Origin of the sequence: [Clostridium] symbiosum, assembly GCA_036419695.1 — a bacterium.
GTDB classification, from domain to species: domain Bacteria; phylum Bacillota; class Clostridia; order Lachnospirales; family Lachnospiraceae; genus Otoolea; species Otoolea symbiosa_A.
This window is the reverse complement of record CP143946.1, coordinates 890,001-944,592: the sequence shown is the minus strand read 5'-3', so window position 1 is coordinate 944,592 and position 54,592 is coordinate 890,001. Positions and strand designations below refer to the sequence as shown.

Here is a 54,592-nt window from a genome sequence, read left to right as displayed (position 1 = left end):
CTGCGGCGTCTGTTCCGGCATGATTGTGAAGTTCATGATTTTGGTTCCGTAATGTTGATATTCTTTCAGCGTCAGTGAAACCAGCAGATCCACGCCCTCCTTCACATCATCTGAAATCTTGTAGTCCTCCAGCGTCACATCCATGTTCGTGTCAAAGAAATTCTGCCTGCCCGGCCCCTCCCGGATGACGATAAATTCGAATTCCGACCGGGCTTCCTTAAGTTCCCTCAGGTGTTCAATAAACTCCTCCGCATCTCCTGCTCCGTCCCAGACAGCAAACGGATAATCAGACTGGGGAATGACCGCGTCCAATGAAACCTCACAAAGCCCCGGCGGCCGGATTATATTAAATTCTTCTCCATTTATAAGCTCTACCGTCTTATTCTGATTTCCGTACTTCATCTGAATCTTCTGCGGTGTGATGGGGAGCCTCATATCGTCTATATATATTTCATACATTAAATGTGATCTCCTTCCGCGTATGATGACAGAAAACTACCGGTAAGGGTTTCCATATAAAATGCCAGATCACCAAAGTCTGCCTTCTTGGTCAGCGTATTGTTATTATTAATATCCAGCTTTAGCTCTGCCAGTGTAAAACGGTTGATAATCTCTTGTTCGGCGGCATCCCGCATATATTTCAGGTCTTCATCCATCACATCCACCGTATTTGCCATTGCAGCGGTGCTGGCGGCGGTATTTCCCGTATTATTCGAAATATCACTCATATCCGAATTATAACGGTTCCCGACGTCACCTCCAAAAGATGGCTGGACACCGGGATCAAATGTGGAATCGAAACTGCTGTCTAACAGGCCCATACCAGGTAACTTAAACTGCGCTCCCTTATCATATGCACTATTGGAAACTTCCCCATAATCAAGGAAATTCTTCCTCTCTACAACCTCTTTCCATTCCGATTTGCTTTTTACGTCTTTTGCAGCTGATTCAATCTGGCTCTTAAAATTATCCAGTCCAGCGGCAATATCTATTTCAATCCCGGGAATATTATTAATAACATCTTCTATCGCATGTGCCATGTTTGCTACATATCCGATTACAGTTAAAGCCAGATCATAAAACAAAAGTTTTATAGACGCGATCGGCTCATTCCATACGTTATAGAAAAAATTGATAAATGCTGCAATATTATTCCAAAGAGGCACAATAAATGTATTATAAATAAGAGCTCCCAACACTCCAAATACCGCGGCGATAATTCCCGCCGCACTGACGGATGCTCCTGTAAAGTGATTAAATGCCGCCACCCCTGCAAACAATATTGCAACCAGTGCAATAATCCCCATAATAATCCACGTTATCGGACTGGCAAGCAGAGCGGAATTAAACGTTGCTACTGCTGCACCGGCTGCTGTAGTACCACCTGTCAAAACGCCAAATCCAATCGATAGGAATGTCTGTGCCGCATGATACGCCGTCATAATGGCGGCTCCCGCCATCTGTGCCAGTTTCACACCTTCTGTGACCAGCAGATATACTCCCAGGGCCGCCACAATACCCCATATAATCGGTTCGAATATGCTCCAGCCGCTCTGGAAGAACTCAACCACAGCTCCCAGTCCATCGGCCAGCAGACTTATCACCGCTATAATGACATTAATCCCTCCGGCAAGCCCCATGAACAGGCTCTGTGCCTGGGGCAGATGAGATTTAAGTACATCAAAAAATCCCTGCACCGCCGGAAATACCTGGGCGCCGACCATTTCTTTTATCTCTCCCCATGCGTTTTTCATTTGTTGAATCTGTCCCTGAGGTGTTCCTGCCATGACGGCATTCATGTTTCCTATATTATCCGTAATAATCTGTGCCAGCGTGGCGGCACGCTCCTGCTCATTGCCACACTGTAACATCTGAGCCTGGGCCTCCGTAAATCCGAGACTCATTTCAGTTAAGACACTCGTCTGTCCCTGCATGGCCTGCCCCATTTTACTTCCGATACCGATCATGTCCTTGCTGCTGACGCCGACTCCGTTTTGACTCACCGCCAGGTTATTCATCGCGGGGAGCAGGGTGCCCAGAGCATCCGTGGATCCCAGGTATGTCGCTAACTGCTGTGCACCGGAAAGCTGCACTTCATCTCCGATTACACCAAGCTGCTGCTGTGCGGAGGCCAAGTTTTTTATTGACTGGATATCCTCCGGCGACGCGCCCATGCGCTGCTGCATTACTGTTCCAAGTTTTGTTTCCGCCTGCTGCTGGACGCTCTGCAGGGATAATGCGTCGGTGACAAAATCAACGCCCATCTTAATTGCCTTTTTACTGTCAAAGTGTTTCAGCATATCCTTGAGCTTTGCCCCAAGTAAAACCGTTTCATTCTTCCCCTGGCTGATTTTATCGTCAAAGGTGTCCATCTTTTTTGAAGCCGAATCAACCGACTGGCCGATTCTTTTTACTTCTGTTCCTGTGCTTACAAGTTCGGCTCTTCCCGCCTGGATAGCCATTATGTTCAAACCGCCGGATGAGGCAATCTGCATTGCCCTGAACGAACTAATCACTGCGCGCATATCCCCGTTAATTGTATTTAAAGTTGCAGACATCCCCGTATACTGTTGTATTGATGCTTGAACTGTTGCCAATTTGCTATTCCTCCTTTCCTTTAAATTTTTAATGTTACTTATGAGATGGAACGTCCCCGGGAAGAGACGTTCCAATTATATTTCCTGTATCACTGCTGTTTATTACCGAACTCATGGGTATCAACCGTTTTCATGCATTTAAACGAAAGTTGGCAGAAGCATCGGCAGATCTTATGATTGCTCCGTCTAAATAGGCCAATCATCCCGGGGGCTGTCCAACTTATTAAAACAATAATCTATCTCCTCCTCATAGCTTTCGCCTTCTTTGCTTCCTTTTTATCATTTTCCAGCTTCAGTTCAACGGCTGCTATTACGAAGGCCTTTTCATATCGTTCTAATTCCAGAAACTCATGAGGCCATTTATGCAGTTTATGGAGACAATAATAGGCGATATTGGCCTCGGTATCGTCTCCCTCTATCAGTTTTTTGCTTCTTCAACGATGTCGTCCATCGGCACATCAAATCCGTTTACCTGCTGGATCTTCTCCAGATAGCCGGCATATTCGCCCGCCGTAAGCATCGTCTTTAACAGGGCGTCCGCCCCCATAGCATGATAAGAATCCTGCAGTTCTTTATCATTCAGATTCGGAAAAACCGTAGATCGTGATGCAAGTTTTCCGAGATAAAGATTATAGTCTGTTTCCTGTGTATACTGCCCTCTTTTTCCCGGAACCGGAACCCGCTTTGTGCATTCTTTTCTGAGCAGTTCATCCTCGGAGGACGAAATCGGACAAATCTCCCATTCCACCGGTTTCTTATCCGCCCCAATAAACCTCTTTGAAACCACAAACTTTTTATTTTCCACTGGCACTGCATTCTGTGACAGAAAACAACTTAAATTACTCATTATTCCTTATCCTCTCTTTCTTTATATCATTCCTTCAAGACTGCCGAATGTCTCCGGCATTTCCCAGCTTTCAAAGGTAAAGTCAAATTCGTCTTCCAGATATTCCGCATCCGCATCAAATTTGGCAATTGTTCCTCCGTCCAGGTTGCAGTCTTTCAGAATCACCGTCTGCCTTCCGACATTGGAAGCCGGATCCTCATTCGTGACCTGAATATCAAAATAGATGTCTTTACCGCTCTTCTGGAAATCATACAGAATTTTTCGGAAGATACTGGTGTTAAAATGGAAGGTGGCCGAACCGGTGCCTTTAAGTCCTACCGTCTTGTTTCCTTTCATTGACCTGCCGAGAATCGGCACCTCTGTCTTTGTCTTCTCGATTTTGGCCTCCAGATTGATGGCCTGCATAAAGTTGTAACGGTTTCCTTCAATCGTCACAAAACACTCCGCCTTGGATGCACTGACCGCATCCCACGCATTCATAGTCTGCATAAAATTTACTCCCTTCTTAATCAATTACCACAGTCATGTACAACTGGCTCATGCAGTTAACCGGTGTGACCGGATTGGTCACGACGACAGCCCGTTTGCTGTCCCCTTTTTCCACCGTAATCTTCTCTGCATTAATCTCTTCAATCGCTCTGATTTTCGCCAGTTTCTGATTATATGTCACGATATCATTCCAAAGGCTGATACGCCCTGCATCGTCATTCGGAATCGTTCCCAGATATTTGGTATTGAACATGGATGCAATATCATTTCCTATCTGGTCCAGCACCCTGATTGTCTGGTTGCTGGCAAATTCCTCATTCTTTTCGGCAGTGGCCGAGGTCAGCGTATTGATATCCATCAGGACGCGCACCTGGTCCCCTGCTTTATGGAACATGAATTTTCCGGATTTGATTCCGTCCGCAAGCTGGGCCTGTGTATATGACGTATTAACCGTATATTCTCCGTTATACACCCTGTTTTCATTGGTCTTATTTACCGCGCATGCAGCCTCGGCTCCTGCCGTCCAGTATACCAGTCCCTGCTCCAGCTCTTTCGCCGTGTTTTCAACTGAAATGACGCCTTCGTAGTCCGCATCGCTTTTCTGGAATACAACCGTCTGGAATTTTACTCCTGCATTCTCGCGCATTCGCTTTGTAAACGCCGTATAGAGATTTTTCGTGGGCTCATCGGTCACGGGGCAGCATAAAATATGCACTGTGTACGGTTCGATCGCCGCCAGATAGGCTGAATGATCGGAGCCCGTCGGAACCTCTCCGTTTGTTCCTCCTGTAAGGGGAGTTCCCGCTGTCGCTGCAAGAGCGGCATCCGATTTAAAATCAACATAGTCATTTCCCGCAAGATCGGCTGCCTTGCTTACCGTCTGATGATCCACTTCGCTTCCATCGAGCATAGTCGTTACATCGTACTTCTGTTCATCCTCCACATTAACGGCGATTACAATCCTTATATCATTTCCTCTTATCCCGCTGTATTTGGCTGTCGCAAAGTCATTGGCCGCTTTAGCGCCGCTGTTCAGACGATAGAAAATCCCTTTCGTTGCGTTGACAAACAGTTCCCGCAGATTGAGCATCTGAGGCGCATCAAAGGAATAGCCGAATAACTTCTGCCCATTCGTCTGAAACTCTCCGTTCGTTACTTCAAATACCGTTTTTTCCGGACCCCAGTCAAGAATCATGGGAACGGTCACGATGCCTCTCTCCGATAAAACTGCATTAGCCCGGGCCGCGCTTATAAAATTAATATAAGCTCCCGGAAGTGTCTGGTTCTGGGATGCAAAACTTCCGCCTCCTAACATTTAATTCACCTTTCCTTTCATATAATCATCAATTGTTTCGTCTGCTTCCTGGAAACTGTACTTTTTTTCGTCTTCCAGAAGAGCCTCCAGCAAATCACCCTTTCCTTTATATCTGGATGATGCTAAAAGCTGTTTTTTGGTAAATACCGCCTGTTCAGATTCCACGGCAGTCTCCTTACTCTTACCTGCTCTCACACAATTCCTCCTTTCATCTCCAACTCCTCCATCGGCGCTTCTTCTTTTTCCTTCACAATGAATTGATCATAATTGACATAGAAGGTTAAAATTCCTTCTTCTGCTCCGCTTTTCCGATTCGTTCCAGACAACTGCCGCCCATTTTCCAAAGCAACACTCTCCATGCCTTCCATTAAAATATCCAATACCTGATTTTCTTCGCGGCTGGATTTTTCAATCGGAAAATACTGAATCGCGATTCCTGTCCTGCGGAAATATCGCCGGCCTATCGTCGGCCGTTCCGATGTTTCCGAAATCCGTACAAAAAAACAGGGTTTCTGAAATTCCTGTCCTGCTTTATCTGTGTAAATTGTATAGTTTTCCCCGAACAGTTCATTCAACCGCACGGTAACCGCATTCAAAATGTCATTGAGCATGATCCACCTCCTTTGGTCAAGCCTGAAATTTACAATCCCGAACTTAACATCTGCCCTTACCTGCATCTCACTCCTTTCCACCGCACCTGTCCCTGAAAAGAAATTCCTCAAATACGCCCGCGCACAGAACCGTCATGAAACCGAAACGGCCGCCGGATTATTTCACTCCGGCAGCCGCTTCAAAAAGGAAGGATACATATACAACAGGCAGATTTCCTGTCCGCTTATTGCATGATACTATATTATCATGGAAGTACCCCCTCTCAGTTATCCACTTTTATCTTTTTTGTGCCAGCAGGTAAAAAAAATACCTGCGTGACTCATAAAACTGTTTTCTTGCCTTCGGCACATCCAGGCATTCATAAGGAATGCCGTCCGTTATATTTTTCATCAGCCATTTATAGATGCTTTTATCCGCCTCCATAGCCGTCTGCTCAATTAGTTCCAAATCGCTTTGCAGCATCGTTCTTCGGATTGCAATCCGCTCCGTCGGGTTTCCCGGTGAATTACCTTTCGGCATTCCGTCATAGACAACTGCTCTGAGCCCAAAGCCGTTATGTAATTCCCTGCGTTTTTCATCATACTGCATGCAAAAATATTTTAACTCATTATACTTGGCCTGAGATATATTGTAGTCACTCAGTTTCAGGTTCCTTTTGCATATTCTGTCCAATCGCTTCGCCTCCCTTAAACTTATCTCCGTCCATAATTTTGTCCCGTCTTTCAAAACGGCACACAGCCTGTGCAAAAACAGGCTTTATAAATTTTTCCGTTGCCGGCCGGTAAAATATTCAATTGTCAATGTACAATAATTTCCATAAGAAATTTTTTATCCTTTTTAGAAATCCTTTATCTCCCGGTCAAACTTTCATCACAAATAACCTGTATAGTAATATCTAACAGGACAGCAACCTGTAACATAAGCTTTTTCATACTCATGCCGGCGGGAGAAATCCTGGCCGGCTCCCCCCTTTTATATCCTCAGGCGGTGCCGCGTCCCAGAACCTGTACTTCTTCCCTTTGAGAAAAAACGAAATCATATGCTTTTCCCATGCGACTTCCCTTGACATAAATGGAAGCTCCTTTCTTTTCCATGGCAATAACATTACAGGTGAGCCAGTTTCCATAACTGGCATATTCAAAACGGATTACATCTCCGCCTTTTAATTCCAAAGCTTTCTTTACCATAATTCCGCCTCCTGTCACATTCCTCCCACTGCCCGAAGCAAAACGCCTGCAGCGATAATCCAGGCGTAAGCGGTCCAGACCATCATGGATTTCATCCGTTCAACCTGTCTTCCCATCCGGCGGTTTCTTCGCCTTAAACGAATTACCTCCGCTCCGGCATAACAATGTCTGCACATCTTTTCCACCTCCTGCATTCTATAAACTACGCAAAATTTTGATTATTTGATTGACTTTTTACGTTAAACAATCTAAAATCAATTATATAAATACAAATGAATCTACAATATGTTAACGATATTCGCAAAATCTTGCGCAAGTTATACTTTAATTATACTCAAGATTTTACGTATGTCAAGTCTTAATTGCGCAAAATATTGAGGTATAGATATGGGACTTTATGAACAGATAAGAGATATAGCAAAGGAGAAGGGTTATTCGATTAACCGGCTGGAAAAGGAATTAGGCTTTGCCAGAAGTTCAATTAATAAGTTCAATAAAAATAAACCAAGCACGGATAAAATCCGGCAGATCGCGGATTTGCTTGGTGTTTCGGTTGATCACCTGCTAAACGGAACGGATGATGAGCAGAAGGCCGGCTATTATTTGAACGAGGAGACAGCAAAAGCGGCACAGGAAATTTTTGAGAACAGGGAACTGAAGATGCTGTTTGACGCTGCAAGAGATGCCGATCCCGAAGATTTAATGGCTTTACACAGCATGGCCCTTGCACTGAAAAGAAAGGAACGTGGAAACGACGATGACACAGGATGTTAATGTAGTATTACTTGATTTCCACCATAAGCGCGGCAAGGAGATGGTCGTGGAAAATGAAGATGGAAGTTACACTATATTAATCAATTCCAGGCTGGCCTACAGCGGACAGCTGGCCGCCTACAAACACGCAATGAAACACATTGAAAACAACGACTTTCAGGGAGAAAACGTCCAGTCAATCGAGTCAGCCGCACATGAACTTACCATCCCGGAAGATGCGGAACGAATTCCATCAGCCAAATACCTGCAGCGCATCAAGGCCATCCAGGCAAGACGCCGTAAAATCCAGCGCCAGTTGAAAGAACTCCAAAATGATATGGACTATTTACGGGATATGGGAGCTGTTGATGATTTTGCACGGGCGGAACAGCAGTGGCTGTATGGAAATGACTTATAAATTTAAATTTTACCGGAGAAAGCAAATAAGGCATTGAACACCTCTCCTGCCGGTCAGGAACCATATTCAGCAGAACAAGATACCCCTTTGTCTTCCAGCTCACCGAAACATGCTCTCAGACGCCCTCTGGCCTGCTGTAGAGCCTTTAAACAGAGCGATGGCAGCTAAGGATTATCGGTAAAAACAGCCCCAGGTGTGAAAGCAGTAACAAAAAAAGACATCCCATATGGAATGTCTTTTTTGTTACCCTTGTCTCACAAGAGTTTTTTAGACGTGCGTGAGAAGATTCGAACTCCCGACACCTTGGTCCGTAGGCTTCCTTATTATATAGTGTGATTTTAGGCCATGTGTGGGAGTGCTTGATTTTATTAGGTTTTTCGGGTTTTACTTTTATTCTCGTGATGGCTCAAAAGGTCTCTTTTTGTAACTTTGTTAGTCAAATGTTAGTCAAATTCAAATTGACCGGTTCACTCCTGACCGCCTCTGTTATTCCAATAATGCTTCATAGCTACATCCTAAAATTTCTTTAATTGCCCTTAACTGACTGGCTTTTACATGCTGCGTATTCGCTTCTATTTTTGATAAACTGAAGATTGTCATGGACACGCCAAGCAGATTTACTTCTCTTACCAGTTCCGACGGTCTCATGCCTTTTGCTATTCTAATTTTCTTTATATTACTCCCTATTTGTATATCGGTATCATTTTTTATAAATGTATCTTCTATCATTCCAAACCTCACATTTTGCTTATTCAAGCAATCTTTTTCTTTATAGTATGTGAAGCTTATGGTAAAATGTTGCTTATATTAGCAAAGCTAAATATATTTCCACTTATTTCCAGCTTTACCACTGCGCCAGAGTAGTACAATGAATTCATAAGGGGAGGGGGATGGAAAATGAAAAGGTATAGGAATCAAATTAAAAATAATATTTTGTATTACTGGTCTGTTATTGACCTTGCTGTGACAGGATTTAAGTGCCACATTATCCATTTTGTAAAAACAGGGAAATTGCCGCAAAAGAGAACAAAGTATAGCTGGGAGGAAATAAGTGAAGAGATACGATTAATTGCTAAAGAAATTGATATGAAAGATAAAGAGGCCCCGGTTGAGAGCCCGGGGCCAATGGAGTAATAGGATATGTGTGGCGAGGCCAGTGAAGAGTCGTGTCTCCCCGCAGGTCATGCCAATCAAATACTTCTCTTGATATTTATTGTCAGTTTTGATATACTCTATTTGCTGGGGAGCGGTGGCAAGTCCACCCTCCCTGGTAATCCCTAAAGCCTAATCTGTAGGCTTTTTTTATTACTGTCTTTCAGCTTCTTTGATTACCTTTTTAACAATCTCTTTTGCTTTATCTGTATCAAGCTTTTTCTATTACTATCTTCTTGTCAACCAGAGATATAATTACCTCTTTTTCATCCGGTGTAATCCCCAGTTCTTTCACAAATTCTGGAGGCAACGTTAATCTCGCCATGATCGAATTTTTACTGGCTGTCCCTCCGGGTCTGTTAAATAATATTTTCCTTTTAATCGGTTCCATGTCATCCCTCCTCTTTTCTTATAGATTATACTATTTGTACGAATATTACAAGGCTTAATATTTATTCGTACGATTTTCACAAAAATCATTCGTACGATTTAGATATATTGCCTATTGTTTTATTCGTACGAATATATTATAATGATATCAGAAGTTAAGACAACAGCAAATAAACACTCAGGAGGAAAAGAATATGAAGAAATATAATTTATCAAACATTATGAAAGAAGCATGGAGACTGTACAGGGATTTCCAGCAATGTGTCGCTGAATATAAGCTTAGCTTTTCAGAGTGTCTTAAACGAGCTTGGGCTAAAGCGAAGAAAGCCGTTGCTACAAGTGAAAAAATTGCTTCCAGTTATTTTTATGGAGAGATTGCAGGATGCTCTGTACATTTTAATCTCGGCGATGGGATCGTAAGCGGGAACACCTTCAGATGTAAAGAGATACTTAGAAGATACGGTCTTCATTTCAATTTCAGCGAAAAATATTGGGAAGGAAGCCGGGACAGCATAAGAAAACTGGCATTGGATTATGTGTAGAAAAAACATTGGATAAAAGCTTGAAAAAATAACCAAGCCCGGTCCGGAAATAGGCTGGGAGAAAGAAGGGAAATACGAAATATAGCAAAGAGATATTTGAGATAATGATTGAAAACTGGCTGGCTGACAACTCGTATGATGTTTTGACCATCAATAATATATACATTAATGACGAGGGCGAATGGGAAGCAGATGCAGAAGATGAAAATACAACATACGTACTTAGCGATAACGGATGTGGTGATATCATAATAAACTACATCGATACAAAATAATTATTTTTGAAAGAAAGAAGGAAGGAAAATGAAAAAAGTTATCATGTACAAATGGAATGCCGTCAGAACCGGAAGATGGGGATGGAGTCTTAATGAGGTGCGAAGTGATCGGGACAATATCTATTCTACTCCTTACTATGTAGAGATACCAGATGGTTTTGAGTTATCTGAGTCAGTCATGGGGAAAAAATTGTATTTTAAATCTGGCGACCGCATAGGATACGAATTGACTAGTAGAAACAATCTCAAAAACTGCACTCCTCGTTTAATCGGCGGCAGCCCTGTTGAAGTTGTAAAATTGAAAGTAGTGGGCCCCGCCGAATAATGGCTGCGTAACCGACCAAAGTACACCGCAACCGCTACCTGTTACCAGGCGGCTATATTATACCATAGCCGCCTCCCGAAAAACAAGAGGAGGATTATATGGATATCAATTCAAAATGGGTTGAACTGGGTGTCCTCAAAATGCTGCAAGCCTTTATCCCCAAGGCGATCCATACGAGGTACCATACCGACAGATTGAGCAAGTTTATTGATGATGTGGCAATGCCATTTAGATTGTGAGTGATTGAGATGCGAAGAAAATATAAAAGTTATAAGGTACAAAAAGACGAGAAGACAAAAAAAGTCGTTGCAATCTACATACGTGTCAGCACACTAGATCAGGCAGTAGAGGGGTTATCTCTCGATGCCCAGGAGAACAAGCTGCGCAAATACTGTAAAGATAGAGGCTATGAGGTGCATGATCTCTACGCCGACAGGGGTATCTCTGCAAAAGATATCGAGCACCGTCCAGAACTGCAACGACTACTTCAGGATGCAAAAAAGGATATATTCGATCTGGTCCTGGTCTGGAAGTTGTCCAGATTCTCCCGCTGCCTCTCTGATTTGTTGGACATGTGCGAAGAAATGGAGGAGCATGGTGTCTATCTCACCAGCTACTCGGAACCATTCGACAGTTCGACGCCAATGGGCCGCTTTATTCGCAACATACTCGGTCTGGTAGCGCAATTTGAGCGGGAAATCATTGCTGAAAACGTTATGTTAGTCATGCAGGACAGGGCCGAACAGGGCAAGCGCACTTGTAGTTATGTACTAGGCTATGATCGGCACGATAAGGATTCGTTTACTATTAACGAACATGAGGCAGAATATGTCTTATTTGCAACAAGAACTTATCTGGAACGAAAAAATCTTTCCGAAGTAGCAAACTTATGTAAAGAGCGTGGATATAAAGGGAAAAAGGGGAAGGAACCCACTCCCTTTGCAGTTATGCAAATTATTACAAACCCTCTTTATTGCGGATATAATCGCTTTTTAGGAAAGCTTTACCGAGGCATGCATCCTAGATTGATAAGTGTAGAGACCCACAATAAAATCATCCGAACCCTGCGAGCACAAGGTAAGCTTGTAGGCCGTAGTAGAATCTATGAATTATATTATATAAAAGAATAATTTAAAAAGCGCCGGCGCAAGAATTGTCGACGCTTTTTTATTAAAAAATCTTTAATTGTTCCAAATCTCCCAGGCACCGGCACCGCCCGGCCTCTCATGCCAGCAGGCTCCTTCCAGCGGTCCTCCGGCTGTATTGTCCAGGAAATACCAGTCCCCTGGTTCGTCCCGGGATACTACTCTTCCATTCCATTTCTGCCAGCCCGTCAGCATGTATCCATCTGCATCGAACAAATACCAGTGATGATTAATAAGCTGCCACTCATTGGCGGCATATTGGCCGTCGGGTTTACGGTAGCGGTATTTTCCCTGGGTGTCGCGTTCCCAACCCGTGACGTCCGGTTTAGGCCAGCTTTCCATAAACTTCTCTGGCGTGCCGTACTGCTGCCGGAGCTGTGCCGTGGTACTCCCCCAGTCAGGCAGATATAAATGTGGCTTGTCCACGATGCTTTTCCAATCTCCTCCCCAGCCCAGTCCTATCTGCTTTCCCGCGGCGCCCACTCGTCCAAAGAAATTTCTGCTCTCATTGTAGGCTCCCTGTCCATCGTTTCGGAAAAAGTCGAAGGCGATACCCCACTGATGCTGGGAGGAATAGCTGCTTCCCCTCGCGTTTGTGACAATATTCCCCGGCTTCGTCCTCCCCTGGGCATACAGTTCGTCCTGCTCTGCCACGGTACGCAGTGTCTCTCCAATCTTAATAATCAGCCCTTGTTCAGCGCACACCTTTACCAGCTCTGATGCCAGTTCCTGAAGGCGCGGATGGCACATGGTTATATCTCTCATATTATCACTCTCCTTATTTCAGTGTATGATAAAAGGCCCGGGTTGTCCCAGGCCCTATGTACTGTTGCGACGTCGCAATTTATACTGTCTCATCCTTCGGTGTCTCTGGCTCCTCTGCTGGCGGCTCCACCGGTGTTACCGGGTCCGTCACTTCCGGCTCTGGGGTTGGTTCCGGCGGTGTCAGCAGGCCGGTCAGCTCAACGTACTCGGCTTCGGTGACGCGTCCCATCATCAAAAACAAATCCAGCTTGTTAAACATATCCTCGTAGATATATCGGCCGGCGGTGATTAAAAGTTTGCAGTTTTCGTAAGTTCTGTTCATAGTTTTTCTCCTTTTATGATAAATTATTTGTTACCTTTAATTGGTCTATCTGCGCCTGCAGCTCCACCATCTGTTCGGCCATGTCAAGCTGTAATCCCTCTATGACCTTGCGAGTGTCCTGGACATATTCCAGCCGCATGGGCGCGCTGATGTCGGTGGATGTGACAGTCAGATAGGTTGTGCCGGGGTGGGTGGCAAGAGCGTTGAGGTCTGCCTGGATGTCTTCCGGGAAGGGTTCCCAGAGAGGGGTGGCGCGTTCAAAAATAGCAGTTATTGGATGTTCCGCTAGGTAAGCTTTAAATGTATCGACATCCCCACTGCTGAAAGCGTCTAGATAGATGTATATATTTCCTCCAATATTTGAGGATATACATTCTGTGCGCTTGTATGTCTCTGCGCTGCTTCCTGCCATTAATCTATCACACATTATTTTTATTGGACTGGTACTTAAAATCTCAGTTTTTATTACAGATTTATATTCCGTGCTTTTAAATCTAAATATTTCGTTACCATATGCTGTCTCTTTTTCCCAATTTTCACTACCGTCCAGGCCAATTTTTACAAACTGTCGTTCAATCCCCCACACGCCATCGCGCATACAAAGCCGATCCTTGACATCACCGATTCCACGGATGGGTTCGGCGATGGGGATGGTGACTTTCTGATATCCGGTGTATGGTTCCCAGGCGGTCGATTTACTGCCCTCTTCAAGTTGGATGTTCTCAAAAGTCGTAGTTCCGGTAGTTGCCACATCATTGGTACAAAGCAGGCATAAGGCATAGTATTCATTTTCATCAGTGGTAAACGTTCTGCCCACGCCTCTGGCCGGTGCTTCGGTGGAAAACGCAACAACCATGTCTGGAATAAAGCTGGAACCTCCATCAATACTTTTCCTGATACCAATCATACTTTTGTAAGCAAGTGCAGTGATGTCACCAGAAAAGGTGTATGTAGTATGTGGTTTAAGCTTAAGTTTCACCGCGGCGCATGCGTAGGTGCGTGCAGTTGCATTAGATATTCGGATACCCCTGTCTAACTGCACTATATCAACGGCTCCCACGTTGTAGGAATAGGCCGCCGACTTATCAAAGAGATTCTTCCCGCTGGACTCCACCTTGAAGTCAATTTCCCGCTGCTGGCCGTTGTACGGTTCCCAGGGGATCGGCGTAGAGCCTGCGTTAAGCATCGGCCAGAATGTCGCATTAACTGTTTTTCCCGATTCGACAATTACAGCAAAATTAAATTCCGATTTCTTGCCGTATAAAAATGTCGCTCCTGATCCGGTATCTTTAAACCACCCAACTGGATCTTTTATCCAGCATTGCCAGTAAAAATTATTATCAGTATTCATTCCATACCCTTTTATGGCGTAGTTTTTCCCCACATCCAGCGACATATAGCCATTCGAACTTAAGGCAAATGTAGCGTCATCTGTAGCAGTACCATTGACCTTCACGCTGCCGTCATCATTAATTGTTAACGTTATGCCATTTTTCGTCTGAGAACCTGCCCTTGATTTCAAGTTCAGTAACTGCGCCCCGCTGTTGGCTACATGGGCGACGCTTTCAATCTCCTGCGGGTATTCCGGGCTGGGGGATGGCTTGCCGCCGGTGTAGGGTTCCCAGGGCAGGGCTGTGGTTCCTATATTAAGCATCACATCAGCAAATACTACTGTATTGGGGGTATCTAATGCGGTACTTGTGTTATTGGATATCAGACGTATGTTCATCCCTTTAGCATCTACGGGGACATTAAAGGTTACTTTCCCTCCTGCCGATGTGACATTATTGTACTGTATTGTATTATCTGCTAATGTCAGGGCTGCCTGTATTGCTGCCTTTCCGGACTGGTTCGTCTGGCTGATAATTTTACCAGATAACGTAAGTGTCTTGTTTGCTACTACTCCTATTGGTATTGTACGTTCTAACGCCGCATACGCATTTGTCCCGGATAGGGTAATTTTATTTCCATTATTTTTTACTGTAGCGCCATTGGTCGCAGCTGCTTTACTCGCGTCCAACAATTGCGCCCCCGTCGTCACCACCTGCTCGCTGGCCCCGTCGACCTCCAGATTGACCACCGGTGCCTCCCAGGCATCCGTTACCACAACCTGTCCGTCACCCTCTTTCATGGTCGTCAGAGCGTTGGCATACTTCCGGCCACTCTCGGTTTTGTTGTAGCCTGCAAATGCCACTTTCATGGCCTCGACATCTGCCTTACTCTGCGCGGCTGCTGTCTCACTGGCCTTTGCGTTTGTCTCAGACATCTTCGCGGCCGCCGCAGCCTGTACCGCCACATCAATGCTGGCGGCGGCGTCCATTGCTATCTCTGCTGCGTCCCTAGCCTCACCTGCTTGCACCATCGCTTCGGCTGCTGCGTCCTGTGCCGTCCGGGTGGCCTCCTGGGCGCCGATGATAGCCGTCTGAAGCGTCCCAAACTCGTCAGATGACTCAATCACCCTCTGGTCCATAATGGCCGGATAAACGTTAATTGGGAAAGTCTGCGACTTGATATCCCCGTCCACGGCCAGAAAGTATAATTCTGCCTGCTGGATGCCCTGCACGGCGGTCGTTTGGTCAGTGATGGGTGCGAGTACCGTGTTGCTGTCTTCGACGGTGCAGTCATTCAGTACACTGGTGCCATCTGTCTTTTTGACAGCGATGCAGGCACGGCAACCGGCCGGAACCGGCCACGGTTCCCCGAATGCAGTCAGACTAATACTCGCCCATCGGCTATTGGTGTCATACTGCTTCACCCGTAGCGGCGCATTCTTTTTCCCATCTGCCATATCAAGCACATATTTCTGTATTGTTCCCTGCATGGTTTACTCCTTTCAAAGATTACTCATTTTTACCTGCCTGCTTCACGATCTGGTTTGCTCCCGTAGCGGCCAGTCCAGAGGCGATACCTACTGCTGCCGCATTGATTATGTCCTGCGCCGGGAAATTTGCAATCACGTACATGCCAGCAATTCCCAGCACCGCACCAGTTACACCGGAGATAACCGGGATCCATTTATCCGGGATTTTTTCATATGCTTTGCACCCCATTCCGATGATGTAGCAAATTACTGTAATCCCTACTACCGTGCTAATCTGTGTCATATCCATTCTCATTTCTCCTTTTCAATAATTTTCAGTCGGCTTTCATGATCTTCCAGCCGCTTGTCCTGCTCTTCGTTATGGTCCCAAATCCGTTTATGGGACTCATGGTTATGGATTTCCAGCTCATCAAAATCTTTCCCCAGACTATCCAGCTTAACGATCAGCCTTGTAATGGCCGTATTCAGTTTAATCACCGGCGCGCCTATCGTAATTGCGGTTGTAATCATGGCAACCACAATTACTACAACACCATACTCTGTCACATTCTTATACCTCTCTTTCTTTGTTTGGTTCTGCCTCCTGTTTTTAAAATTTATGTAAATGGCACGTTGGAGCCAGCGCAGATCCTGACACGGGCCGTATTGCATAGTCCGTAACCAGATCCATATACCTTCTCAAATATGATCTGCAAAGACGATAAGGTTGGTCGGCGCATATAGATTTTATAGTAAAGGCTGGATGTGAACTGAAGATACATTCGGTCGGTCGTATTGCCGGCTGCTGATGCCAGCGGGAAATAGCCTCCCCCACCGCACCCCCAATAAACGAGGATATAAGGATAGTTCGCTGTTTCCGGCGTATTAAGCGATATCGTCTGTTCCGTGTTATAGGATCGTGGCATTTCATATCCATCGTAATTGTAGCTCGTACCGATTTTGTCAATGTAGTTGCGTCCACCAGATACCCCAAAAATGCTTTTTCCTTTGACGATATTATTTGACACCAGGTTGGCATCCCCTTTAATGGTCTGCGTCCCGGTAAGCCATTGATTGGCAGATATCGTCTGATTGGATGTCCCCGGGGTATATGTGGCAGATCCTTTGGTTGCCAGGCTCTGGTCTACATACCCACTACCGTTATGATAGCCTTCCGGAATCGTGATTTTTCCATTCGCGCCGATACGTCCTGTCCAGGCACCGCGCTGCGTGACAGTCGGCCCTTTTACCTTCCCGCCTCCCCCGTGTTTTCCTCCCGGGATTGTAGTTTCACCATTCATTCCGACGGTTCCGTTCCAGTTCCCCCTGTCTACCATCGTTCCTGTCAGTGGATTTCCTTCTTTGTCCACAATAACCTTCCCGGCCAGGATATCACCGGCGGCGGCCGTTACTACGTCCAGGTCTACTCCGCCACCGCCACCAGGCATCCATATCTTTCCCATGTGCTACACCCCCTTTAACCCAACTTTACAATCTGTTGCCGGCTTTTTATATGCTTTGAAAGTGGCTGTACCATTTCCCAGCGATGCAGTCCCGCTGGAGATAATACCAAATGCCTTTGCATACGCTTTTTGGGTGGCAACACTCGCCCCGTCGGCCAGCGCGCTGACCAATATCGCCTCCAGGTCGGTTGTGGCTCCTGCCACATTTACCGTCTGGGCATATGGTGCCGCGCTGCCTGTCCATCCGGATACTGTTAATGTCACCTCAGTGACATGATTAAGGTGATTGACAGCTGTATTGGTAGCGTTAATATCCTTTGCCCCAAACTGATCTCCTTTTTTGGTATAAGTAGTTGCGTCCTGCGGTGTCACCGTTCCATCGCTATTCTCTGTCAATCTCCATTTTTTCTGTGCGTATACTGCGTCCTGATAATTCGTTTTTAAAGCCATATCCCACCTCCTAATGTAAATTCAAGCCTCGGGCGCCCTTCCGTCTGTCCGACTAAATTTTGGTATAATAACAGGCAAGCCGATTCCAGACGGTTCAGCTCATCAAACTTAATATATGGCTGATTCGCATAAAATGTCTTCTTGCTGCCGGTCTGCAGAGATGGCAGCGTATGGCCTCGGATTGTCTCAAGATTCTCTTCCAGCTGATTGATTTCGTCTGCATAGGGATACTCAGACACTTTCTTGTCCGGATTGACAATAATGCTAAAAGACGGGTAAACTGTCACTGCTAAGTCACGGATCTCCGCCAAGTTATTCTTTATCCGATTGTAGTCTCCTACATTAATAAAGTCGGTTGCGGACCAGTTGGTTTTCGGCTCTTGCCACATACATATCCCTCCTTGCTTTAATACTGCCAGACAGCGCCTGCGCAAATTTAAGACGATGCTCGTAAACCCTGATTTTCAGGTTCTCTACATAAGGACTTTCCAAAAACAGTACATCGTTTCCGTCTATCCGAGGCTCCCCGCGGTAGTTTAATTCATACTCCCGGTTCGAGTAGAAATAATCTCCCAGCCAATCAATGATGTCAGTAACCAACGATTCATCTATCAGTGGGTTCGACCACTCTTTTATGATCCCGCTATTGTTAATTTGTTTGGATGCGTATGCCTGTGACTGTGTATACTCATACCCAGACACTACCAATTCCAGTTCCGTCCCATCCACTGCGCCCGGTATAGCAACGGTCGCATAGTAGGCGCTGGAGGATACAATCGTTCCCAACGACACCGAATACCCATGTGATGCATTATTAAAATAAACGGTGCAGGCTCCGCCATAAACGACAATCTTGTCCTTAAAAAGCTCTTTTAGTTCCGTCCCTGGCTGATATGCCATACTTACCACCCGTACCGCCTTTATCTGTTCGGCTTTCCGCCCTTTCGGGCTTTTTGACAGGTCCGTCCGGTATTCCAGGGCATAGTCTGTAACCTCGCCAAAATCCATATAGCTCAGTGATACACGGTTGTAGGGCTTTGTTTTTATAAATTCCAGCATGTACCGGTCGGCCTCCGGAAATTCATGTTCAATTTTTGTCTCTGCGGTTATTCCGGTAGACACCAGATGGCTCTCCTGCAGTTCTCCGTCTTTATAGGTATGTATCACCATTTCTTCCGGAGGATTGCCAACAAAGGAAAGATGCAGGCCGAAGTATTTAATGGCCGCTTCCAGGTCGATCGTCACTGCCGGATGACTGGAAAATAGTCCCTGGCCATCAGAGATAGCCTTACTTACATATCCAGTATTCTGGAAAGGTCTTGACCGCGGCAGAAAATAAGCGCCTCCATCTGCAGGAACGGCGCTTTGCTCATAGGATGCATACCGTACCTGCTGAGCAGCTGATACGATACTCTTTGTATTGGAATAGTTTTCTGCATTCTCAGAACTCGCTGTCAGTTTTGGTGACAGGGCTATGTTAAAGGCTGCTTTGATACAGATTAACCCGCGACGGTCCTGGTATAGGATGCATCGGCCGGCATTTGCAATAAGTTGCAGCGCCTCTTTGTGACTGACTACAGGAATCGGATTTTTCACTTTTACCGTGCGCAGATAGGTGTCAAGTTGGTAGTCTCTCTCTTCAAGCCCCGCATCAGCAAATACATCCTCCGCCAAAGCATAAAGGCTGACCCCTTCCGAATGATATTGACCGCGATAATAAGTGCTGTCCAGCCCATCCAGCCGGTCAATCGCCGTAAAGTTCATCGCTTCACCATCAGCCTCCCATTCCTTCAGCACAAGATTGGTGCCAGGCAGCCACTCTGTCATTCCATCATCCAACTCATACCCATACAGGACCTCTACCTCCTGGCCGCTCTCCAAAAAGTTTACAACGCTGCTGTCATTGTCGATATTAAAATTTTGCTTATGGTTATCCACTTTTAAAGTAAAATCGATGGCTGGAAGTTCCTCCGAGACAGGGCTGATATACTCTACCTTCTCTGATGACAGGATTGTCCGGTTATCAAAATAAATACCAATCCCCATAGTAATCTGATGAATCCGTAGTCTGCATTGTCCGCTCAACATCCGAAGCGGGACGATGGTTATTGACGTTGTATCAGGCAGAATATCTTCCAGCTCTACTTTCTGCTGCGTGTTTCCAGTTACATTAATGGTCTTGGCATTTGTCACAACCTGAAAATCTATTGGGTATGCCTCTCCAAAATCAATTGTAAGGCCCCGTATATCAAACGTCTTTGTAAAAACAAATGAAAGACTCCCGCCGATATCCCTTGCCGCCATTCCCGCATTCAGTACCACCTCGTCTGGACTCCGTGGAAGGAAATACATGCTGCCGTCTGCCCTGGTGTAGCCTTCTTCCAATGTTGCGTACTGCCCAGTAACCGGATAATTGTCCAGCGGCATAATCGCATTCGAGTAATAGGTCAACTCTTTCGTTGAGCGGACTTTGCAGTCAGCCTGCGCCATCTGATTGATTACTCCAATCGTAACTCGTATATAGGAATGATTCCGAAGCCGCTCTTTCATGCTCCTTTTATATTCTTTGCTTGCTGGCTGCACTACTCCATCACCCCACAGTCTATAATGTTCACTTTGCAATCCCGGTACATGATCGGCAATCCGGATGAGTCGAATTCCACTGGCACCGCTGTCCGGTTCCCGGGATACATGCGTATTGTCATAAACCGATTATTTACCATATCAGGGATACGGGCCGTAACCACAAACTTATCAAACTCCTGCAGCATTGATGCCCACGTTTCCGCCGGCAGAAACTTCCACTGCAGATTCTCAAACTTATACTGGTCACGGCCTACCTTCTGACCGACAAATTCTCCGTTGGCATTCTTTCCGTCGCTGACGTTTGTCGCAACCAACAGATTGCCCCCAATGTCGGGAGACGGAAATTCCCGGCCGTTGATTGTAATGACTGCCATCTCACCGCCTCCTTACGTAAATCCATATCCTGTTCGCTTTTCCAGATCCTTCAGTTTCTTCCGGATTTCCCGGATGTCAATGTTGACCACCAGATCCAAATTCTCAATTAGTTCGATTATCTTTTTCAGCAGGTCAACCATAACCGGCAGATATTGCTCACCAAAACTGCCCGCTCCTGATGCCATTGCTACAGCCCTGTTTACCATCTCCTGTATCCTGTCCTCCTGTGTGTACACAGGGGATACACTGCCGACCATTGCAAGCGGGGGAGCTGCGTGATTGACAGCATTATTCAGCGTAGATACCAATGGAGCAATCGCGCTTCTCATACCGCTCTGCACCGCCCTGGCGATACCCTCAGTAATCTGCATGTTGTTTGCCACTGCCGCCCGGCCGCCCCAACTACCGACCATCTCGGGTATCCCATTCTCACGCGCCACAAACATCTGTCCCGATTCAGGGAAACCGCCGCTGGCATGACCGGAAATCTCGCTGGCTGGACCAGTGGAACCCCCTCGACTGCCACCACTCTTTTTAGGCTTGCTGCCACCGTCATCGTCGTCCGCCTCTTCTGCCTCCTTCGATTTGTTAAAAATATTTTTCACGGTTTCGCATACGTCATCCCAGATGCGCGTTATCTCTCCAACAATATAAGACAGCCACTTTGTTATATCTTCCCAAACCTTCTTTAGTCCTTCCCAGAGTTTGTTCATTACGTCTTTGCCGATTTCCACCATCTCATCAAGCTTGAAAACGTCCTTGATTTTCTTCCAGATATCCTCAAACCACTCTTTAATATCGTTCCACTTCTCTTCGACAGTAGCTCGGACGTTGTCCCAGATCTCGGAAAGCTTATCCTGAAGTGCTGTAAAAATATCGGAAGCTGTATTCTTTATTCCTGTCCAAAGAGTCTCTGCAAATATTTTTATGCCATCCCAGATTAACTCCCACCAGCCCTTGATAGCGTCCAATGTTCCCTTTATGCTTTGATAGACATAGTCAAATGCGGTCTTTATCAGAGCTTTTATTGCTTCCCAGATGGAAGATACAAACTGTTTGATACCATCCCAGGCACGCTCCCAGTCTCCGGTAAACACACCCACAAGAAAATCCAGCAGGCCGCCTAAAGCATCTATCACATTACTCAGAATAGCTCCCACATTATCGAGAAATGTGAAAAAAGCATCAGTTGCGTTTTTCAGGTTTGTAGCAATGACAGGATCTACATTTTTTAGGAACCAGGATATGAATGGCTGCAGTACCTTTTCCCAAATTTCTTTAATACAATCTGTTACTTTTCCCGCAAACTCAAAGAATTTTTCGATAAGTGGCTGCAGTGTTTCGGTATTAAACTCCTTAAACCGTTCTGCCGCATTCTTAATCACTGGTAGGATGTGCGTATTAAATGCATCTAGAAACACACCAACAGCTTCCGACAATCCTTTTTTCACAGACTGGATTAAAGGTCCTACGTGTTCGTTGTATAGCTTCAGAATTGCGTCTATGAACTTTCTGAAGGTTTCTGCAACACTGGAAGTGACCGTCTGAACCGCTTGCAGGATACCGTCAAATGATTCTTTGATTTTGTCACTATTTTCGATAATCGGCGCAGTAATCAAGTCTAAAATGTCTCTGCCGAATGAATGCCCCAGCAGTAGTACCCCCATGAAACCATCCGAAAACATCTGGATAATGTCAGCCGTGATCTGTTTTGCCGTATCACTTCGGAACACAGTGAAGATATCAGCCACAGCGGCAGCAAAGCGGCCGGATATCATAGCGGTATCCGCTCCGATGTCGAACATAGACACCAGGAAATCCTTTATTCTCTGGCTGTTTTGCTGTAGATATTTATCAATACCTCCCAGCAGGTTATCTGCAATTGTGGCACCAATCGATGCGACGCTTCCTGCAATTTTTCCTGCGTTATAAAATAGCTGCTTAGCAAAATTGTCAGCAGCTTTTAAAACAGCCGGATCCGTAAAAATATCCTTCAGACTTTTTTTGATTCCGTCAATGGAGGACCGGATGCTGTCCAGAACTGATGTGTCACCAAAGCCAATTTTAAAACCATATTTAAAAAGGTCGGCCAATTCCTTTGCCTTGTCAATCAACGCTTGATATTTTGAATCCAACTCACTAGCAGACGTGTCGAGATCTCCCATATCGAACTCGTCTCCGGCATATCCACCGCCGCCGGCTCCGCCTCCGCCTCCCCCGGAACCAGCGTCGGGCGACTGAATGATGTTAAGCTCATCGATACCTGTTGTTGCCCCTTTGATATCCTTTGCCGCCTTCTTTGCGGCGCCTCCGGCCCCGCCCATTGCCGCACCAGCATTGTCTGCTGACTCTGCCACGGCCTCCATGCCGGCGGCTGCCACTGACGTGCCGCCCCCGGATCCCTTCTTTCCGGATATTAGGTTTGTAAATGCTTTGAAGGCATTGGCCAGGCTCATCAGCTTATTGATAATCAGGTTAATCACTTTAATAACGGGGGTAAGTACATTGATAAGTCCCTGGCCGATTGTGGCTTTCAGGCTGTCAAACTGGAGCTGCAGGATACGGACCTGGTTGGCCCATCCATCGGAAGTACGGATAAAATCCCCGGATGCAAGAGAAAGCTGCTCGGTCACAAACTTATACCGCAATGCCACCTTTTCTGCCTCTGTCATATTGGCAGTTGTTTTGCCAAACCCATTTGCAAGAGCATAGCTATCCAGTGCGCTTTGGGTCATGACAATGCCCAAGTCCTTCAGGCTCTCAGTCTCTCCCGTGAATACCGATTTCAGCTTTGTATAGGCTTCGTCCTGCGAGATGTTGTAAAACGATGCCACATCACCAGACAGGCCGGTTAAAGCCGTGGCCATTTCAAAAGCCTGCTTTTCCCCGAAGCCAAATGCTTTTGCCATCGCGCCGAAAGTTCCGGTAAACTTCTTCGACATCGTTTCCGATAAGCCAAATTGTACCGCTGCATTTTTGGCAAAGTCGTCAATCTGCTTCGACATGCGGGGGAAGGTTACATCAACAACGTTCTGCACCTCCTGCAGGTCGGATCCCAGTTCGATACACTGTGCACCGAAGTCGATCAGTTTTTTAACTGCAAAGGCAGCCGCCAGAGCTGCACCGGCTTTCTTGGCCAGCCCCTGGATGCCCTTCATTTGTTTATCAAAATTGTTTTTATTAACTACAAGGTCAAGACCAATCTGGCCTACACTATCAGCCGCCATCAATATCACCTGCCTCTATCTAAAAACAGACATCGGCTCATAATGGCACTACTTGTCCTGGTTAATCTTTATCTCAAACTCTCTCTTACAGCTTTTACCCTTGCACTTGGCGTATACTCCGGACGAGACTGCCGCCATGTCATAAAAAATAGGCATCCGGTACCCACAATATGGGCAGGACACCTGCATCTTTATTTTCTCAATGTTTACCACCTCCGCACATTGCCGCCATCATACTTTCCAGATAATCCATTTGCTGCTCATAAGTCTTTGGCTCCTGCTTGGCGCATTCTGCTTTCCGCTCCCGCCATTCGTCATAAATGCGCTTCTGCTCTTTGGTAAAATGTTTTATTACATCTTTGTCCGTCTCCGACCGGATTGCTACCATACGCCCCAACGCCGTCTCCGGTGCAAGGCCGGCCAGGAGGGATTTAAACTCATCCCATGTGACGGACTCAAATTCTTTCGTCCTTATCCTCAACCCGTACTGTGACAGAAAACTGGATATAATCAAATCCCAGTCTCCAAACAAGTCATAGTACGGGTCACTGCTCTCCCGGCTGTTCGTCCTCACCAATAATCAGTGCTACGGCTTCTTGTACAACCGTAATTAAGTCTGTAAAATTAAGCTTCAGTTTTTCAATCTCCTTTTTTGACTTTTCAGAAAACATCAGTTCATATGTATCTAATATTTCCTTCGTTCCCGGGTCTTCACCTCCCATTAACCCCATAACTTTAAGCATGGTCGGCGCATCTGCATTTACTTCCAGCTCTTTTCCCTTAATTACCAGTTTGGGATTCCCGTCAAAGGATAATTTATCGGTTATATCTACTATTTTTGACATCTTTTACAGCTCCTTTCAAAGTGTTAATCAAGTGTTGCCGGAGTAAAAACAGGCTTCCCATAGCAAGTTACCTCAAACTCCAATGCGTCTAACGCCGTGCTGTCTCCGCCGCCGGGTGTTGTAACATTCACGACACAGTCAAATGCCATCTTCGCGCCAGATACCATTTCCCATTCAAACTTTGTCATGGCATCCTGCCCCATAGCTAAAGCCAGGCTAGCAATATAATCGTTGCCCGGGTCGCCCACGCTTCTTTTCCCCTGGAACGAAAAACTGAGTTTCTTTCCTGTGACAGCCGTCTTTGACCATCCTTCAGCGTCCATTGCGTACCAGTCTTCTGTTGTTCCGTCGATTGTTGGGGCAAAATTTGTTAAATCTTTTGGTACTACCATTTCCGCATCTGTACTGTTCAGACCGGCAGTACCAAACTTAAACTTATTATTGTGTACCGGATATACAGTTCCGTTCATTCTTTTCCTCACTTTCTTTGATAAATAAAGTCAAGCCATATTACATATTCATACACACCGTCATCATCCGTTCCTACGTCCTGCGGTTCCGGGACCATCAGGCGAAGGAAATTAATGTGGGTATCACCTATGTTCAGGCTGGTTGTACTCCTTAGTTTCTCAAACAGCCCATAGGCCGCTGACTCCGACTCACTCTTGCTTTTATTCCAATGGATAAGCAACGATATGGGTTTGGTATCGTAGGTGGTACAGTCCAAGCCGCCGATGGCGATATTGGGATTACCACTGGTTGGCCGGCTGTACACGCCTATGGATTTCTGCTTTTTACCATCCATCTTGCCAATGTAAACCCTGTCGTCAGCAGCCAAGCCCAAGCCGGATATGTACTGCCTGACGTCTCTCAATGGCAACATTACACACCACCCGCTTTCTTATAAAACTGTTTAAATGCTTTTGGAGCAAATTCAGCTTTACTGCCGCCGGATTCCCAGTCCTCATACCAGTGACCTTTTGCATTAGGATTTTCTTCCGTCTGGAAATTGTATTCCGGGTGATAATATAATCGCCGCGCATATGGAGTATTTGATACCAGAGTCGCCTTCCCCTGCCCAGAATCGCTATAATCGACGAAGGAGCTCTCATTCTGCAAATTACCTTTATCAAAAGGCATTACCTGAGCCTGTACCGCCTCTGTATGTAATGCTTCCGCTGTCATCTCCAACGCCGTCACTGCTGCTCCTGTAAGCTGCTTTATACGCGGAAAATTCATCTTGACTTTGGATGTTGCATTTATCATCAGACCACCTCCAGCGCGCAGAAATTTACGGTTCCGTCCGGATTCCGGTTCTTTGCCCCTTGCTGAATACGTCTTTCCTCACCGAATACCGTCACTGTGCCGCCACTCAATGATGGTATGTCCGGCACAATGTCACCCGGAAACAGTGCCGTTCCGGTTATCTGCACCAGCTTCTTCTCGGCAGTCAGGATTGTCTTTGCACGGTCCTGAAAGTTGCATATCAGATCCAGTTCTGCCGTATACTTCGGTTCTCCCAAGTTGTTCAGCTCCTCAGACTCCAGATGGACATGCACCGGAACCTTGCAGAGCCGTTTTGGGACTAAACATGGGTATTTCATCGTCTCACCTCGCTAACCGGCAGCACAGGCCTGTCTGGGACAGCAGGGCGTACACATCGCGCTTCATAGCCACCCCTTTGTCCATATAAACGTTCCAGGAGCTGCCGAACTGGACTGATGCGCCATTCAGGCTATAGCTGGACAGGATGGTGTTAATCTCATCAGCATTCTCGGTCTCAAAATCCGCCTGCTGGCAGACTACCTCACGGATTACTCCCTGCTGGAATTCCGTCAGATTAGAAAATCCCCGGCCTACAATCCGGTTGTAGGTCAGGGAATCAATATGACGGGATGCCTGCTGCAGGGCTCTTTCCAGCCGTTCCTCTGGCACTGTGCTGCCCTTGTAGATATCTCGGTAGTATTCTGGGGCTACATATGGTTCATAGGGCATATTACTCACCCGCTTTCTTCCCCTTCACCGGCTCTGCCTTCGTGGCCTGGAGCGTTTCGATCTCAGCTCTCAGGTTCTCAATTTCTGTCCGAAGTCCGGTTGCTAATCCCTGAAGGCGTTCAACTTCTTTTACCGCCTTCATATGCTCTTCATACGGTACTGTCTTGCCCCTTCCATAGGCAACCACATTGCCATCATCGTCCAGGATATCAAAACCACTGTCCTGATAGCCCTTTTTCTGCGTCTCGTCGATGGTATATTCTCTGTTTCCTTTTACCGCTCTCATCCTATACCTCCTTATGCACTGACTTCTACGTTCATGGCGCAGCCCTCGATCTTCTTTTCGAGCAGGAAGAGGTCGCCAAAGTTCCGGTTCTGATACAGGTAACCATCTGCCGTCCGGCTGTCAGTTCCCGGAGTAAACAGCTTGATGTAGCTATATTTGTCACGACATACCACACAGGACGTATGGATCAGGATCCAGTTAATCTGCTTTGCGTCAGAGGCCGCCACACACCCTTCCGTGAAATCATATTTCGTTTTCATGCGCGCCGCCGGTACCATTTTGATTGTCACATCATCCAGGCTGTGCACTTTGCGGTTAATCGTAGACGGGCTTGTTACGGTCATAACCCGCTGCAGCCCCTCCGCTTCCTTCAGGATTTTGTTCATTGTCGGGGTTACATAGATGATTCTTCCCTCCTCCGGAACGCCTGCCTCATCCATGCGGGCCATCTCTTCGTCAAATGCTTCCAGGAAATTTGCAGCGGAAATCACATCGGTATTAATCCGACCGGAATATTTCGTCAGCTCCGCATGAAGTTTAGAATACCGGTAGGAATCCTTTTCCGGGATGGCCTGTGTCGTTTCAAACTCATTCTGGATATTTGCCACAGACAGGGTGAGATTGGTCTCGTCGATATCCATCGGGTCCACCCAGAACTCAATATCTCTATCGTGCTCCAGCTTCTTTGGAATCCAACTGTTGCTCAGCGTTCCGGTGTTAAATCCGGGTGTTCTGGTATGGTCCTTGTAGCCGGATACTGTCATAGTGGGAAGTTTAATCGTCTGTGCGTTAATAAATTTCACCTGCTGGTTGCTCTGTGCCAGCGCATCAGAACACAGTTCTCTCGCATACTTCTGCTGCAGGAGCTGCGTAAATGTCGTTGCATAATCATATACTGCCATGTATTAAATCCTCTCTTTCTTTAAAGTCCGAACGCCTTTTTCAGGGCGTCATCTGTTGTCTGTTGCTGTCCTGTCCCACCAGATGCCCCCACCTGAACAAATCCGGTGGCCTGCCCCGGCTGAGGCTTCAGTGCTGGCACATCCTCCAGCACCTTGTTCAGGGCAGTCTTCAGCGTCTCTTCGTTAATTTTCCCGTCCTGTCCCATCACCTGGCTTAAATCCGCCATCTTAAGGATATACGGGATTGTTTTTGCATCCAGCCCTAAGCTGATGGCCGTCATCGTGGCTGCATTGTCAATCATCGCTTTCTGGGCCGCGGCCTGTGCCTGTGCCAGCTGTGTCTGCAAGGCGCCGACATCTGGCTGCTGGGCCGCCTTCTGCTGCTTGAACGCTGTCATTGCCTGTTCTGCCTCTTCCTGGCTGAGTCCCTGCTGCTTAAAGTAGGCTTTCAAGGCCGTGTCCTCTTTGGCTGCCAAGGTGCCTTCCAGCATCTGCTGAATTTTGCTATAGTCAATCGCTGGGGACTGTCCAGTCTGTGCCTGTTGCCCTGCGGCTGGCGGTGTTTGCTGTCCCAGCTCGCCTGCAGGCGGTTCTGCTCCTGCGGTTCCAGGGTGAGCAAATAACTGTAAATTCATTGGAAATTTCTTTCTCATTACTTTCCTGCTCCTTTCCATTTTAAGAGTGTCGCTCTGTATTGCTATCCATTGTCATCGGTGTCACCGGCCGCGCACCTTTTTAGGCCGTGTCGCGTTTTGGCACATAAAAATAAGACGCATCACCCTGCGCCTCAAAGGGAGATAATCGGATCACCTCCTACTCGATTAGGTCTATTCCATATTCTACAGCACACATGTGTTCAATCTTACATCCTCTGGCATTCTCCCAGTCTGATGCAAAATACACTACATCTGCTGTAGACAACAGCTCCAATGATTTACCCAAGAACCAAAGCGGTCTGGCATCTGCGGGAGCATTCTGGAAAAACGAATCTATCACATCTACTGGCTCATCCAGATAAATTTCCGCCGCTTTAATCGCCTTTTTCCGTTCTCTCAAAATTTCCTCATCATTTTTGCCATTCATGGGCTGTGAAATGAATAATTTTTTCATTTTTTCCTCTCCTTCTGCTGTTACATCGCAACAATAATACAAAAATACCACCGGCCTTTATCGACTGGTGGTATAACTATTTCAATATTGAGTCAAATCGATGCATTGCCCGTTCATCTTTAGGGCGAATAATTATTTTTCCTTCTTTTACACATTCTCGCAAATGATCTTTGTATTCGTCAATACTCATATAACAGTCATAATTAAACCCCAGAGACTGTCCAGTCAATTCATGGAGCTGTTTTTTTAATTCCTGTATTTCCTTATCGGCCTTTAAGCGTTCCATTATTTTCATTTAACCATCTCCTCATACGCATCAAATAATTCCTTAAACAAACTCTTAAACTCTTCTTTTTCTGGTAAGTCGAGAACATCTCCTGCACTGATATTGGCAAATAACTCCAACTCCTTAAATCCCGGAATTGACCAGTATTCCTTGCCATGTCCTACTAATCCCGCAATTTCTCCATCCGTTAGGGCACTGACAATATCAGAAACTGCAAAGGCATTTTCATATTTTCCACCCGGCTCAAACCATTTTATGATCTGCTCCCTATTATCATATACTTTTTTCTGGCATGCTTCAATGGCCTGATGAAACCTTTCGTTTTCCCAGCTGTGGTACTCGAGTACATCCATACGATGGGATGTTTCGTGAACAAATACATAGTCCAGATCATAATCACTAATATGCGGCGCCCTGGGATTGTACATAATGATATCATCATCCGGGATATAAGCAAATGGCGCCGACAGCTCTACGTCCTCCGACATCTCGGTCATTTCTGTGTACAAAGCCATCATTGCCTTATGCCGGCTCGGATTATCATCATTTCTTAATCTTTCAGCAAACTGTTTATGGGCACTGAGAATATCTACTTCCGCTGTATCAGGCTCAGCTTTATCCTCCCATTCGCCGACTTTTATCTGATAGGCTGCCTTGTTTTCTGAGTCCAGCGAATACTTGGCCAGCCTCCCAAATTTCTCAACCTGCCTCTTTGCATAATTCCGTTCTGCTTCTTTCTTGTTGACCCGCTCGACTGCCTCCAGTTCCTCCCTGGTCCACGTGTCATCCGCTGTGGAAATGCCAGGGAAGTAAGTTGTATGGCCGTCTTTACATCGTGGATGGTACAGCCCTGCGGCAATGGCCGTGCTCATCAGAGGGTATGGACCATCTGACTGCTTTCCACCACTCCATACATCATCAATCAACACCTTATCAACAAAAGGAAGACATTTCGGGCAAGGATTCCCGCGTTTATTGACAATCACCGTAGTGATCCCCCATTCCTGCCGCTTCTCTCCCTCTCCTTGCAGATACGCTCGTTTACTGGCAGTCCTGATCGCCATATCAGCATAATCTGCCAGAGTATGGCGCGCACCGTTGGCATATTCGATACAGGTAAGGCCACGGGACAACATGTCCTTAGTCGCCATATCTACAGCTTTTTCATAGGTACCGGCTCCTGAATTGGCATACACCTGGGCGTTAAAAATGGCTTTCCGATACTGGTCGTCTGCCATCCGGAGGATCGCAGTTTCAGCCCGCTCCATGTCGTGGGTAGTCGCCTGAATCAGCGCCTCTAGCTTGCGGTCGTTGAGTCGGAAGAATTCTGCCGTCATAGCCTGATGGGCCGGCGTCTTATTCCGGCCATGTACCTTGAACCCTTTTTTTATAGCCTGGAGAATCCGGATCTCCTGCCGCATATTTCCAGTTTGTCTAGCCTGCCAGATAAGCTCGCCCATCTGCTGATTCATCGCCGCAAATTGCTTCTGGTACTTCTTCTGGTTCTTTTGCCTATACTTTTCCAGAGCTTTTAATTGCACTGCCTGCCACATGCTCCACTGAATTCCTTCCTTCGTCTCCTCGGCTCGATGCCGGTTCATGTTGCGGATCATGGACGCAATCAACTCGTTTTCAATTGCTTGGAAAGCGGCACCGATATCATATTCCGTCATTCAATCACCTGATTCACGATCTTTGCTACTCTTGCGCAGGCTTCTCTATTGTGGCATCGTATTGTATGGAACATCTTCTGTTCACCGTCACCCAGTTTCGTTACATCGATGCTGTCCAGTTCTTCCCAGAAATAAGGACAGCCTTCACAATATCCTGCAAGTTCAAATTTGTATGGCAATTCCACGTTTTTCACCTCCCATTGCTGTGTACTTTAAATCCCTGAGTTTTAAACTGCTGCGTCAGCCGCTTGAGCTGTGTAATACTTTTGCAATGGTCACACCGAAGTTCTGCATATTCCGGTTTCTCAACGGCGTAGACTCCGAACGGTACCTGCTCACTTGCTGTTTCCAGCAGCCCCTGGTACTCCTTCTGGCTCATCTGGTACAGGTGGTTCATTACCTTGACCCTCATCTGTCTTTCCTCCCTCCGTATTAAGCTGGAATCCACCAGCGACAAGATTCACCCCAGGTTCGTCCACCTCTACAATCCCCTGCTCTGCCTTCAGTCGTTTCACTTCTTCTGCCTTCCACGCCTCGTCCTTGCTATCTCCCCACATCTCTTCCACCTGCGCCTCAATGCTCATGATGCTGGCGCCTGGCCGGGCCTTGCTGAGTGTCTCCACCTGGCTCTCAAAAGATGGATTAGCATACTCTCCAAAGGGTATCTCCACCTCAACCTCCTCGATTGGCTGATTAAGCAGTATATGATAAGCGTTAATGCAGGCGGCCACTACGTCCGGCAGCGTCTCCTGCAGCGCCTCGATAATTGCATTCCTGGTGTACAAGGTTGCCTTCTCCTTCTCTCGCTGGGCCTCGGCGTTGTCCAACTTCTTGACGTCGATTCCCAACGTGCTTGGACTGATAACCCCTTGCAGGCAAAGGTCCAGTGCTGTACAATAGGATGCCAGATAGCTATCATGCGGGATGGACGGCTGGTCTGTGTTGACCTTATTTTCAGCCTTCTCCGACATATCGTTGTCTGAAGCAAAGTATCTGCAGTCAAACGGATTCGGCTTTAAAATCTGTCCTGTCTCTGGGTCATGCGGTACCAAACACTCGGGTATATAGGTTTTTGCCCTGCCAGCCCGCAGCGCATCCATCCACTGGGACCAGGATTCGTCGAAGGCGTCAAAACTGTCCAGTTTGCCATCAAAAATAGAGCCTCCGCGGCCCTCATACTTCGTAGACTCGTACACTTGCAGGGGGACGGCCAGGATGGTTGTCTTATCAAAGACTGTATCCTTAATCCCGTTGGTGGCCTCGATAGTACCCATATCCACTTGCGTGTCGCCCTTATACAACTCGTTTCGGATATACCCATAGCCATAGTGCTCATACAGGATATACTGCTGGCTCCGGACATTGTAAGGCGTCTTGAACACCACCTCCTTCAGGCGCCCTCGTTCCTTTACTATCTCAATTCGTTCGCCCGGATACCACTCCAAGATCGGGTACTGGCTCAGGGCTGTATCAATTGTCACCTTGTATGCGCCATCACCGATATATAGCACCTCTTTCAGGCTCTTCTCTAGTGCCTTGCGGAACTTGTTCTCCTTCTCAATCTCCTTCCAGAGCTGTTCCTGAGCCGGACTCTCGAAGTCAAAGTCGTTCATGTCGGCAAGTACAATCGCCGTCAGGATCCGGATGACGAGCCCAGGGAGTCCAGTGTGGATCTTGCGTATCTCCATACCCGGTGTGCACTTACTGGCCCAGAACTTATATTTATCCGCCCACTCTGGGTTTTGCTGATACATCTGCTCCAGCTCGCTGCTGTCGCCGCGATACCAGATACGGTTTCGGATGGCGCTCAGCTCGAAGTCCATGACCTCGTTAATCTGGATGTTGTTCCCACTCGCCGGCACCACATTCAGCCAGCTGCGTACCCCTCTTTTGATATTCTCATTCAATGTTGTCAGCCACCTCACTTCTACGCCTCCTATTGTTATTTTCTGGTAAAACTCCTATAATCTTAGTATAGGTGTGCCAGCACCAAATACAGAAGAAAGGAGCTTACCTGCATGCGAAGATATAATTCCCCTTTTAATGGCAACCGTTATGTATTAAATAAAGCCACCGGCGAGATACATGACCTGGATAACGAAACACCCCAATGTCAAATTGATGAAATTAACCATCAAAATGTATTGAACTGTGTCAGCTATGAAGATGCTGCATTAAGAGCAGCCTTTTTGTCTATCAATGGCGCAAACGGTTGCTACTATTGCAATCCATCTAAAGATAATGGATAATTGCCGGATTCAGCTATAGACCTAATTGTCTGTAGCTGTTTCTCTGTTAATTCTTCTGATAAAAACTCTGTCATGTCGTCCGGACTTTTCTTATCACGCAGGATGTCAAATATCAACGCGGAGTATTCGCTTACTCCGTTGACTGCTCTAAGAGCCTCAAATCTTGTCATTTATTTCCCTCCTCCTCAAATCCTATCATTTTCTTGTATGGAATCCATCCATACTGCGATGCATTAATTGTATGGTCATTCCGATCCTCGGGACGTTCCTTGTCTTCATCCCAGCTATATCGGTCAATCTCCCCCAGGTGCTCCACGCAGGTATCTACTACCAGGTAGCATCCCTGCTGTATCCAACCCAGCATCAACTTAATGCGGTCCAGAATTTCCACCTTCTTGTAGCTGTCGACGAAATTATACAGGCAACCGCGAAGCCGCTTATACTTCCGCAGCTCTGTTATGGTTGCCTGGTCCGCGCAGTCGATGAATACGTCCTTCGCGAACCCCCATTCCTTCCGGTTTCTTTCCAAGAACTCCACGAACTTCACGGCCGTGTCGCTGGGAGCCAATGGTGTGGACAGGTCCGCATTGCTGTATACTTTCTCATTCAGCACAATCAGCCGCCGGTCAACAGTGATGCCCTGAAATATCATAGCAATCGTATCAGGTGACTTGCTGGAGTACGATGTGTCCAGGCCGGCCGAAAACTTTTTGAACTTGATCTGCCCATCTTTAACCTGCTGACGCACCCAGGTCGCCGTCACCACATGTTTCTTTCGGTCAAAGTTCGGGAAGATAAGTCCCGTTGCCTTGCCGCGCAGACCAAGAATCTTGTTCTTGTGAATCTTAGTCCCTACTGGCGTGTTCTGGATTATCTGTTGCAGCTTCTCCGTCGATAATCCCAGGTTATGGGTAAAAGAAAAGAACCAATGCACCCAGCCGGGTTTTGGTTCTTCCTTTAATTCGTCTTTAATTTCCTGCGGTGTCTCATCGGCCCACTCATCAAGCGGCCTGGAACAGTTGATATACTCTTTGTATATCGGCAAATTCGGGTCATCCGGATTGAGCGTGGCCATCAGGTAGTCACATCTCATTGCGGCCTCCCGCACAAAGTCGATGTCGGCTGTATTTATCTCGTCAATATAAAGGCAGCCATACTGGCCGCCGAGAGCATCACGCCATTTCCGCTTGTTCCCGTAGCCGACGACAAAGATTATTTTGTCTCCGCCGGATGCGTGGAAAAGGATATGCGGCATCTTATACTCGCCGGAACCGTTGCCTTTGTACTCTACCAAAACTCCGAAGTCATCCAGAATCCCCAGGTCCTTGTTGATGATGTTCTTCTCGGCGGCGCCGGTGTCGTCCGCTGCTAGGATATGCAGCTTCTTCGGTGACTCGGCAACTTTAAGCATAAACTTAAATAGTCCCACCGTCGTTTTACCGGCCGCCGTTGTCCCCTCCAGGAACTCTACCGGCGCGTCGCAGCGGAGGAATGCCTTGTACTTATCCGACAGCAGTAAGCGCTCATCACTCACTATCCATCACCTCGCATCTGTTTCAGCAGGTCATCCAGTTTCGTCTTCTCGGTGTCCAGGCCGCCGGACAGCTCCACCTTGTCCTTGAACATACCCAGATGCCGGCCAATTAACTCCAGAGCCTTAAGCTTATCGGAAAGTTTATATTTCTTGACATATCCAACAAATTCTTTATCCTCTCCAGCCCCCTCATAAACATCCATTACTTCCAGGCCGGCAATACATGCCGCTGTTTCATTGTCCAAACCAGTAATATCCAACGGTTTTCCACTATCGTCAAACAGCTTCCTGATGTCGAAGAACCCTAATTTGGCCAGCTCCTGCAGTACGCGGTCTTGAGTAATCTCGGTACGCTTCTCGCGCTCCTTCATTCGCTTATCAATATAAACCACAACGTTAGTATTTGTTAGTAATTTACTTCCATTTACCCTTGCTGACTCATCCTTCTTGACCTTTGGATATGCTATCTTGTAAGCTCTGGTGGCATTTAAGTCAATAAGGTATTCATCAGCAAATATTTTCTGTTTTGGCGTCAATGCCATCAGGCTCATCTCCTTTTTCTCTCGTGTATTTTTCTTCCAAGAGGCCAAGTATAATTTCTATATAGTCTTCATAAAAGGCCTCCTCTTGTTCCGTACTTATTGATACTTTCAAAGTACTCCACATAAAAGCACCAAGTCCTGCCATCAGAATAATAATCGGAATCATGAGCACCAATCCCACAATCAAAATACCTAATAAAACTATACATTTTGTTTTTATTTCCACTTCTGTACTTATAATTTTGAGTATAGGGTCAGTATCAATTATGCTAAACAATTTTTCAGTATCATTTACAATATTTAATGAAAACGCCGCTACGATTGCGATAAAAAATGGAATAGAAAAACCTTTCCACCAGTTATTAATCCCCTGTGTTGAGCGCTTACGGAACTTTAGATACCTATAAAATGATTCTAGATGTTCTCTATCATAAACACTGTATCTGCCTGTGATATAATTTTTCCACTTGAAATATGTATTAACTTTTTGCTGTTCATCATTTAATTTTCTCTTTTCTTTTTCTTTTATTAATCCACAAACATTTTTATATAACCAAAATTCTTCATCGCTATTAAAATTATACTGTTGCTCTCTATTTTCTCTCTTCTTTCCCATATTTCCACCCCCTACTCTATTATACATCGAAATTCAGAAAAGAGAAAGACTCCCTATCGCTAGGATGTCTCATCGCATATCTGGTTGTCGGGGAGGAGGATAAACCAGATACCAATCGGAACGCCAGGACTCGAACCTGTGACCAGCGGCCTTACCCGGTTGCCGCTCTACCATCTGAGCTACGTTCCACTACCGGGTCTTCCCCGGTATGCACCAGCTCTGCGTGTCTGGCTGACGGGTATCTTTCGGGCCGCACAGCAGCCAACTGGTATGACACCAACCAAGGACCCTTTCGTGTCACCTAAACGCTGCTTTCTATCCGATTTGTGAAGCCATGAAGAAAGCAGTAAGAACGTCGGCTTCTAATCGGCCACCAGGCTGTTACACACTGGCGGCCGATTATGTTGATGGAGGGGGAGCCGCTGGCTTTAATGCCTTTGGCTTCATAATACACTATAGCATTCCGAAAACGGAAAAACCGGAAAAATCGGAAAATTTTACGATACTTTCAAGAAATTTTCAAATTCCTTCCGTATTCCATCTGGTGTTGCCTTCCTCCCCATCCGAACTGCAACTTGTGCCCAAGTCATTTCTTCAAAAATCTTCATCCGGATTATCCGCTGCAACCGCTGTGGAACCGTATTCAACCACGCCTCGACCTGCACCTTAATCTCCGCAGCGGCGGCTATTCGTTCCTCCAATAATTCTTCGGTGTCGTCCAAAAGGCTCGGTGTCTGCACGGTTGTATACGCCAAGCCCTCGATGTGGAAGCTTTGGGCCGCATAGGGAAACTCGTGCATGGAGCCTTTGACGGAATCCTGAAGAATCACCTTGCGTCGCTGCCTCAATCTCTGAATTTCCTTTTCTGTCTCCTTGATTAACTCACAGGCGTCTATGTATTGATTAAGAATCTCCTTTTCCAACGGTATCACCTCCCATCACCGGCCGCTGCCAATACGCCCCCATGAGATACAGGTACCGACCGCAGTCACAAGTGACCCGCGTATCCAGCGCCGAATACTTCCGTCCGCATACACGACATTCTTTTCTTACATCGAATAAGTTTACTTTATCCATCTTTCTCCTCCCGATATAATCTGCTTGTCCTGCTCTCCTGCAGCTCCACCACCGGACACAGCACCGTGTAGCAATATGCTGGCATCTGCGCCGACCAGGTCTCCGGCCGTGGCCCTTTTAATATATCGTCCTGGACGGATGCCCGACGGCGCCGCTGCTCTGCTACTTTTATGTAATCTGTTTTACTCGTTAGCCTCACTCCTTCTTGGTTAAATGTCAATTTACTTGAGTAAATGTCCCAGAAAAGTTACCTCGTACAACATCACATTGTTCCGGACTGCATCCACACTCTTCTTTGTTAGGGCATGAATAACAGTAAAGATCCTGTAACCATTCTGTAATCCAATCCCAGCTAAACTCTCCATAACCATTTGCTTTGCAAAATTTGTTTAGCATACCGAAACACTCAGGGCATAATTTACGTGTATAAAAATCCCCATCATATACCCCGGTTTCATAACTATATTTCTGTCCTGGTTGTATTAATTTTTTACAGAATTCACATTTATGTTCCTTCCTGGCTATGACAATTTTTTGATTATTAAAATCCGACACTTCACACCTCCTCTAAATCCTCATTTTCCCAATAATACCAAAGCGCTTCAAAAGACTCTTCTGCCTTGTTCCTGGTATAAAACCGCTTTCTCTTATCCTTTTTTCGATGTAAAGTTAATCCATGCATTTTTCTGGCATTATTTGTCCCAAAGAACATTCCCATACTCTTTCCTTTCTTCTGCAAAATCCTCATATGTCAATTACCACATATAATATTTCTTTTTCCATTTTTCATAACACCTCTTACATGCACAGGATGGAGAATGAACTATTTCGCCACTCTCAATGTCTGTTTCAAAAAAATCTGTAATCTGTTCATAATTACCGCAAAGTGATCTTCCCCCTACAAAACAATGAAATTTAGCAAGAGGATGTACCCAGTCTGGCTTACCCTCTAAAATCCTTTCTCTAACTGGCAATTGCCATACAGGCATCATACTATCCATAGTATTTTTAGTATTTTTCATAAAATCTCCACTAAATCCTCATAGTCTTCTTTCCATTCCAGCGGTTCCCCGCATTCCTGACAATAATTGTCTCCCAGTTCAACCTCATTTCCGCATTCCGGGCATTCATAAAACATCCTGTTATCCATTGTTATTTCTGCCATGACTTTCCTCCATTAAATCATCATTTTCATAACATCTCAATTTTCTTTTTGTAATATCGTATTCAAAATTTACCGCAACGCCGGCGTCGTGCCAAACACCAACTAAAAACGGTAATCCCGCATATCGTCCTTTAGTTTCACACTTTACAATTCCATATGCTTCTATTTCTGGGCAGTATACTGGTCTTCCTGCCATTTCTTGCAATTTCTGCTGAGTAAGCGGATCTTTATTCATTTTCTCTCCTTTAAATCCTCATTTTCCCAATAATACCAAAGCGCTTCAAAAGACTCTTCTGCCTTGTTCCTGGTATAAAACCTCTTTCTCTTATCCTTTTTTCGATGTAAAGTTAATCCATGCATTTTTCTGGCATTATTTGTCCCATAGAACATTCCCATACTCTTTCCTTTCTTCTGCAAAATCCTCATTTTGTTGACGTCAACAAAATCATCAGATTATTTGTTTCTCTCTCAAATCCAATTACATCGGTTATACCGCAGTCATATGTAATACACAGGTCGTTCAATGTGTTCAGGGTGATGCTTCTGTTATGCTTTAAATTATCTAACATGCCTCTGCTCATGCAGTATTTATGGATTAAATCATATTGGCTGATTCCTTTTCGTTTCAGCGTCTCCCAAAACGGCTCGAAGGTAATCATATCATCTCGTCCATTGCCCGCAGGATTGTCTCGCATGCATCGTCCCATCCCTTGGCATAATCATCCTCACCGTCACAGCCAGATAATCCTGCTATGGCCTCTGTCAGTGCTTTACCATCTATCCTGCTGCGTCGTTCCGGTAGCCGTAAAGTACGCGGCATACCTGGATGATCGCTCTCCAATTCCCCGGCCTGTATCAGCTCCTGCACGTATTGATGTGCGGTAGACTGCGCACAATAAGCCATATCAGCAATCTCTCGTATCGACGGCGGGTAATCATACTCCTGTATGTAATCAATAATCACTTGTTTCACTCTCTCCTTGGTTTTCACCGTTCATCATCTCCCACACTATCTTGTCATAGTCATACCCGTGTTCCTCCAGGTTGTGAAAGCGGTTCTTTGGCGGTTCTTTTCCTGTAGATTTGTCCACCTTCAATGGGAAGACGCCTTTCCAGCCCTGAACGATTGACTGCTCTAGTATTGCTGTTTTTACGGATATTTCACCGCCCGGTGCTAGTTTGTCCAATTGTTTCAGCAGTAGCTTAATGGCATGTTCCGTCATTGGCGCTTTTATTTTTCTGCGGTACTCAATAAAGTCGCAAATCGCTTGATTTAATTCTGTGTCATCGGCATACACGGCTTTTTCTGGTATCTTGTTAGAGATACTCTTTTTAATACTTCTTCCTTTCTTTACTTCTTCTATTGTCGTCGTTTGATTGTCGTTTGATTGTCGTTCGCCTGCCATCTGATTGTCGTTCTGTGTGTCGGTTGACTGATAGCAATCATAGTTTTTTACTGTAAATACAGTATATTTAGTGTGGCTTTCGCTTGTCACTTCGCCTGTCGTTTTTAAATGAGAAATTGCGGTTCTTATCTCGCGTTCGGTAAGTCCAGTTTCTTCCGAGAGTTTCCGAATGGATGAGATAAATGATCCTCGCGGGACCTCCGCCCCCTGAAACCTCCCGTCTTTCCAATTTGCTCTCAGCAGCATGTGGAGAAACAGCCGGCAAGTATTGATGTCGCTGTACCATTCCCAATCCAAAATCTTCCGGTCAATTTTTATATAACTCCCCACTTAACCACCGCCTATCCCAAACATGCTCATCTGTCCAGGCACTCCCTTACATCTCATCCCAACCGCAAACTTTCTGGCGCCCCTCTGCGCCATGCGGATACTTCGGATCCGTTTGTCCTGCTTTGCCGCCCATCGAGCCGCTTCCTGGCGCCCTTCCGGTGTCGTTGCCGGCAGATAATAACCTCGGCCGTCATCCTGCGTGAGGATAGGATAATCCTGCCTCAGAGCCTCAATTGCCCGCCTCAGGCTGCGGTCCCCGCACCGGAGTTTTTGGCACAGTTCCCGGCGGGTCTGGGCGTTCTCACGGCCGATTCCCAGGGCGTTGTAAACGCTATATGTAAATACTTCGAATTCGTTGATATTCCTCGCCTCCCCTCCGGAGGATACGGGCGGCCTCGGTCTGACCGCCCGTCACACTTAAGTGGCATTGTATCGTGATATACCAACCTTAAAAGTGCATGAAAGTTGATAGTTGCTATGTAAAGCCTTTCGGCACTACATCTTTGTTATATTTTCAAAATGGCCGAAGTTCTCTGACTCCGTTGCCTGATATCCCTTAATCCCATACACCTTGTACCGTTCCATAAACCGGATGTTCCCCAGGCTATGGGCCTGTGTGTGGTGTTCCCGGCACAGCGCGATAATCTCATTCTCGCTGTCGTCAAAATTCCGGCGGTCATTGCCCATCCCGATCGCGTCCACATGGTGAATATCGGCCGGACGGCCACAGATGCAACACCGCTTATGCCGGATACACTGAATCAGGTAGGCGTTGATATCGTCCGTCCGCTTCAATCCGCTCTCCGTAAGGATAATCCCATTTTGCAGACAGACATCCATCAGAAAGTTGATAAACTCCCGCGCCGTCGTCATGGAGCAGTTGGAGAGGCTGAAGTAATCGCTCCCCGTTCTTTCGATGTACCCATATTTCATCCACTCTTTCGTGGCCTCCGGCGGGTCCCCAGTATAGTCGCTGATATCCCGGAGCGTGGCATATATCTTCTTACGCTGCCCGATGGAGATACGACGGCCGTCGTCCAGGGTGAGCTCGGCGTGGCGGATGTTCTGGCGTTTAATCAGATAGCGGATATCCTGCGGCAGGTGGACTAACAGGTCAATGCCCTCCTCCGCCGCCCGGTATCCGGTTATGTCAGTAAAGTAGTTCACGCTTCCATCGCCTCCTTAATTCCACGGCAACCCACAGTCATCATCCGGCGGCACCGTCGTGGGATCCGGTTCTTTTTTCGTGGCTGGCTTATCTGATTTTTCCCGCAGTGTATTCATTGCATCTTTAAACTGCCCGACGCTCATATGGGAGATCTGATCTACCTTATAGTTCGCACATACGCTCCTCCAGCCGATCCCTGTTCTCGCAAGCTCTTTCAGTAGCGTGTTGATTTGTGCTTCTGTCAGTCCCTCCTGCCTCCTGAGCGACGCTGTCGGCTCTTCTATCGGCTCTGTCTTTGGCCCAGCTCCCATGTGATACACTGCTTTGCACATCCGGTCATTCCAGATTTCCAAAGCATTGATTCTGCCTTCGGCGTCATATCCAATCTGACTCACCGAAAATTTATCATAGCAGGTGTATGTCTCTTTTGTGCCTGTCTTCTTTGTCACGATCTTACATCCCTGCTCTCCAATCCAGATGAAGGGGGCCGTATATAATTCACGGCCGATCCCCCAGTTGAAACACGCCCGCTTGAAACTGTCGGAGGCAAGCCCCTTCTCTTTCTCGGTGTAGCTCTCGGTTCCGGTGTCCTCTTTCTCGATCCACTGCTTCTTTTCACTGTCCCAAAGCGATACAATACAGTTCGCATTCTCCCGGCAATGCCGTCGCTGCCAGTTCATCGGTCCCACCGTCTCGTCCAGAATGTTTTGATCCACACGGGCATCCTTATAAAGCAACACTGAAACACCGTTCGCTTTCACTGTCGCGATTCGGCAGTCAATCTCGTCGGCTTTCAAAAGTCTAAACTTCAGATTCTCCATCGGCGCTTTCCTCTCTCTCGACGACACGGGAGGCCCACATATCAGCCATATGTAACAGCAGATATAACGGCGTCTCCTTGCCCTGGATCTGGTATTTAAATGGTCCGTACATGCCGTTATGCATCAGGATTGCCCAGTTCTCTTCTTCTGTTAGGCGGATGTATCTCTCTGCCATCTGGATCGAGCGGACCTCGTGGTCCACATACAGCAGTTCCGGATTGCTCATGTATGGCTTCTTAGGGGACTGGTATGGTTCAGGGTTCGGGTTCGCCTTGGTAGCCCGACCGGTCAGCATGTTTGGGACATAACCATACTTACCAAACTGACCGCATTTTCCAAAATCGTGAAGCAGCGCGCAGAGAATCACGCTCTCCGTCCCTATCTCTGGATAGAGCAATGCGCGGAGCTGTTCCATGATTTCATAGACATTCAAGCTGTGTTCTGCAAGTCCGCCCTCCTTTGCAAGGTGATACTGTGTGCTGCAGGGCTGAGTAAAAAAGCCTGCCGTTCTCATGTAGCCAATTAAATTTAAAATACCATCTCGTCCTGAGTTGATTAAAAGTCCTTCGATTCTTTCCTGTGCTGATGTCATCTTATCCTACCTCCTGAAATCTCATCTCAATTTTCCCTCCGTCACTCTCCCGGACGGCCTCTCTCATCCGATCAGCCATACGCTCCCGTTCCCGGAGCTTCTGTCTGCACTCGTCACAGAGCATCCCCTCGCCAGGGTCCAGGTAACAGCTGCACATGTCGCATCGATAACAATTATTCATCTCCACTCTCCTCTGCGAGTTCGAGCCCAAGGATAGCAGCAGCTACCTGGGGGTCGATACCGTACCTGCTGGAATTAAGATAGCCTTCAAAAGCCTTTACTCTCCCACACAGAAATGTCATATCGGTGTACTCATCGATAGGCACGCAAATTGTTTTTTCTTCCATCTTGATTTCCTCCTGTAAATCCCTTACAATAAGGGTGTAATTATTTTTTAATTTCCTGAACCTGCACAGTTGCCGCTGTCAGGTTCTTTTTCTTTCTCGGAGCCAGCTTGCCCGTGTAAAGATTCACACCAATGGCCGCTCCAGCTCTGTTTGTTCCGTTTCTTCGTCTGCTCATCCTTCTCCTTCCGCTTTGTTTATGAATAAATACCGCGTGTCTAAGAGCACTGCAATTTCAGTATTTTGCATCTTCTCTAAAGGCGCTACATCAAACCCCAGCTCCCGCAAGTATTCAACTGCTCGCTTTGCATTTGTCTTATTCTTAACTTCTGCCTGTACGGCTGCATAATTCGCTTTCACCTTACGTTTTGTTTCCTCGTTGGCTTTATCCAGCCGAAGCAGTTCCGGAGAGAGAAAGATAATATTCTTCATCACAAGCTTTTCAACGTTTCGGATCTCTTTGAGATAATGGCTTAATCCACAATAACTGTTTGGCTCATATTTCAGTGATGACGTTTTACTGAGGATTTCAATTAACTTCTCATTCTCCTTCTCCGCCTGCCATACAAGTCCCTGTATAATTTGTATCTGTGGAATTACCTGGCTATCCTGAATGTTTCTCCTTCTCTCGGCCTGAACGGCTTTTTCATACTGGTTTTCAATTTCCATTAACGCATCATTACGGCTTCGTTCAACAAAAGCTGATACATCCTTTTTGCTTAACATCTTCCTTTTACCTCCTCTGTTATTACATCCACCCGGCCGCCCGAAGGAATACCCCCGCGGCAACAATCCAGCCGTATGCCATCCATACCATCATGTTAGTCATCCGCTCTACCTGCCTGTCCGCTTCCGACTCCTGCGCCGTCTCTCTGGCCTGCCGAACGGCCGCGGGTCCATTGCTATAATGTCTGTGCATTGTTATCACCTCCTCTTGCCACATGATTAATCAAAATGTCCAGATTAATCAAGATTCTTCGTCCGGCCCGGTAAACTGGTATCTCCCCTTGATTCACCATTTTACGGATGCGCCACTCTCCAAGACTACTATCTGGGTCCTGCTCTTTAAAATAGGTTGCACACTGCTTAATCGTCCTCATTTTGGGTATCTCTGTCACCTCTTTTCCCCTCCTTTCCTTCTCTTCCCATTGACACTTGCTCGGTATGGTGATATATTAGCCATATCGAACAAACGTTTGTATTAGGCACTATTTTTGTTTCTTAAAAACAGCCACATAAAATCATATTCTGGGAAAAAAACTTTCCATATTTTTTTTGCGTCATCAAAATAAATACCTTTTTCTGTGTTGCCACGAATGTTGTCACTCACAGTTTGGTAGCGACATCCTAGTAAATCCGCCATCTGTGAAAATGTAATATTTTTAGTCTCCATCGCGCTAAGTAAATTAGGATACACGTTTTCACCTCCTTGTGTTCGTCTCTGCGAATACCATGCTTGTATTATATTCTCAGTAGCGACCATTGTCAATAAAAAAATTCGCCTCTGCGTATATATTTTTTGTTTTTTCTCTTTTTATATTTGTTTTTGCGTGATTTTCTATTTACAATATTCGCTAAATCGTATATAATGAAATCACTTAGAGCGAGGTGTGATTATGGAAAGAGAAGAAATAATTGAGCGATTGATAAAAGAACAGGGATTAAGCTTAAGAGCTTTCGCAGAAAAATGTGGCATTCCTTATACCAGCTTTTATACAATTTTAAATAGAACTGGTATTGGTAGGACAAGTGTGGATGTGGTAATTACTATTTGCAAAAATTTGGGTATAACTGTTGATGATTTAGAAAGAATGGTAAACGAAAATAAAAGTTCTTTTGAGCCAACATATGAAGATGTAGAACAATTAGTTGCTAGAAATGGTAAAAAAATGTCAGTGGAACAAAAGATGCGCCTGATCAAATTACTGTCCGAAAATGAATAAAAAGGTGTGGTTTTTTTGGAAGAGTATATTAAGCAGAAAATTTTATCCGTTTACAAAGAGTGCAAAATTAATTCATTTCCCTTAGATTGTTTTATGATGCTCAAACATTATGGTTTTACCGTACGAACATACGAAGAAGCAAAATTAAAAGATCCGGAACTTTATGAAGCTATACGCTCTTATTCCGATGATGCGATGAAGTATCACAATTATGTTTATTATAATCGCTGGGGTAATATTGGGCGAATTCGGTTTTCCCTTATGCATGAATTAGGACATCACATCCTTAAGCATAAAGGAGAAAGCAAGAAAAATGAAGATGAGGCTGATTATTTTGCCAGTAATATATTAGCGCCGCGATCCATCATGTATAGTTTAAAGTGTCGCAATGCTGAAGATGTTCATAATATCTTTGAGATATCCTACTCCGCTGCGAATCGTGCGTGGTATGATTATCGACATGGATATCGGACATCAGTTGACAAGGAAATTAAAAACTGGTTTTTCCCAGAGCCCCTAATACCAACTGCCACAGTAGATATAGTCGAACATCCTGCTGTCCCTTCAGCATGTGCTGAATCAGGTGCTGTTTATGTGCCATCAAAAGAATTTGAAGAACGACGCGCTAAAGCACTTGCCAGTATACGACGCAAACGTCTGAAGCTCCAAAAGCAACTCAGTGAATTGGAAAAAGACTTGAAGATAATAGGTGGCACTGATTCCGATAGTGCATTCTCAAAAGCAGAGTATCATTATCTATACGGAAATGACTTATGATTAAAATAGCGGTGTGGCTTTTTAATAATTATCTTAAAAAAGAGGAGGAATAGAAGTATGAGGAAACTAAGGCTTTTTATGGCGACAGCTTTACTGACATTGAGTATGGGGATGACGGCCTTCGCCGGAACCTGGCAGGCTCAAGAAAATGGTCAGTGGAAGTATCAGAATGATGATGGGAGTTATGCAACAGGCTGGATCGAAGATAGTGGGAAGAATTATTATCTGGATGCAAATGGAATAATGCTTGCAAACACAACAACACCTGATGGAAAGCAGGTTGGGGCGGATGGCGCATTGATACCAGCTCCTCTTTTTGATTATGATCTTCCTGATTGCCACGTAACTTATACAAAGCATGAGATTGCTAAAGATCACAATGGCGACCCCTGCTTGATTCTATACTATAATTATACGAACAAATCCGCAGAAGCCAAAAGTGCTATGGGAAACACCTGTTATATAGAAGCATATCAACATGGTGTAGAATGTGATTACGGTTATCTGTCTTATGATGACGATAACCAAGCTACTGAAAACCACTATAAAAGTGTTCTAACAGGAACTACAATTGAAGTAGCTGAGGTATTTAAAATTACGGATACCAGTGATGTAACGCTTATCCTTAGCGATTTGTTTGATTGGAAGGGAGAATCACCTACGCTCACTGTTGTGCTTTCTCTTAACTAAGCACTTCAAACAAAAAGCCCTACATAAACTTATTGGAAGGAAGTAAATTATGAAAGCGAGAATCTGTCCAAATTGTGGAGCCCCCGTTACAAAAAATAAATGTGAATATTGTGGACAAAGTTTACCAAATCATTTTAACATAGCGGAACTAACCGCCCAAAAGCCTTGGCTGAAAAAAATATTTACACCATATGGAATAGTCGCTTGCATATTTTGGACGTGTTGCTGTATATATAATATTTCTTCAATTGCAAAAGATGGGATAGCGAGCTTTATTGGAGTTAGCCTGTTTGGATATGTTCTTTTCATGGTTATTGCAGACATATTATATTATAAAAAACATCCCTTCAACACTAAGACAGTTCATTCGCCTAACAATGTCCGCCCTATGCATACGACTTCGCAACTGTATTCCGCTTCAAAAACATTTGACCAGATGGAAGGACATGAGTTTGAATTTTATTGTGCAGATCTCTTGAAGAAAAATGGATTTCAAAATATAGAAGTAACAAAAGGTAGTGGGGACCAGGGTATTGATATTATCGCGCACAAAGATGGCGTGAAATATGGTATCCAGTGCAAATGTTATACTTCTGACATTGGGAACAAAGCGGTGCAAGAAGCTTTTGCTGGAAAAACTTATTATGGATGCCACGTAGCTGCTGTACTTACTAATCGATACTTTACTAAATCAGCTAAAGAGTTAGCAGAAAGAAATGCTGTACTACTTTGGGACAGAAACAAACTATTGACTCTGGCTGGGGAAACTGTCTTGTCTTCTGGCGATTTGAATCAAACTCATATTGCTACAGTAGAGGAAGCTAGGCAAATTATGCAGCCACATATTGACGCGATAAACAATCATTACCGCAATCGTCATAATTGATATTGCAAACAATCGGACAAATAACATAGTAGAGCAATACAAAAATAGGCAAAAAGCCCCTGTGCTGCAAACACAAGAGCTTTTCGCATAGATTCCACTTACCGGATTTTCCGGAGTGATATAATCTACCTTAGACAAGTAAATTATATCATCCTGGATGCCCCCGGTCAATGGGTGTATTTTTTATACTCAAAAATAATTGCAATGTCGCAATTTTACAGAAAGGATGATAGTATGGCAAGCATAAGACAGCGTGGTGGCTCTTATCAAGTCACAGTCAGCAACGGCCGCAGGGCTGATGGCACACAAATTATAGAAACTGATACCTACACGCCCGAACCCGGCATGACGAAAAAACAAATCGAAAAAAAGTTGAATGAATTTGCCGTGGATTTTGAGCGGGCAGTAAAATCAGGGAAATATTTAGATGGAGAGAAGATCACCTTTGAAGAATTTTCAAAGCGCTACATGAACGAATATGCGAAGCAGCACATCGAAAAGCCCACCCTGGCTCAATACGAAACTCTTTTGCGAATCCATATCATTCCCGCCATCGGGAATCTAAGGCTGGCTAAGATCCAGCCAGTGCAGCTCAATAAATTCTATCTATCCTTGTCCGAGAAGCGCAAGGATGACCGCCCCGGCGGATATTCTCCGAAGACGATAAAGCATATTCACACTTTAATAAGCGGAATCTATAAGGTGGCCGTGCTTTGGAATGTGGTGTCAGAGAATCCCTGCACGCGCGTAGCTCCTCCAAAACAGACGGGTGGTAAAACTATCAAGCATTTTACTTTGGAGCAAGCAGAGGCCTTCCTGGAGTCCCTAAATCATCCTTTTCAAATACAGGTTAAGGGACATAATCGGGTAGACGACACCGGCAAGAGCTACCACGTAGACAGCTACATTCAAAAAAGAAACCTTCCACTCCAATTTAAGGTTTTCTTTTACCTGGCCCTGTTTTGCGGTCTGCGCCGTGGTGAACTGATTGCATTGGAATGGAGTGATTTTGATTTTAAAGAAAAGACTTTAAATATTTCAAAGAGCAGCAGTCTTGTAAACGGAAAAGTAATCACCAAAACCCCAAAAACAGAATCCTCAAACCGCATTATCTCTGTACCTGAATCCGCTATACAGCTTGTTCGATTATACAGGAAGAAACAGGTTAAACTGCGTCTGAAACTGGGCGATGCATGGAAGGGTGACAATTATGTATTTATTCAGTGGAATGGGCAGCAGATGTATCCCAGCACTCCTTATGGCGTGTTTAAGGACGTGATCCGGCGATACAATGCAACCGTGAAAGACGAGAGTAAAAGGCTCCCGGATATCCCCTTACATGGACTCCGTCATACATCAGCCACTCTAATGATTTCCCAGAATGTTGATATCAGAACCGTTTCAGGCCGCCTTGGACATGCGCAGACAAGTACAACAACAGACATTTACAGCCATTTCCTAAAGAGGGCTGATACAGCTGCTTCTGATACGTTGGAAGAGCTTTTTAAAAGCAAAAAAGTCGTGAAAATTAGTCAATAAAAAACGTTAGTCAAATGTTAGTCAAATGCAAAAAAGACACCCCATACAGGATGTCTTTTTTCTGTGAACCCTTGTAAAATAAGGGTTTTCGTACGTGCGTGAGAAGATTCGAACTCCCGACACCTTGGTCCGTAGCCAAGTGCTCTATCCAGCTGAGCTACACACACTCATTGAAGGACAACGTCCTTAACAACGTTAATTATTATATAATAATTTTCCAGGATTGTCAACTATCTATTTCATTTTTTATCTATATTTTTTTCTTCCTTCTCCCTCTCTCCCATCCGTATTCTCTTAAGTTTATTTTCCTCTTCCCACTCCGCCCCTGTCCCCACTCCTCGGGGCCAGGTTTTATTCCTCCGATTGTATATGAGTTTCTAGAAAAGCTTCTATAAAAAATTCTCAAGACAGCGATATAGAATCCCCGCATCAATCGGCTTTGTTAAATAGTCACTAATACCGGCCTTCAGAGCTTCCTCCCGTTCATCGTTGAAGGCGTTTGCAGTCATTGCGATAATAGGGACTCTTGCAGCATCCTGGTGCCCCAACCCCCTGATTTTCTTTGTAGCCTCGATTCCATTCATGACAGGCATCCTGATATCCATCAAAATGGCATCATACCAGCCCGGAGCTGAGTTTTCAAAAATCGCAACCGCCTCTTCACCGTTGACAGCACACTCTGTCGTTATTCCTTTCTGCTCCAGCAGCATTTCTGCAATTTCTCTGTTAATCTCGTTATCCTCAACCAGTAGAATGCGCGCACTGCGAAACCTGTTTTCGCATTCACTGCTGCTTCCTGTCTGATCTTTACTCCGTCTTTCATCCATCCCGGGGGCTTTATCCAATTTTTTCATAGGAATAATAACCGTAAAAGTCGTACCTTTGCCAGGTTCACTTTCCACACTGACCGTACCGTTCAAAAGTTCAACCAGTCTTCTGCTGATCGAAAGACCCAGGCCCGTTCCCTCGAATATTCGGCTCCCTCCGGAATCTTCCTGTTCAAATGGTTCAAACATCCGTTCCATAAATTCGGCCGACATTCCTGCTCCTGTATCTGATATAACAAAACGAATAAGATGGACGTCTTCTTTGGCCGCATCCGCCGTGACTGAGAACGTAATCGTTCCCTTCTCCGGCGTATACTTTAAGGCATTACTTAAGAGATTCATGAGAATCTGATTCAGTCTCAGACTGTCACACAAATAATATGTCCCAACTTCAGGCGCAATCTCTACCGAAAATTTCTGGCTGCGCTCCTCCGCCTGGACTTCACTGAGTACCACAACGCTGCGTATTACTTCTTTCAGATTCATCTCCCTGATTGTGATTCCCATCTTCCCGCTCTCAATTTTCGACATATCCAGAATATCGTTAATCAGGGAAAGTAAAAAGGTCGCCGACATATCAATTTTTTCCAGACAGTTGAGCAGTTTCTCTTTATTCTTCGGCTTTTCTTCTCCTTCCGGCCGGTCCGTATCCAGCAGTTTTTCCGCCCTAAACGCCACCGGTCCCTGCAAAATGTACCTGGCCATGGATGACATTCCGATAATAACATTCATTGGCGTCCTTATGTCATGACTCATTCTTGAAAGAAAGTCCGTCTTGGCCTCATTTGCCTTCTCGGCCATGGCCAGTGCGTTCTGAAGCTCTGCCTGTTTTCTTTCCTCTTCCTTCTTCACATCATCGACGTCTCTCAGATAATACATAACTCTGATGCAGTTCGTCGTCATTTCCAGAAGCTGGATATGCATGGAATACCAACGGTAAGTTCCCGCGGCTGTCATGCGCCGGTATCTGGTTGTCACCTCTGTTTTTCCGCTCTCGAATTCTTTTTTCAGATTTTGCGGCTGCAGGATCCTTCTGAATTCCTCCCTCTCTCCAGGATGGATCACCGCCTCGGCAGCCCAGTCAATCTGCTCTGTAATGGACGGGACAAAGCGAAGATGCTGCTCTGCCGAGTCTCCCTTCCACTGTTTCAGATAATCGGAGTACAATTCGCCTTCGTAAATCTCATTGTAGGAATCATTTACCGCACGCACAAAGCGTTGATTGGCATGTTTCTCTTCTATCCTTGCCCTTGTCAGTTCATCCGTATCCCGGTATGTCAGCATCATTTTATCCGGCAGTCCGCCCCTGTCTTTCAGAAAGGTTCCGATCAGTTCACAGTAGCGGTATTCTCCCATACTGTCTTTTCTTCGGACTTCCACTACAATTTGCTCTTTTCCGGTCCCCATATTTCTTCTGATGTTATCGAGAGTAAATGAATCAAAGAAACGTTTCCTGTCATGGGGGTGGATTAGAGTTTCTCCATACAGACGGTTGAACTGGCTGAAAGATTTCTCCTGAAACATGGCTTTCAACTGACCGTCGCTTTTATAGACCAGATACTCGCCCGAATTAAGGTCCACCATAAGAAATTCGCCAAATAAATTCATAATACAGGAAAGCAGATCATTTTTTTCCCGTTCCAGCTGCTTTTTCTCTTCAATATTGACAATTAAAGCAAGCATGATTATATCGTCTTTATCGCCCCCTGCCATCTTTAAAGTAGTCGCATACCAATGATACCTTCCATCATTCCCGAGTCTCCGGCATTCCATGTATCCCGTCGTTTTTCCCTGTTTAAAGCGCTCCATCATATTGTCGGGCGAGAATGTCCTTTGAAACTCCTCCCGGTCATCGGGATGGACCTTTGACAAAATATCTTCAAAATTCACATTATCCCTATTTCCGCCCAGATCCACCCGTCCGTTCCCCTGTCGGAATATAAGTTTACCTCTGGTTATGTTAAAATAAATTACCTCATCATAAACCTGTTTGACTGCCTCATCCATCGTTATATTTATGATTCTCTCTTTTATTCCACTTTCTGCAGACCGGTGGCTTTCCACCTCGGCAAAGACATGAGGCCTTATTGTAATGACATAGGCGGCAATTTCTTCCTCTCCCCATTCTGTCGCAGATGCGTGAATCTCCCCAGATGCTCCAAAAGGATTGTCCAGACAGACTTCAGAGAATGAGTTTCTGTTTTCCAACCCACAAAGGGGAAATTTCCTGCCGGCCACCTTCCAAACTTCATCACAAATCTGCCCTTCCCGAATTTCAGGAACTGCTTTTTTCATAGTTTCATTATAATATAAAATCCTATGATCATCCCGCCGTATTACAAGGACAGAAGTATCGCCAAGGTTATCTAAAATGTTTTTATATATTGAATCAGCCCTCATCCGTCCACCTCGCAGTTTAGAGAAAACAATTATCATCCTTCATTTATGATTTTATTATACACGAAACCTTATAGAAGTAAACTTGACTTTCTGAAAAACAGCAAATCTCTCAGTTTCCTGGTTTTTATAAGCACCCAAAAAGATGCTTCGTATAGCAGTCTTTGTTTAAAGTAAAAAAGGCTTAACGAACCTGCCTTTTTATTACAGCAAAAAACCTGATGCACAACCTCTTTATTTGACGGTTACCTTTATTGCAACAAAAAAACCAGAAATCCCATTATTACAAGATTTCTGGTTTTCTGATTCCCAAATGCCGCAGACCGGAATCGAACCGGTACGAAGTTTAACCCTCGCAGGATTTTAAGTCCTGTGCGTCTGCCAGTTCCGCCACTGCGGCATATCTGGTTTTTCACAGATAAATGGGGCCTATAGGGCTCGAACCTATGACCCTCTGCTTGTAAGGCAGATGCTCTCCCAGCTGAGCTAAGACCCCAAATATGATAAGTTTTTCATCTGACTTTCGTCAAACGTTAAAACTAACGACCCGGATGGGACTCGAACCCACGACCTCCGCCGTGACAGGGCGGCGCTCTAACCAACTGAGCCACCGGGCCAGATCTTTAGTTTTTTAATTCTTTTCCTTTAGTTCAGGATAGTGGACCTTCGGGGACTCGAACCCGGGACCGACCGGTTATGAGCCGGTTGCTCTAACCAACTGAGCTAAAGGTCCAAATATATAAAAGAGCCGATGATCGGACTCGAACCGATAACCTGCTGATTACAAATCAGCTGCTCTGCCAATTGAGCCACATCGGCTGAATGACCCCAACGAGATTCGAACTCGTGTTACCGCCGTGAAAGGGCGATGTCTTAACCGCTTGACCATGGGGCCTTACTTCACAGCGACTCCATAGTGTGTTCTTCCCGCTGCTAATTGCTTAGTAATATTATCATACTTTTGACACAATGTCAATTTATCTTTGGCTATTTTTTGATACAAAAAAACTCCCCGAGTAGGACTTGAACCTACGACAGCGCGGTTAACAGCCGCGTGCTCTACCGACTGAGCTATCGAGGAATAAAGGGGAATGTCTTGGCTACCTGAACCAGACTCCCTCTCGGTTATCTTGCCCAGATTTCCATTACATATACCTTCAAAACCACATATTGAAATTCATCCGTTTTAAACTTTGTTTCCCCGTCAATTCACTAAACTCGGTAACACCTCGTTAAGTGTTTGACGTGCCTCGTACTAAGTTCGGCAATACCTCACTAAGTACTCTGGCAATATCCATAACCTAACCTTTTGGTTAAGCCCTCGACCGATTAGTAACAGTCAGCTGCACATGTTGCCATGCTTCCACCTCTGCCCTATCTACCTCGTCGTCTTCAAGGGGTCTTACTCTTGCGATGGGATATCTCATCTTGAGGGGGGCTTCACGCTTAGATGCCTTCAGCGTTTATCCCGTCCCGACTTGGCTACTCTGCCATAGGATTGATTCCTAACAGATACACCAGAGGTCAGTCCATCCCGGTCCTCTCGTACTAAGGACAGCTCCTCTCAAATATCCTACGCCCGCGCCGGATAGGGACCGAACTGTCTCACGACGTTCTGAACCCAGCTCGCGTACCGCTTTAATGGGCGAACAGCCCAACCCTTGGGACCTACTTCAGCCCCAGGATGCGATGAGCCGACATCGAGGTGCCAAACCACTCCGTCGATGTGAACTCTTGGGAGTGATAAGCCTGTTATCCCCAGGGTAGCTTTTATCCGTTGAGCGATGGCAATCCCACTTTCATACCACCGGATCACTAAGTCCTACTTTCGTACCTGCTCGACCCGTCAGTCTCGCAGTCAAGCTCCCTTATGCCTTTGCACTCTTTGAATGGTTTCCAACCATTCTGAGGGAACCTTTGAGCGCCTCCGATACCCTTTCGGAGGCGACCGCCCCAGTCAAACTCCCCACCTGACATTGTCCCACCACCGGATCACGGTGGCTGGTTAGAAATCCAGTATCACAAGGGTGGTATCCCAACAGTGACTCCAAGAAGACTGGCGTCCTCCCTTCTTTGTCTCCCACCTATCCTGTACATGCAATACCGAATCCCAGTATCAAGCTAGAGTAAAGCTCCATGGGGTCTTTCCGTCCTGGCGCAGGTAACCAGCATCTTCACTGGTATTTCAATTTCACCGGGTGCATTGTTGAGACAGCGCTCAAATCATTACGCCTTTCGTGCGGGTCGGAACTTACCCGACAAGGAATTTCGCTACCTTAGGACCGTTATAGTTACGGCCGCCGTTTACTGGGGCTTAGATTCAAAGCTTCGATTGCTCTAACCTCTCCTCGTAACCTTCCAGCACCGGGCAGGCGTCAGCCCATATACCTCACCTTACGGTTTTGCATAGACCTGTGTTTTTGCTAAACAGTTGCTTGAGCCTATTCTCTGCGGCCCACTCTCGTGGGCACCCTTTATCCCGAAGTTACAGGGTCATTTTGCCGAGTTCCTTAACAATGCTTCTCCCGCCGGCCTTAGGATTCTCTCCTCATCCACC

General features: G+C 45.8%; 76 protein-coding genes, 9 tRNA genes and 1 rRNA gene (2 of these 86 only partly in view). 13 read left to right on the top strand and 73 right to left on the bottom strand.

Annotated elements, in window-relative coordinates:
- The 10 genes from V3C10_04485 to V3C10_04440 all read right to left on the bottom strand — a co-directional run.
- A protein-coding gene (locus tag V3C10_04485; GenBank protein WVP63082.1) for a LysM peptidoglycan-binding domain-containing protein crosses the window boundary here: on the bottom strand, nt 1-459 show its 5' portion. The gene continues 198 nt to the left of window position 1, outside the view; only the first 459 of its 657 coding nucleotides appear in the window; it begins with the start codon at nt 457-459; the stop codon falls past the left edge of the window.
- Entirely contained in the window at nt 459-2,597 is a 2,139-nt protein-coding gene (locus V3C10_04480; protein ID WVP63081.1) for a hypothetical protein, read from the bottom strand. Before V3C10_04480 ends, V3C10_04485 begins: the two co-directional genes overlap by 1 nt.
- A gap of 418 nt (nt 2,598-3,015) precedes the next feature.
- A complete protein-coding gene (locus V3C10_04475) occupies nt 3,016-3,444 on the bottom strand; it encodes a phage portal protein (protein ID WVP63080.1) in 429 nt (142 codons plus the stop codon).
- A gap of 21 nt (nt 3,445-3,465) precedes the next feature.
- Nucleotides 3,466-3,933, bottom strand: coding sequence for a phage tail tube protein (locus V3C10_04470; GenBank protein ID WVP63079.1), 468 nt, complete (start codon nt 3,931-3,933; stop codon nt 3,466-3,468).
- 16 nt (nt 3,934-3,949) lie between these two features.
- The gene (locus V3C10_04465) at nt 3,950-5,248 is read right to left on the bottom strand and encodes a phage tail sheath family protein (protein WVP63078.1); all 1,299 of its coding nucleotides are present in this window, start codon (nt 5,246-5,248) and stop codon (nt 3,950-3,952) included.
- Complete coding sequence (locus V3C10_04460) at nt 5,249-5,443, bottom strand: hypothetical protein (GenBank protein WVP63077.1); 195 nt, start codon at nt 5,441-5,443, stop codon at nt 5,249-5,251. It abuts the gene before it with no gap.
- A complete protein-coding gene (locus V3C10_04455) occupies nt 5,440-5,859 on the bottom strand; it encodes a hypothetical protein (protein WVP63076.1) in 420 nt (139 codons plus the stop codon). Before V3C10_04455 ends, V3C10_04460 begins: the two co-directional genes overlap by 4 nt.
- A 277-nt stretch (nt 5,860-6,136) precedes the next feature.
- Nucleotides 6,137-6,532 carry a hypothetical protein gene (locus V3C10_04450; protein WVP63075.1) on the bottom strand — a complete coding sequence of 132 codons (396 nt, stop codon included), beginning with the start codon at nt 6,530-6,532 and terminating at the stop codon, nt 6,137-6,139.
- Between the two features lie 308 nt (nt 6,533-6,840).
- A complete protein-coding gene (locus V3C10_04445; protein WVP63074.1) occupies nt 6,841-7,047 on the bottom strand; it encodes a hypothetical protein in 207 nt (68 codons plus the stop codon).
- 14 nt (nt 7,048-7,061) lie between these two features.
- Nucleotides 7,062-7,223, bottom strand: a complete 162-nt coding sequence (locus V3C10_04440) for a hypothetical protein (GenBank protein ID WVP63073.1) — start codon at nt 7,221-7,223, stop codon at nt 7,062-7,064.
- Nucleotides 7,224-7,434: 211 nt separating this feature from the next.
- Between V3C10_04440 and V3C10_04435 the strand changes: the two genes are divergently transcribed.
- Together V3C10_04435 and V3C10_04430 are read left to right on the top strand one after the other, a co-directional pair.
- Nucleotides 7,435-7,821: a helix-turn-helix transcriptional regulator gene (locus V3C10_04435; GenBank protein WVP63072.1), complete on the top strand. Its 387-nt coding sequence runs from the start codon at nt 7,435-7,437 to the stop codon at nt 7,819-7,821.
- On the top strand, nt 7,805-8,218 hold the full coding sequence (locus V3C10_04430; GenBank protein WVP63071.1) for a hypothetical protein: 414 nt from the start codon (nt 7,805-7,807) through the stop codon (nt 8,216-8,218). Before V3C10_04435 ends, V3C10_04430 begins: the two co-directional genes overlap by 17 nt.
- A gap of 486 nt (nt 8,219-8,704) precedes the next feature.
- On the opposite strand, the gene V3C10_04425 is transcribed toward V3C10_04430, so the two are convergent.
- Nucleotides 8,705-8,947, bottom strand: coding sequence for a helix-turn-helix transcriptional regulator (locus tag V3C10_04425; protein ID WVP63070.1), 243 nt, complete (start codon nt 8,945-8,947; stop codon nt 8,705-8,707).
- A 168-nt stretch (nt 8,948-9,115) separates the two neighbouring features.
- On the opposite strand from V3C10_04425, the gene V3C10_04420 reads away from it, so the two are divergent.
- A complete protein-coding gene (locus V3C10_04420) occupies nt 9,116-9,352 on the top strand; it encodes a hypothetical protein (GenBank protein WVP63069.1) in 237 nt (78 codons plus the stop codon).
- 229 nt (nt 9,353-9,581) lie between these two features.
- On the opposite strand, the gene V3C10_04415 is transcribed toward V3C10_04420, so the two are convergent.
- Nucleotides 9,582-9,761: an AbrB/MazE/SpoVT family DNA-binding domain-containing protein gene (locus tag V3C10_04415; protein ID WVP63068.1), complete on the bottom strand. Its 180-nt coding sequence runs from the start codon at nt 9,759-9,761 to the stop codon at nt 9,582-9,584.
- Between the two features lie 193 nt (nt 9,762-9,954).
- Here V3C10_04415 and V3C10_04410 point away from each other — a divergent pair, with 193 nt between their 5' ends.
- The 5 genes from V3C10_04410 (at nt 9,955) to V3C10_04390 (ending at nt 12,032) form a co-directional block, all read left to right on the top strand.
- On the top strand, nt 9,955-10,302 hold the full coding sequence (locus V3C10_04410; GenBank protein ID WVP63067.1) for a hypothetical protein: 348 nt from the start codon (nt 9,955-9,957) through the stop codon (nt 10,300-10,302).
- Between the two features lie 104 nt (nt 10,303-10,406).
- Nucleotides 10,407-10,577, top strand: a complete 171-nt coding sequence (locus V3C10_04405; protein ID WVP63066.1) for a hypothetical protein — start codon at nt 10,407-10,409, stop codon at nt 10,575-10,577.
- 28 nt (nt 10,578-10,605) lie between these two features.
- Nucleotides 10,606-10,902, top strand: coding sequence for a hypothetical protein (locus tag V3C10_04400; protein WVP63065.1), 297 nt, complete (start codon nt 10,606-10,608; stop codon nt 10,900-10,902).
- Between the two features lie 98 nt (nt 10,903-11,000).
- Nucleotides 11,001-11,141, top strand: coding sequence for a hypothetical protein (locus V3C10_04395; protein ID WVP63064.1), 141 nt, complete (start codon nt 11,001-11,003; stop codon nt 11,139-11,141).
- Nucleotides 11,142-11,150: 9 nt separating this feature from the next.
- Nucleotides 11,151-12,032, top strand: a complete 882-nt coding sequence (locus tag V3C10_04390) for a recombinase family protein (GenBank protein ID WVP63063.1) — start codon at nt 11,151-11,153, stop codon at nt 12,030-12,032.
- A 51-nt stretch (nt 12,033-12,083) separates the two neighbouring features.
- Here the strand turns inward: V3C10_04390 and V3C10_04385 are convergent, their stop codons facing one another.
- The 51 genes from V3C10_04385 to V3C10_04135 all read right to left on the bottom strand — a co-directional run bounded on the left by V3C10_04385 (nt 12,084) and on the right by V3C10_04135 (nt 44,393).
- Complete coding sequence (locus V3C10_04385; protein WVP63062.1) at nt 12,084-12,812, bottom strand: M15 family metallopeptidase; 729 nt, start codon at nt 12,810-12,812, stop codon at nt 12,084-12,086.
- Between the two features lie 79 nt (nt 12,813-12,891).
- On the bottom strand, nt 12,892-13,134 hold the full coding sequence (locus V3C10_04380) for a hypothetical protein (GenBank protein ID WVP63061.1): 243 nt from the start codon (nt 13,132-13,134) through the stop codon (nt 12,892-12,894).
- A 13-nt stretch (nt 13,135-13,147) separates the two neighbouring features.
- Nucleotides 13,148-15,955, bottom strand: a complete 2,808-nt coding sequence (locus V3C10_04375; protein ID WVP63060.1) for a hypothetical protein — start codon at nt 15,953-15,955, stop codon at nt 13,148-13,150.
- Nucleotides 15,956-15,974: 19 nt separating this feature from the next.
- Nucleotides 15,975-16,244 (bottom strand): phage holin family protein, encoded by a 270-nt coding sequence (locus tag V3C10_04370; GenBank protein ID WVP63059.1) that lies wholly within the window; start codon nt 16,242-16,244, stop codon nt 15,975-15,977.
- 2 nt (nt 16,245-16,246) lie between these two features.
- Complete coding sequence (locus tag V3C10_04365; GenBank protein ID WVP63058.1) at nt 16,247-16,501, bottom strand: hypothetical protein; 255 nt, start codon at nt 16,499-16,501, stop codon at nt 16,247-16,249.
- 50 nt (nt 16,502-16,551) lie between these two features.
- Nucleotides 16,552-17,397 carry a hypothetical protein gene (locus V3C10_04360; GenBank protein ID WVP63057.1) on the bottom strand — a complete coding sequence of 282 codons (846 nt, stop codon included), beginning with the start codon at nt 17,395-17,397 and terminating at the stop codon, nt 16,552-16,554.
- Nucleotides 17,398-17,400: 3 nt separating this feature from the next.
- Complete coding sequence (locus V3C10_04355) at nt 17,401-17,847, bottom strand: hypothetical protein (GenBank protein ID WVP63056.1); 447 nt, start codon at nt 17,845-17,847, stop codon at nt 17,401-17,403.
- Nucleotides 17,838-18,236, bottom strand: a complete 399-nt coding sequence (locus V3C10_04350) for a hypothetical protein (protein ID WVP63055.1) — start codon at nt 18,234-18,236, stop codon at nt 17,838-17,840. The genes V3C10_04355 and V3C10_04350 overlap by 10 nt, the downstream gene beginning before the upstream one ends.
- Complete coding sequence (locus tag V3C10_04345) at nt 18,190-20,430, bottom strand: hypothetical protein (protein ID WVP63054.1); 2,241 nt, start codon at nt 20,428-20,430, stop codon at nt 18,190-18,192. The genes V3C10_04350 and V3C10_04345 overlap by 47 nt, the downstream gene beginning before the upstream one ends.
- Nucleotides 20,430-20,807, bottom strand: a complete 378-nt coding sequence (locus V3C10_04340; GenBank protein WVP63053.1) for a hypothetical protein — start codon at nt 20,805-20,807, stop codon at nt 20,430-20,432. Before V3C10_04340 ends, V3C10_04345 begins: the two co-directional genes overlap by 1 nt.
- Before the next feature lie 12 nt (nt 20,808-20,819).
- Nucleotides 20,820-24,035 (bottom strand): hypothetical protein, encoded by a 3,216-nt coding sequence (locus tag V3C10_04335; protein ID WVP63052.1) that lies wholly within the window; start codon nt 24,033-24,035, stop codon nt 20,820-20,822.
- Nucleotides 24,036-24,234: 199 nt separating this feature from the next.
- Nucleotides 24,235-24,549 carry a Gp15 family bacteriophage protein gene (locus V3C10_04330; GenBank protein WVP63051.1) on the bottom strand — a complete coding sequence of 105 codons (315 nt, stop codon included), beginning with the start codon at nt 24,547-24,549 and terminating at the stop codon, nt 24,235-24,237.
- Nucleotides 24,550-24,580: 31 nt separating this feature from the next.
- On the bottom strand, nt 24,581-24,880 hold the full coding sequence (locus tag V3C10_04325) for a hypothetical protein (protein WVP63050.1): 300 nt from the start codon (nt 24,878-24,880) through the stop codon (nt 24,581-24,583).
- A 23-nt stretch (nt 24,881-24,903) separates the two neighbouring features.
- On the bottom strand, nt 24,904-25,350 hold the full coding sequence (locus V3C10_04320) for a hypothetical protein (protein ID WVP63049.1): 447 nt from the start codon (nt 25,348-25,350) through the stop codon (nt 24,904-24,906).
- Between the two features lie 8 nt (nt 25,351-25,358).
- The gene (locus V3C10_04315; GenBank protein ID WVP63048.1) at nt 25,359-25,763 is read right to left on the bottom strand and encodes a minor capsid protein; all 405 of its coding nucleotides are present in this window, start codon (nt 25,761-25,763) and stop codon (nt 25,359-25,361) included.
- Nucleotides 25,763-26,143, bottom strand: coding sequence for a hypothetical protein (locus V3C10_04310; protein ID WVP64568.1), 381 nt, complete (start codon nt 26,141-26,143; stop codon nt 25,763-25,765). The genes V3C10_04315 and V3C10_04310 overlap by 1 nt, the downstream gene beginning before the upstream one ends.
- Before the next feature lie 2 nt (nt 26,144-26,145).
- A complete protein-coding gene (locus tag V3C10_04305; protein ID WVP63047.1) occupies nt 26,146-26,484 on the bottom strand; it encodes a hypothetical protein in 339 nt (112 codons plus the stop codon).
- Between the two features lie 4 nt (nt 26,485-26,488).
- A complete protein-coding gene (locus V3C10_04300; GenBank protein ID WVP63046.1) occupies nt 26,489-26,875 on the bottom strand; it encodes a hypothetical protein in 387 nt (128 codons plus the stop codon).
- A 1-nt stretch (nt 26,876) separates the two neighbouring features.
- On the bottom strand, nt 26,877-27,161 hold the full coding sequence (locus tag V3C10_04295) for a hypothetical protein (GenBank protein ID WVP63045.1): 285 nt from the start codon (nt 27,159-27,161) through the stop codon (nt 26,877-26,879).
- A gap of 11 nt (nt 27,162-27,172) precedes the next feature.
- Complete coding sequence (locus tag V3C10_04290) at nt 27,173-28,063, bottom strand: capsid protein (GenBank protein WVP63044.1); 891 nt, start codon at nt 28,061-28,063, stop codon at nt 27,173-27,175.
- A gap of 20 nt (nt 28,064-28,083) precedes the next feature.
- Nucleotides 28,084-28,716: a hypothetical protein gene (locus V3C10_04285; protein WVP63043.1), complete on the bottom strand. Its 633-nt coding sequence runs from the start codon at nt 28,714-28,716 to the stop codon at nt 28,084-28,086.
- A gap of 160 nt (nt 28,717-28,876) precedes the next feature.
- Entirely contained in the window at nt 28,877-29,173 is a 297-nt protein-coding gene (locus V3C10_04280) for a hypothetical protein (protein WVP63042.1), read from the bottom strand.
- Nucleotides 29,174-29,249: 76 nt separating this feature from the next.
- Complete coding sequence (locus tag V3C10_04275) at nt 29,250-29,468, bottom strand: hypothetical protein (protein ID WVP63041.1); 219 nt, start codon at nt 29,466-29,468, stop codon at nt 29,250-29,252.
- Entirely contained in the window at nt 29,465-31,132 is a 1,668-nt protein-coding gene (locus tag V3C10_04270; GenBank protein WVP63040.1) for a phage minor capsid protein, read from the bottom strand. Before V3C10_04270 ends, V3C10_04275 begins: the two co-directional genes overlap by 4 nt.
- The gene (locus V3C10_04265) at nt 31,129-31,317 is read right to left on the bottom strand and encodes a hypothetical protein (GenBank protein WVP63039.1); all 189 of its coding nucleotides are present in this window, start codon (nt 31,315-31,317) and stop codon (nt 31,129-31,131) included. The genes V3C10_04270 and V3C10_04265 overlap by 4 nt, the downstream gene beginning before the upstream one ends.
- Before the next feature lie 5 nt (nt 31,318-31,322).
- Entirely contained in the window at nt 31,323-31,544 is a 222-nt protein-coding gene (locus V3C10_04260) for a hypothetical protein (GenBank protein ID WVP63038.1), read from the bottom strand.
- Nucleotides 31,468-33,057, bottom strand: a complete 1,590-nt coding sequence (locus tag V3C10_04255) for a capsid protein (protein ID WVP63037.1) — start codon at nt 33,055-33,057, stop codon at nt 31,468-31,470. The genes V3C10_04260 and V3C10_04255 overlap by 77 nt, the downstream gene beginning before the upstream one ends.
- 293 nt (nt 33,058-33,350) lie before the next feature.
- The gene (locus V3C10_04250; protein ID WVP63036.1) at nt 33,351-33,551 is read right to left on the bottom strand and encodes a hypothetical protein; all 201 of its coding nucleotides are present in this window, start codon (nt 33,549-33,551) and stop codon (nt 33,351-33,353) included.
- Complete coding sequence (locus tag V3C10_04245; protein WVP63035.1) at nt 33,548-34,915, bottom strand: terminase; 1,368 nt, start codon at nt 34,913-34,915, stop codon at nt 33,548-33,550. The genes V3C10_04250 and V3C10_04245 overlap by 4 nt, the downstream gene beginning before the upstream one ends.
- The gene (locus V3C10_04240) at nt 34,915-35,457 is read right to left on the bottom strand and encodes a terminase small subunit (protein ID WVP63034.1); all 543 of its coding nucleotides are present in this window, start codon (nt 35,455-35,457) and stop codon (nt 34,915-34,917) included. The genes V3C10_04245 and V3C10_04240 overlap by 1 nt, the downstream gene beginning before the upstream one ends.
- Nucleotides 35,423-36,073 (bottom strand): hypothetical protein, encoded by a 651-nt coding sequence (locus V3C10_04235; GenBank protein WVP63033.1) that lies wholly within the window; start codon nt 36,071-36,073, stop codon nt 35,423-35,425. The genes V3C10_04240 and V3C10_04235 overlap by 35 nt, the downstream gene beginning before the upstream one ends.
- Nucleotides 36,074-36,188: 115 nt before the next feature.
- Nucleotides 36,189-36,262: transfer RNA gene (locus V3C10_04230), tRNA-OTHER, on the bottom strand.
- A 308-nt stretch (nt 36,263-36,570) separates the two neighbouring features.
- Nucleotides 36,571-36,996, bottom strand: a complete 426-nt coding sequence (locus V3C10_04225; protein ID WVP63032.1) for an RNA polymerase subunit sigma-70 — start codon at nt 36,994-36,996, stop codon at nt 36,571-36,573.
- On the bottom strand, nt 36,977-37,150 hold the full coding sequence (locus V3C10_04220; GenBank protein ID WVP63031.1) for a hypothetical protein: 174 nt from the start codon (nt 37,148-37,150) through the stop codon (nt 36,977-36,979). The genes V3C10_04225 and V3C10_04220 overlap by 20 nt, the downstream gene beginning before the upstream one ends.
- Before the next feature lie 216 nt (nt 37,151-37,366).
- Nucleotides 37,367-37,705, bottom strand: coding sequence for a hypothetical protein (locus V3C10_04215; GenBank protein WVP63030.1), 339 nt, complete (start codon nt 37,703-37,705; stop codon nt 37,367-37,369).
- 200 nt (nt 37,706-37,905) lie between these two features.
- Nucleotides 37,906-38,172: a hypothetical protein gene (locus tag V3C10_04210; protein ID WVP63029.1), complete on the bottom strand. Its 267-nt coding sequence runs from the start codon at nt 38,170-38,172 to the stop codon at nt 37,906-37,908.
- Nucleotides 38,169-38,315 carry a zinc ribbon domain-containing protein gene (locus tag V3C10_04205; protein WVP63028.1) on the bottom strand — a complete coding sequence of 49 codons (147 nt, stop codon included), beginning with the start codon at nt 38,313-38,315 and terminating at the stop codon, nt 38,169-38,171. The genes V3C10_04210 and V3C10_04205 overlap by 4 nt, the downstream gene beginning before the upstream one ends.
- Complete coding sequence (locus V3C10_04200) at nt 38,293-38,550, bottom strand: hypothetical protein (protein ID WVP63027.1); 258 nt, start codon at nt 38,548-38,550, stop codon at nt 38,293-38,295. The genes V3C10_04205 and V3C10_04200 overlap by 23 nt, the downstream gene beginning before the upstream one ends.
- Nucleotides 38,547-38,711: a hypothetical protein gene (locus tag V3C10_04195; GenBank protein WVP63026.1), complete on the bottom strand. Its 165-nt coding sequence runs from the start codon at nt 38,709-38,711 to the stop codon at nt 38,547-38,549. Before V3C10_04195 ends, V3C10_04200 begins: the two co-directional genes overlap by 4 nt.
- 26 nt (nt 38,712-38,737) lie before the next feature.
- Nucleotides 38,738-38,974: a helix-turn-helix transcriptional regulator gene (locus V3C10_04190; GenBank protein WVP63025.1), complete on the bottom strand. Its 237-nt coding sequence runs from the start codon at nt 38,972-38,974 to the stop codon at nt 38,738-38,740.
- A complete protein-coding gene (locus V3C10_04185; GenBank protein ID WVP63024.1) occupies nt 38,971-39,279 on the bottom strand; it encodes a helix-turn-helix domain-containing protein in 309 nt (102 codons plus the stop codon). The genes V3C10_04190 and V3C10_04185 overlap by 4 nt, the downstream gene beginning before the upstream one ends.
- The gene (locus V3C10_04180; protein ID WVP63023.1) at nt 39,269-40,051 is read right to left on the bottom strand and encodes a hypothetical protein; all 783 of its coding nucleotides are present in this window, start codon (nt 40,049-40,051) and stop codon (nt 39,269-39,271) included. Before V3C10_04180 ends, V3C10_04185 begins: the two co-directional genes overlap by 11 nt.
- A gap of 495 nt (nt 40,052-40,546) precedes the next feature.
- Nucleotides 40,547-41,218 carry a putative HNHc nuclease gene (locus V3C10_04175; GenBank protein WVP63022.1) on the bottom strand — a complete coding sequence of 224 codons (672 nt, stop codon included), beginning with the start codon at nt 41,216-41,218 and terminating at the stop codon, nt 40,547-40,549.
- A gap of 15 nt (nt 41,219-41,233) precedes the next feature.
- Entirely contained in the window at nt 41,234-42,040 is an 807-nt protein-coding gene (locus V3C10_04170) for a hypothetical protein (GenBank protein WVP63021.1), read from the bottom strand.
- Nucleotides 42,021-42,632 carry an HD domain-containing protein gene (locus V3C10_04165; GenBank protein ID WVP63020.1) on the bottom strand — a complete coding sequence of 204 codons (612 nt, stop codon included), beginning with the start codon at nt 42,630-42,632 and terminating at the stop codon, nt 42,021-42,023. The genes V3C10_04170 and V3C10_04165 overlap by 20 nt, the downstream gene beginning before the upstream one ends.
- A gap of 1 nt (nt 42,633) precedes the next feature.
- Nucleotides 42,634-42,813 (bottom strand): hypothetical protein, encoded by a 180-nt coding sequence (locus V3C10_04160; protein WVP63019.1) that lies wholly within the window; start codon nt 42,811-42,813, stop codon nt 42,634-42,636.
- On the bottom strand, nt 42,806-42,979 hold the full coding sequence (locus V3C10_04155) for a hypothetical protein (protein WVP63018.1): 174 nt from the start codon (nt 42,977-42,979) through the stop codon (nt 42,806-42,808). The genes V3C10_04160 and V3C10_04155 overlap by 8 nt, the downstream gene beginning before the upstream one ends.
- A 40-nt stretch (nt 42,980-43,019) precedes the next feature.
- Entirely contained in the window at nt 43,020-43,154 is a 135-nt protein-coding gene (locus V3C10_04150) for a hypothetical protein (GenBank protein ID WVP63017.1), read from the bottom strand.
- A complete protein-coding gene (locus tag V3C10_04145; protein WVP63016.1) occupies nt 43,151-43,702 on the bottom strand; it encodes a hypothetical protein in 552 nt (183 codons plus the stop codon). The genes V3C10_04150 and V3C10_04145 overlap by 4 nt, the downstream gene beginning before the upstream one ends.
- Before the next feature lie 22 nt (nt 43,703-43,724).
- On the bottom strand, nt 43,725-43,895 hold the full coding sequence (locus V3C10_04140) for a hypothetical protein (protein WVP63015.1): 171 nt from the start codon (nt 43,893-43,895) through the stop codon (nt 43,725-43,727).
- Nucleotides 43,896-44,177: 282 nt separating this feature from the next.
- Nucleotides 44,178-44,393 (bottom strand): DNA-binding protein, encoded by a 216-nt coding sequence (locus tag V3C10_04135; GenBank protein ID WVP63014.1) that lies wholly within the window; start codon nt 44,391-44,393, stop codon nt 44,178-44,180.
- Nucleotides 44,394-44,592: 199 nt separating this feature from the next.
- Between V3C10_04135 and V3C10_04130 the strand changes: the two genes are divergently transcribed.
- The 5 genes from V3C10_04130 (at nt 44,593) to V3C10_04110 (ending at nt 48,811) form a co-directional block, all read left to right on the top strand.
- A complete protein-coding gene (locus tag V3C10_04130) occupies nt 44,593-44,919 on the top strand; it encodes a helix-turn-helix transcriptional regulator (protein ID WVP63013.1) in 327 nt (108 codons plus the stop codon).
- A 15-nt stretch (nt 44,920-44,934) separates the two neighbouring features.
- Nucleotides 44,935-45,696, top strand: coding sequence for an ImmA/IrrE family metallo-endopeptidase (locus V3C10_04125; GenBank protein ID WVP63012.1), 762 nt, complete (start codon nt 44,935-44,937; stop codon nt 45,694-45,696).
- A 57-nt stretch (nt 45,697-45,753) separates the two neighbouring features.
- Nucleotides 45,754-46,386 (top strand): DUF5067 domain-containing protein, encoded by a 633-nt coding sequence (locus V3C10_04120; GenBank protein ID WVP63011.1) that lies wholly within the window; start codon nt 45,754-45,756, stop codon nt 46,384-46,386.
- 49 nt (nt 46,387-46,435) lie between these two features.
- Nucleotides 46,436-47,272: a restriction endonuclease gene (locus tag V3C10_04115; protein WVP63010.1), complete on the top strand. Its 837-nt coding sequence runs from the start codon at nt 46,436-46,438 to the stop codon at nt 47,270-47,272.
- A 234-nt stretch (nt 47,273-47,506) separates the two neighbouring features.
- Nucleotides 47,507-48,811 (top strand): site-specific integrase, encoded by a 1,305-nt coding sequence (locus tag V3C10_04110; GenBank protein ID WVP63009.1) that lies wholly within the window; start codon nt 47,507-47,509, stop codon nt 48,809-48,811.
- Nucleotides 48,812-48,904: 93 nt separating this feature from the next.
- On the opposite strand, the gene V3C10_04105 is transcribed toward V3C10_04110, so the two are convergent.
- From V3C10_04105 to V3C10_04060, 10 genes are all read right to left on the bottom strand, one after another.
- A tRNA-Arg gene (locus V3C10_04105) sits at nt 48,905-48,978 on the bottom strand.
- 222 nt (nt 48,979-49,200) lie between these two features.
- Complete coding sequence (locus V3C10_04100) at nt 49,201-51,933, bottom strand: ATP-binding protein (GenBank protein ID WVP63008.1); 2,733 nt, start codon at nt 51,931-51,933, stop codon at nt 49,201-49,203.
- 416 nt (nt 51,934-52,349) lie between these two features.
- Nucleotides 52,350-52,435: transfer RNA gene (locus V3C10_04095), tRNA-Leu, on the bottom strand.
- A gap of 23 nt (nt 52,436-52,458) precedes the next feature.
- Nucleotides 52,459-52,531, bottom strand: a tRNA-Val gene (locus V3C10_04090).
- 47 nt (nt 52,532-52,578) lie between these two features.
- Nucleotides 52,579-52,652, bottom strand: a tRNA-Asp gene (locus tag V3C10_04085).
- 42 nt (nt 52,653-52,694) lie between these two features.
- Nucleotides 52,695-52,768 (bottom strand) — tRNA-Ile (locus V3C10_04080).
- 13 nt (nt 52,769-52,781) lie between these two features.
- Nucleotides 52,782-52,854, bottom strand: a tRNA-Thr gene (locus V3C10_04075).
- Between the two features lie 4 nt (nt 52,855-52,858).
- Nucleotides 52,859-52,930: transfer RNA gene (locus tag V3C10_04070), tRNA-Glu, on the bottom strand.
- 113 nt (nt 52,931-53,043) lie between these two features.
- Nucleotides 53,044-53,116, bottom strand: a tRNA-Asn gene (locus tag V3C10_04065).
- A gap of 228 nt (nt 53,117-53,344) precedes the next feature.
- Nucleotides 53,345-54,592, bottom strand: a 23S ribosomal RNA gene (locus V3C10_04060) (it continues 1,640 nt past the right edge of the window).

Bases quoted from the DNA above. Each gene is read 5' to 3' on its own strand.
- V3C10_04220 (WVP63031.1), bottom strand. From the start codon at position 37,150: ATGGATAAAGTAAACTTATTCGATGTAAGAAAAGAATGTCGTGTATGC.
- V3C10_04430 (WVP63071.1), top strand. From the start codon at position 7,805: ATGACACAGGATGTTAATGTAGTATTACTTGATTTCCACCATAAGCGC.
- V3C10_04375 (WVP63060.1), bottom strand. From the start codon at position 15,955: ATGCAGGGAACAATACAGAAATATGTGCTTGATATGGCAGATGGGAAA.
- V3C10_04315 (WVP63048.1), bottom strand. From the start codon at position 25,763: ATGTTGCCATTGAGAGACGTCAGGCAGTACATATCCGGCTTGGGCTTG.
- V3C10_04130 (WVP63013.1), top strand. From the start codon at position 44,593: ATGGAAAGAGAAGAAATAATTGAGCGATTGATAAAAGAACAGGGATTA.
- V3C10_04100 (WVP63008.1), bottom strand. From the start codon at position 51,933: ATGAAAAAAGCAGTTCCTGAAATTCGGGAAGGGCAGATTTGTGATGAA.
- V3C10_04115 (WVP63010.1), top strand. From the start codon at position 46,436: ATGAAAGCGAGAATCTGTCCAAATTGTGGAGCCCCCGTTACAAAAAAT.
- V3C10_04445 (WVP63074.1), bottom strand. From the start codon at position 7,047: ATGGTAAAGAAAGCTTTGGAATTAAAAGGCGGAGATGTAATCCGTTTT.
- V3C10_04320 (WVP63049.1), bottom strand. From the start codon at position 25,350: ATGAACGGAACTGTATATCCGGTACACAATAATAAGTTTAAGTTTGGT.
- V3C10_04140 (WVP63015.1), bottom strand. From the start codon at position 43,895: ATGCACAGACATTATAGCAATGGACCCGCGGCCGTTCGGCAGGCCAGA.
- V3C10_04280 (WVP63042.1), bottom strand. From the start codon at position 29,173: ATGAAAAAATTATTCATTTCACAGCCCATGAATGGCAAAAATGATGAG.
- V3C10_04300 (WVP63046.1), bottom strand. From the start codon at position 26,875: ATGCCCTATGAACCATATGTAGCCCCAGAATACTACCGAGATATCTAC.
- V3C10_04145 (WVP63016.1), bottom strand. From the start codon at position 43,702: ATGTTAAGCAAAAAGGATGTATCAGCTTTTGTTGAACGAAGCCGTAAT.
- V3C10_04395 (WVP63064.1), top strand. From the start codon at position 11,001: ATGGATATCAATTCAAAATGGGTTGAACTGGGTGTCCTCAAAATGCTG.
- V3C10_04465 (WVP63078.1), bottom strand. From the start codon at position 5,248: ATGTTAGGAGGCGGAAGTTTTGCATCCCAGAACCAGACACTTCCGGGA.
- V3C10_04190 (WVP63025.1), bottom strand. From the start codon at position 38,974: ATGATTACCTTCGAGCCGTTTTGGGAGACGCTGAAACGAAAAGGAATC.
- V3C10_04235 (WVP63033.1), bottom strand. From the start codon at position 36,073: ATGGGAAAGAAGAGAGAAAATAGAGAGCAACAGTATAATTTTAATAGC.
- V3C10_04405 (WVP63066.1), top strand. From the start codon at position 10,407: ATGATTGAAAACTGGCTGGCTGACAACTCGTATGATGTTTTGACCATC.
- V3C10_04360 (WVP63057.1), bottom strand. From the start codon at position 17,397: ATGGGAAAGATATGGATGCCTGGTGGCGGTGGCGGAGTAGACCTGGAC.
- V3C10_04355 (WVP63056.1), bottom strand. From the start codon at position 17,847: ATGGCTTTAAAAACGAATTATCAGGACGCAGTATACGCACAGAAAAAA.
- V3C10_04325 (WVP63050.1), bottom strand. From the start codon at position 24,880: ATGTCAAAAATAGTAGATATAACCGATAAATTATCCTTTGACGGGAAT.
- V3C10_04400 (WVP63065.1), top strand. From the start codon at position 10,606: ATGAAAAAAGTTATCATGTACAAATGGAATGCCGTCAGAACCGGAAGA.
- V3C10_04205 (WVP63028.1), bottom strand. From the start codon at position 38,315: ATGGCAGAAATAACAATGGATAACAGGATGTTTTATGAATGCCCGGAA.
- V3C10_04160 (WVP63019.1), bottom strand. From the start codon at position 42,813: ATGAATAATTGTTATCGATGCGACATGTGCAGCTGTTACCTGGACCCT.
- V3C10_04285 (WVP63043.1), bottom strand. From the start codon at position 28,716: ATGAGAAAGAAATTTCCAATGAATTTACAGTTATTTGCTCACCCTGGA.
- V3C10_04475 (WVP63080.1), bottom strand. From the start codon at position 3,444: ATGAGTAATTTAAGTTGTTTTCTGTCACAGAATGCAGTGCCAGTGGAA.
- V3C10_04165 (WVP63020.1), bottom strand. From the start codon at position 42,632: ATGACATCAGCACAGGAAAGAATCGAAGGACTTTTAATCAACTCAGGA.
- V3C10_04200 (WVP63027.1), bottom strand. From the start codon at position 38,550: ATGAATAAAGATCCGCTTACTCAGCAGAAATTGCAAGAAATGGCAGGA.
- V3C10_04250 (WVP63036.1), bottom strand. From the start codon at position 33,551: ATGACAAGATTTGAGGCTCTTAGAGCAGTCAACGGAGTAAGCGAATAC.
- V3C10_04290 (WVP63044.1), bottom strand. From the start codon at position 28,063: ATGGCAGTATATGATTATGCAACGACATTTACGCAGCTCCTGCAGCAG.
- V3C10_04110 (WVP63009.1), top strand. From the start codon at position 47,507: ATGGCAAGCATAAGACAGCGTGGTGGCTCTTATCAAGTCACAGTCAGC.
- V3C10_04390 (WVP63063.1), top strand. From the start codon at position 11,151: ATGCGAAGAAAATATAAAAGTTATAAGGTACAAAAAGACGAGAAGACA.
- V3C10_04150 (WVP63017.1), bottom strand. From the start codon at position 43,154: ATGAGCAGACGAAGAAACGGAACAAACAGAGCTGGAGCGGCCATTGGT.
- V3C10_04195 (WVP63026.1), bottom strand. From the start codon at position 38,711: ATGGGAATGTTCTATGGGACAAATAATGCCAGAAAAATGCATGGATTA.
- V3C10_04420 (WVP63069.1), top strand. From the start codon at position 9,116: ATGAAAAGGTATAGGAATCAAATTAAAAATAATATTTTGTATTACTGG.
- V3C10_04295 (WVP63045.1), bottom strand. From the start codon at position 27,161: ATGAGAGCGGTAAAAGGAAACAGAGAATATACCATCGACGAGACGCAG.
- V3C10_04155 (WVP63018.1), bottom strand. From the start codon at position 42,979: ATGGAAGAAAAAACAATTTGCGTGCCTATCGATGAGTACACCGATATG.
- V3C10_04410 (WVP63067.1), top strand. From the start codon at position 9,955: ATGAAGAAATATAATTTATCAAACATTATGAAAGAAGCATGGAGACTG.
- V3C10_04385 (WVP63062.1), bottom strand. From the start codon at position 12,812: ATGAGAGATATAACCATGTGCCATCCGCGCCTTCAGGAACTGGCATCA.
- V3C10_04210 (WVP63029.1), bottom strand. From the start codon at position 38,172: ATGAAAAATACTAAAAATACTATGGATAGTATGATGCCTGTATGGCAA.
- V3C10_04440 (WVP63073.1), bottom strand. From the start codon at position 7,223: ATGTGCAGACATTGTTATGCCGGAGCGGAGGTAATTCGTTTAAGGCGA.
- V3C10_04270 (WVP63040.1), bottom strand. From the start codon at position 31,132: ATGACGGAATATGATATCGGTGCCGCTTTCCAAGCAATTGAAAACGAG.
- V3C10_04335 (WVP63052.1), bottom strand. From the start codon at position 24,035: ATGGCGGCTGATAGTGTAGGCCAGATTGGTCTTGACCTTGTAGTTAAT.
- V3C10_04340 (WVP63053.1), bottom strand. From the start codon at position 20,807: ATGGCAGTCATTACAATCAACGGCCGGGAATTTCCGTCTCCCGACATT.
- V3C10_04305 (WVP63047.1), bottom strand. From the start codon at position 26,484: ATGAAATACCCATGTTTAGTCCCAAAACGGCTCTGCAAGGTTCCGGTG.
- V3C10_04455 (WVP63076.1), bottom strand. From the start codon at position 5,859: ATGCTCAATGACATTTTGAATGCGGTTACCGTGCGGTTGAATGAACTG.
- V3C10_04435 (WVP63072.1), top strand. From the start codon at position 7,435: ATGGGACTTTATGAACAGATAAGAGATATAGCAAAGGAGAAGGGTTAT.
- V3C10_04170 (WVP63021.1), bottom strand. From the start codon at position 42,040: ATGGAGAATCTGAAGTTTAGACTTTTGAAAGCCGACGAGATTGACTGC.
- V3C10_04260 (WVP63038.1), bottom strand. From the start codon at position 31,544: ATGAGGGTCAAGGTAATGAACCACCTGTACCAGATGAGCCAGAAGGAG.
- V3C10_04275 (WVP63041.1), bottom strand. From the start codon at position 29,468: ATGAAAATAATGGAACGCTTAAAGGCCGATAAGGAAATACAGGAATTA.
- V3C10_04425 (WVP63070.1), bottom strand. From the start codon at position 8,947: ATGATAGAAGATACATTTATAAAAAATGATACCGATATACAAATAGGG.
- V3C10_04380 (WVP63061.1), bottom strand. From the start codon at position 13,134: ATGAACAGAACTTACGAAAACTGCAAACTTTTAATCACCGCCGGCCGA.
- V3C10_04470 (WVP63079.1), bottom strand. From the start codon at position 3,933: ATGCAGACTATGAATGCGTGGGATGCGGTCAGTGCATCCAAGGCGGAG.
- V3C10_04120 (WVP63011.1), top strand. From the start codon at position 45,754: ATGAGGAAACTAAGGCTTTTTATGGCGACAGCTTTACTGACATTGAGT.
- V3C10_04370 (WVP63059.1), bottom strand. From the start codon at position 16,244: ATGGATATGACACAGATTAGCACGGTAGTAGGGATTACAGTAATTTGC.
- V3C10_04350 (WVP63055.1), bottom strand. From the start codon at position 18,236: ATGTGGCAAGAGCCGAAAACCAACTGGTCCGCAACCGACTTTATTAAT.
- V3C10_04240 (WVP63034.1), bottom strand. From the start codon at position 35,457: ATGGCATTGACGCCAAAACAGAAAATATTTGCTGATGAATACCTTATT.
- V3C10_04415 (WVP63068.1), bottom strand. From the start codon at position 9,761: ATGGAACCGATTAAAAGGAAAATATTATTTAACAGACCCGGAGGGACA.